Source organism: Shewanella basaltis (assembly GCF_023283885.1).
Lineage (GTDB): Bacteria > Pseudomonadota > Gammaproteobacteria > Enterobacterales > Shewanellaceae > Shewanella > Shewanella basaltis.
In genome coordinates, this window is sequence record NZ_JAKILA010000024.1 from 1 (window position 1) to 57671 (window position 57671).

Sequence of the window (57671 nt, forward strand, 5' to 3'; positions counted from 1 at the left end):
ATAAAAAGTCGATAACGCAGTAAAAATGACCGACAAACGCTGCCCACAGGGTTCGGCTAAAAACGTTTTACTCTTTGTTGAATAGATTTTGCTTAGGTGGCTAGGCTTCAAGCCATTCGCCTCGATTAAAACGTTTTTAACTCGAACAAAATTCAACCAGCAAAGATCAACAGACCCTAGAGAGTATTGATGTATTCAACGGCTGCGGGTAAAAAAATCTCGCTAACGATTAGCTGCGAGCCATGTAAGTTAAAATAACGTCTTCTTCCCCATAAACTGGTGTTTACTTGCTGTTGTAAACTGGTGGCTAGCGCGGCTAAGCGGCCGCAGGTTTCAAACTGTGCCACTTCAATATTGCCTGGTGTAATAGCTGGGCTGGTAAATAACAATTCACCTAATGGCCGAGTGCCAAGGTGGGTAAATTGATTGTGGCTTGCATCCAAAATATGTTGTGGGATCAAGGTTCGAGCAAACACCCAGGGCGTGCCGTCGAGACAGAGTAACACTTCGCGGATCCACACGGGGTCGTTGTGGCTTGGAAATTCATCCTCAAGTGGCGTGAGTAAATGCTCGCCTAAAACTTTAACTTCAAAGTGAGTACAATGAGTTTTGAGGCGTTGAGTTAAACTGCCAGTCGCTAATAACCAGTCTTTAAGTTGGTTTTCTGGTAATGATTTTATTTTTTCTGGCGAAAACCAATGAATTGATTCACCATATGGAAAGCTAACACTGGTCACGTTCATCGAAAACTCGTTACAATATACCTCAACAACAATAGTCTATCATGTCGTGTACGAGCAAACACACCTCAAGGTGTGAACAACATGGCCGATTTAATTAACGTTACATCTTTAGGAGTGTCTCTTATTATGAAAAAATGGCTTTTAACGTTAGTTATATTATGTTGCACGACAGTAAATGTATTTGCTGCTGAAGAGGGTGTAGAAGACTATGCCTATTATGGTTTTGAGCCAGATATCGTCACTAATTACATTTCTAATCGTAAAAAATTAGGCTTTGTTAAAATCAGCGTTGAGCTAATGGTAAAAGATCCTAACGACCTCGTGACTCTAGAGCACCATGATCCACTTTTACGATCCGCTATTGTCGAAATTTTAGGTAATCAGGCTGAGGATAAAGTGAAGTCGTTGTCTGGCCGTGAAGAAATTCGCCGCGAATGCTACGAGACAGTCAATCGTTTGATGGAGCAAGAAGTTGGCAAGGCGATTGTGGTTAACTTGCTATTTACTAAGTATCTTTACGATTAATGAGCCGTTCAAATTTTGCTGGGCGAGCCAAGGGACGCACTCAGCGCTCGCCAAACCCTTCAAAGACAATCTTAAATAAGGTTACGCCTAAAAAACTGCATCCCCGTAATGCCCATCAACAGGGTTACGATTTTGCTAAGTTAATGTTGGTGATGCCATCGTTAAGGGCTTTTGTGCGGGCAAATCCTTTTGGTAACCCATCAATTGATTTTGCTGATCCTCAAGCCGTCAAATGCCTTAATTCAGCCCTACTTCTCAGTGACTATCAAATCAATGCTTGGGATATCCCGAGTGGATATTTGTGTCCTCCGGTTCCTGGGCGGGTCGATTATCTGCACTATATTGCAGACTTATTAGCCGACAAAGGGCAGGTTATTCATGGCCCAAGTATTCGGGTATTAGATATTGGTACCGGGGCCAATGGCATTTACCCACTGTTGGGTATTCAGACTTATGGTTGGCAATTTGTTGCATCGGACATTGACCCCGTGTCGATTGACAACGTGGCCAATATTGCTCGGCATAACCCTAATGTTCAAATGAATTTACAACTCAGATTGCAATCGAACCCAGAGCATATCTTTCATGGCATTATTGAAAAACATGAACGTTTTGATGTCACTATGTGTAATCCACCATTTCATCGTTCTTTAGCGCAAGCTGCTGCTGGCTCGTTACGCAAAGTCACTAATTTGGCAAAAAATCAGCAGCAGAAGCACGGTAAAAAATCACAGAATTTGGTTGCTACCCAAACAGACCCCAAACTCAATTTTGGTGGTCAAAAAGCCGAATTATGGTGTGATGGTGGTGAAGTGCAATTTTTAACTTACATGCTCAATCAAAGTAAAGAATATGCCAGTCAGGTGTTGTGGTTTAGTTCGTTAGTGTCTAAATCTGAAAACCTTAAGCCGTGTTACCAATTGCTTAAACACCTAGCGGCAACTGAAGTAAAAACCATTGAAATGACCCAAGGCAATAAAGTGACCCGAATTTTAGCCTGGAGCTTTATCCCTGCAAACTTACGTCAGCAATGGGCAAGTATGCGGTAATAACCCTTATTGAGGCGTTTTAAGTGCATCAAAATCAATAGTTTCACTAGCATGATACACAAGAAAATGGCGGCCTTTGGCTCGCGCAATCAGTGTAATCCCTAATTGCATCGCTAAATCTAATCCCATTTGGGTAACCCCACTGCGAGACAATAATACCGGTATTCCCATTTTGGCAACTTTGATGACCATTTCTGATGTCAGTCGACCTGTGGTATAGAAGATTTTGTCACATCCAGATTGCTGATCTAACCACATGTCACCGGCTAAGGTGTCAACGGCATTATGACGACCTACGTCTTCAACAAATGATAAAATCTTGTCATCTTGGCATATCCCACAACCATGAACGGCTCCAGCATTTTTGTAGGTCTCGTTGTAAGCATTAATATTATTAAGTAATGCATAAATCGTGGATTGCTTTAACGCCGGTGTTGGCAACACAATATTGTCTAACCCTTGTAAGAACCCACCATAAACTGTGCCTTGCCCGCAACCCGACGTAACCGTTTTTTCTGACAGTTTTTGCTCGAGATCTTCTGCGACTTCTTGGGTGATCACCGCTGCAGAATTGACTTCCCAATCAACAATAACAGACTCTAATAAACTTAAATCACTAATAAAGCCTTGGTTTTTAAGATACCCAATCGTTAACGACTCGGGTTTGGCCCCAAGTGTCATTAATGTCACGATAGGGCGCCAGTTTAAATAAATGGTGAGAGGGCGTTCACAAGCAACAAACTTATCGACCTCTTTACCCTGATCATCAACGGCTTTTACTGCAATGGTTAATGGCACTTGAGTGGCTGTTTTGACAAATTTAACAGGTTTGTGAGTTGCAGGTTTTGCCGAAGCAGATTGGGTCATAGGTAAACCTCTCGAGGAGTCTTTATTGAAGATGTTGGCACAATTAAATGGCTTCATCGTGTGTTTAGCATAGCAATTATTATTCCCTTAACTGAAAAGATCTTACCTAAGCGTGATCTAGCGCAAATCTTTAACAAATCAATACTTTTAACGTGTATTAATGTCCCACTTTGAATTGCGCAGTGGACATATTGTCCTATTGTTAATGGGGAAATTGAGATCGAGTTCAAAGTTAATTTTGCTTTTTAATTGGCACCAATTTTGCTCCATCAAGCTATAGCAATTTAATAACACGTGGCTAATCAATGCTCGTATTTACGCCAGAGGTCAGCATCACTATGCAACATACCGACAAAATATGGCCAATGTATGTGTCACTCAAAAAAGTACAGGTGCAAACCGGGCGCTGGACATCGGTTCGTTGGGAATTAGAACACATGGTACCAGCAACCCAAGCTAAGCCCGACAATGCGATGCTGATTCCGCTTGAGCTGTATAAAGACCAACGTGGTAGCTACCGGATTAATCTCGATATGAATAACCCCACACTCTACATAGTGTGTGACGAACTGAGTGATGGGACTTGGGTGCCTGCGTTGATTTCTGCCGACCAACACGTCAGCGCTGGCTGCCTAGAGTCGGATACGCCAGTGTTAAATGTCCCCATGCCAAGCGCCATAGCCTGTTGGATTGAAGCCTTTATCACTCGTCATGGTGAGGTGGAAATTAGCGCTCATCGTCGTAAGCATGTCAATCGTCGTAAAAATGAAGGCCCAAGCGCTAATCGTTCAGGAAATATGCAATGAACAGCCAAGATGGACTATTAAGTCGCTGGGCGCAACGACGCCAACGAGTAGCGGAAGAAGCAGATCAAGACAATCAACTGCAGGCTAACGAGTCGCTTGAGCTTAGGCCGCAAACAGATGTGGCTGAGCAAACACAACTTGATATTGCCTCAACCGATGTTAGCCCTGAGGAAGAGCCATTACCAGATCCCACTACCATCGAGGTGGGCGGCAGTTTTGCTCGCTTTATGGCTAAAAATGTTGATCCCACCACGAAAGCCGCGGCATTACGTGCGCTATGGAAACAACCACAATATGGCCATATCGACGGTTTATTAGAATATGCATTGGACTACACCAATCAACCGGTTTTATCCGCTGATGTGTCTGCAGAATTAGCCAATAAAGTGTTTCGTTACGTGGTTGAAAAAACCAATAACGCAGAAGATGAATTGCTTGCAGATGCACAGACAGATGTTGATAAAAAAGATGACACAACCGGGGCTGACTCCCGAGTCGGTGAAACCTGTGTTGAAGAAACAGACTCAGTGTTAGCGGTTACTCAGCAATCTGAGTGCTTATCGACAATGGATCAAGTACAGGATGATGACCTACTTGAGCACGCTTTTGCCAGTGATGAGGCTAAAGGCTAACAGACCCCTGTGTAACGTCATGTTATTGATAGGGTATCGGTATGCAGTTAGTCGATTTGATGAGTTGATGTGAACAACAAAGTGCTAATTACAGCGTGAGCCACTGCCGTTAGCCACAGATAAAAACCGATATTAGGAACGCAATGAGCATAATTAAAAACCAGCCTATGCTGAAACAAGCTCGGCAACAGGTCATGGCGAATACCCAGATTTTACAAAATCTGATCCCGCCAACTGTCAGTTATACCACTCAAGGCCATGTATTAGTCATTGGCCCAGAAGATCTTGCCCGTTTGGCCGCGGACAAATTGTCCACCATGAGCAGTTGCGTCATTTTGGCTAACGAAGCCATTAGCAGTCAGGATGAAGCTCACCTTGAAATGGTAATCAATGCCGCCAGCCAAGTTGAAAGCTACTACAACAAATTAGTCAGCATTAAGGGTTTTTTGGGGCAGTTTCAGGTTAAGGTTGAAAGTGATAATGGCGTAAGCGATCTCAGTGTGGTGGCTATTCGCCAAGCCCACTTTGATATTGTACTCGACTTAAGCCACAGCCCCAGTATTAACTTAGAAATGCTACCTCCTGGCTATTTTTATGTTGGCCAAAATCAAGCGCTACTTGCTGATGCACTTGAGCAAATTCCAGATTTAGTGGGAGAATTCGATAAACCGCGATACGTCAAAGTCAATCCCGATATTTGTGCGCATAACAAACATGGCTTAAATGGTTGTAACCGCTGCTTAAACTTTTGTCCTGCTGATGCCATTAGCAGTGTGGCGCAAAAAATCGAAATCGACCCATACCTTTGTCATGGTGCTGGCAGTTGTGCTAATGCCTGCCCAACAGGGGCATTAAGTTATGATTTACCCACACCTAAATCACTGCATTCTTACCTTGAAAAACTTGTTAGCCGGTATCGCTTGCAAGCGCAAACCGCCCCAGTGGTGCTATTTCATGATAATGAAGCTGGTGCTCAGTTTATTACCGACGAGTTAAGCGGCGATGTGTTACCTGTTGCAATGGAAGAAATTACCGTCGCCAGCATTGACCATTGGATGGCCGCATTAGCTTATGGCGCCCGCGAAATTCTCATCTTAAATACAGAGCTTACAGCACCAACATTAACGCAAATGCTTAAGGGTGAGCTTGCCTTAGCTAATCGCATTTTAGATGAAATGGGCCAACCACAGCGTATTCGCTTAATTCGCCCAGAAGATCTCCTCGATTTATATCCATCGTTAGCCGTTAGCCTAACGTGGCCAGTGATTATGCCTATGGTTGCAAATCCAGCCGCTATCGCCCCTGCAAGTCTTGCTAAACGCAGCTTGCTGTTTCAAGCGATCGACCACCTTAACAGCCAGGCTGCAGGTGTCGACAGCGTGCTCACACTAGCCAATATTCCTTATGGTGTGGTGAGCATTAACAGCGATAAATGCACCCTGTGTATGTCGTGTGTGGCGACGTGTCCAACTCAAGCACTAAAAGATGGTGGTGATACGCCAGCCCTTAAGTTTACAGAGCAAGACTGTGTGCAATGTGGTTTATGTGAAGCCGCTTGCCCTGAAAAAGTCATCAGTTTAGTGGCACAAATTAACTTTAATCAACAACAGCGCCAGCAAGTGCAACTACTGAAACAAGAGCCACCGTTTGAATGTATACGCTGTGGTAGTGAGTTTGCTACCCAGTCAATGGTGCATAAAATGATAGAAATGGTCGGCGCGCACAGTGCGTTTAGCGCCAATATAGAGCGTTTGAAAATGTGTGGCGACTGCCGTGTAAAAGACATGTTTGAAGACATACTTGACGATCCAGAAAAGCAATTGCGATAAGAGATCTGCTATGACAGAAACACTGAGACAAATAACCGAAAACGACCAATTAAGAGCTGATATTTATCAGTTGTTGGCCGCGTTAATGCGCCGCCACCCAAGTGCCGAGCTATTGCAATTTTTAGCTAATTTAGACATAGACGTCGAAGAAGGTAACGCCATGAGCGATGCCTGGGTTGCACTGAAGCAAGCAGCACAAAAAAGTGATACCGACACCCTAGAAGATGAATATTTTGCCATTTTTTTAGGCGTCGGCAGCGGTGAAATTATGCCATATGGCAGTTGGTTTATGACAGGTTCATTAATGGACAAACCCCTAGCGGCATTACGCAGTGACTTAATGCAACTCGGTTTTGAACGTGAAGATAACGTGAAAGAGCCAGAGGATCATGTTGCCGCACTATGCGAAGTGATGGGTTGCCTGATTTTAGAGGCACCAGGTTATCGCCAATTAGCGTTTTACCAACGTCATATTGGTGGCTGGATTATGCGCTTTTGCGACCATTTAGCTAAAACGCCTAGTGCTAAGTTTTACGTTGCGGTTGCGCAACTGGCTAACGCCTTTTTTACGGCAGAAGCTAACGAATTTGAACAGCTAAGTTTAAATATTCCGGTGAATTGTCCAGGCAGTGCTGACCTTGACCCGATTGATGAACAGGCTGTGCAAATTAACTAAACCGGATGATGGCTTAAAGCGCCACATCTTTTTATCAACAAGGAGACATTATGAAAAAGCAAGCTACCGACATGGGTCGTCGCCAAATGCTAAAAGCATTAGCGCTCGGCAGTGCGGCAGGTGCTGTTGCTAGTGTAAGTGCACCCGCACTTGCCCAGGTGACTAAACCGTCTACACAAGAGCCTACGGGCAATAACTACCGCGAAACAGAGCATATTCGTAATTATTATGCTTCGTTAAGTAAATAACAAAGGAGAGTGTGTGATGCGATTAACCCGCAAATCAGACACAGTCGAGACTAAAACAACGTCCGGCTTAGGTCTTAACCGACGTCAGTTCCTCAAGTCTGCCAGCTTGGCGACTGGTGGTATTGCCGCAGCGTCGATGCTTGGTGCAGGCATGATGCGTAAAGCTGAGGCTAAAGATGTGCCTCACAACGCGCCAACAGAAGTGAAAAGAACCATTTGTTCTCACTGTTCAGTGGGGTGTGGTATTTACGCTGAAGTGCAAAATGGGGTGTGGACAGGGCAAGAGCCAGCGTTCGACCATCCATTTAACCAAGGTGGACACTGTGCCAAAGGTGCTGCTCTACGTGAGCATGGCCATGGTGAAAAACGCTTAAAATACCCAATGAAGTTAGAAGGGGGTAAATGGAAGCGTCTATCATGGGAGCAAGTCATCAATGAAGTCGGTGACAAAATGGAAACGATTCGTCAAGAGTCGGGCCCGGATTCTGTTTACTTCATGGGAAGTGCTAAGTTTTCAAACGAACAAGCTTATATGTATCGCAAATTAGCGGCAATGTGGGGCACGAATAATATCGACCACTCTGCACGTATTTGTCACTCTACCACGGTAGCTGGTGTTGCAAACACTTGGGGCTACGGTGCGCAAACTAACTCGTTTAATGACATGCGCAACTCAAAGTGCATGATGTTTATTGGTTCTAACCCATGTGAAGCTCATCCAGTGGCGATGCAGCACATTTTAATTGGTAAAGAACGCGGTGCTAAAATCATTGTGGTTGACCCACGTTTTACCCGTACCGCAGCCAAGTCTGATGAATATGTTCATATTCGTCCAGGCACTGACATCCCCTTTATCTATGGTCTGTTATGGCACATTTTCGAAAATGGCTGGCAAGATGATTCGTTTATTTCTCAGCGTGTATACGGTATGGAGCGTATCCGCGAAGAAGTGAAAAAATATACGCCAGAAGAAGTCGAGAATGTGGCTGGTGTACCCAAAGCGCAAATGTATCGCGTCGCCAAAATGATGGCCGAAACCAAGCCAGGCACTATTGTATGGTGTATGGGTGGTACTCAGCATCATATTGGTAATGCTAACACCCGCGCCTACTGTATTTTACAGTTAGCCCTTGGCAACATGGGTATTGAAGGCGGCGGAACAAACATTTTCCGTGGTCACGATAACGTACAAGGTGCCACAGACTTTGGTTTGTTATTTGATAACTTACCAGGCTATTACGGCTTAACCTCAGGTGCGTGGGACCATTGGGCCAATGTATGGGACTTAGAGCCAAGCTGGATTAAAAGTCGTTTCGACCAGGCTCAATATTTAGGACAAGACCCACAAACCTCGACAGGTATTCCTTGTTCGCGTTGGCACGATGGGGTGCTAGAAGACAAAACCAAGATTGCGCAAAAAGACAATATCCGTCTTGCATTCTTTTGGGGGCAGTCTGTCAACACTGAAACCCGTGGTCGTGAGGTACGTGAAGCACTCAACAAAATGGATACCGTTGTGGTTGTCGATCCATTCCCAACCATGGCAGGTGTGATGCACGAACGCCAAGACGGAGTGTATTTACTGCCTGCAGCCACCCAGTTTGAAACCTATGGTTCGGTGTCTGCCTCTAACCGCTCATTGCAGTGGCGATCGCAAGTGATTGAGCCGTTATTTGAATCGTTACCCGATCACATCATCATGTATAAATTGGCCAAAAAATGGGGCGTAGCAGAGCAATTCTGTAAGCACATAAAAGTCAATGGTGAAGAGCCCTTAGTTGAAGACATCACCCGTGAATTTAACAAAGGTATGTGGACTATTGGTTACACAGGCCAAAGCCCTGAGCGTTTAAAAATGCACCAAGAAAACTGGGGCACATTTGACGTTAACTCACTTGAAGCACCGGGCGGCCCAGCTAAAGGCGAAACCTATGGTTTACCTTGGCCATGTTGGGGCACACCAGAGCAGAAACATCCTGGTACCCAAATTTTGTACCGCACTGGCCGTGAAGTAAAAGACGGTGGTGGTAACTTCCGTGCACGTTATGGTGTTGAACATGAAGGTAATAATATTCTTGCAGAAGGATCTTTCTCGAAAGGATCTGAAATTCAAGACGGTTACCCAGAGTTCACTGCCGACATGCTTAAACAGCTTGGCTGGTGGGACGACCTAACGGCTGAAGAAAAAGTCAAAGCAGAAGGGCAAAACTGGAAGACAGATATTTCTGGTGGTATTCAACGTGTGGCAATTAAGCATGGTTGTATTCCTTATGGTAACGCTAAAGCGCGTTGTATTGTATGGAACTTCCCTGATGACATTCCTCTACACCGCGAACCGCTATACACCCCTCGTCGTGACTTAGTAGCCAAGTACCCCACTTACCAAGATCAAATGGTGGCGCGTTTACCCACGCTTTATAAGACTATTCAAGACAAAGATTTTGCTACCGACTTCCCACTTGCTGTAACAACCGGTCGTTTGGTTGAGTACGAGGGTGGTGGTGAAGAAACTCGTTGTAACCCATGGCTTGCGGAGCTTCAGCAAGAAATGTTTATCGAGATCAACCCAGCAGATGCTGCCGATCGCGGTGTACGTGATGGTGATGACGTATTTGTTCACAGTCCAGAAGGGGCAAAAATTACCGTTAAAGCAATGGTGACACCACGTGTTATTGCTGGCGAATGTTTTATGCCGTACCACTTTGCGGGTGTATTTGAAGGCAAGAGCCTAGAGAAAAACTACCCTGAAGGCACGGTTCCTTATGTGATTGGCGAATCTGCCAACACCGTAATGACCTATGGTTATGACATTGTGACTCAGATGCAAGAGACTAAGTCTAGCTTGTGTCAGATCAGCAAAGCCTAACAACACTTGATGAGGAGATAAGCCATTATGGCAGTCATGAAATTTCTGTGTGACACCAAACGCTGCATCGAGTGTAACGGTTGCGTCACAGCTTGTAAAAACGAGAACGACTCTGCTTTAGAGTGGGGTATTCAACGTCGCCGCGTGGTGACACTTCACGATGGTGAACCAGGAGAAGCATCAATATCAGTGGCGTGTATGCACTGTACCGACGCACCGTGTATGGCAGTATGCCCTGCAGACTGTTTTTACCGTACCGAAGACGGCATTGTGTTACACAACAAAGATACCTGTATCGGTTGTGGATACTGTTTTTATGCGTGTCCGTTTGGTGCACCGCAGTTCCCTAAAAAGACTGCATTTGGTAGTCGCGGCAAAATGGATAAATGTACCTTCTGTGCGGGCGGCCCTGAAGCAGATCATTCTGATGCAGAGCGCCAAAAATACGGTTCTAACCGTATCGCAGAAGGTAAATTACCAATGTGCGCCGAGTTGTGTTCAACCAAAGCGTTACTGGCTGGCGATGCGGGCATAGTGTCTGACATTTACCGTCAACGCATGGCAACCCGCGGTAATCCTAATGTGATTTGGGGCTACAACCCTAAAACAGGCGAAATGATCTAACCAGAGCATGTGCTGCGATTAATTTCGCAGCCATATAAGGAGTGACAATGTTAACTTTAACGTTAAACAAATCACTGCGCAGGATGTTTGCTCTGTTGGTTCTGTGTATGGGATTGGGGTTGGTCACATCATCGGTATATGCCGCTGATGAACAATCTAGCCAACAACAAGCAACGTCTAAAACCAGCGATGCAGATCTCTGGCGCGCAGTTAAAGCCGGTGAACCGGGATACAGTACAGACAAAGGCTTAGAAGCCGATGTGCTTATCAATGTCGCAGGTAATGACGGCAAGGCACTACGAAATACCTACCTAAAACCTGCCATCGGCTTAGCTGTTGTCGGTGTTTTTGCGGCCTTTTTAGTATTTTACTTAGTTAATGGTCCATCAAAACTGAGTAAGGGCTTTTCTGGCAAAATGGTGCTTCGCTGGAACAAAAGTGATCTGTGGTTACATTGGATAATGGCGATATCTTGCCTAATGCTAATGTTAACCGGTTTGGTCATTATGCTTGGCAGGCATCTACTTGCGCCTTATGTCGGCGACGGTATTTGGGCTGGATTGATTGCTTTTTGTAAGTTTACTCACGACTGGTCTGGCCCCATTTTTATGGTGTCTTGGTTGCTGTGTATTATTAAGTGGATGCCACTACAAACCTTTAAAATGTACGATTTAAAATGGTTTTTAGTGGTGGGTGGCTACATTAACTTTGGTCCGTTTAAAGGCAAGCACCCAGACAGTGGGTTTGCCAACGCGGGTGAAAAAATGTGGTTTTGGACCTTAGCTATTTTTGGTCTTAGCATCAGTGTTACCGGCGTTATGCTTGTGTTCCCTACACTTGAATTACCACGAGAGCTGTCGATGATTGCCTTACTTATTCACGGTGTTAGCGCGACAATTTTAATTGCGTTTACCATTGTGCATATTTGGATGGCGACCGTACTCAGCGAGGGCGGTATGGAGTGCATGGTATCGGGCTATTGTGACGAAAACTGGGCTTCGCAGCACCACAATGTGTGGTACGACGAAATCAAAGCTGATGGCACGTTAAAATACAAAGAGTAAGCCTATAAAGTAAGTGTGAATCCACTTGTTTATGGTAAAGACAAAACACCTTGTTAGGTTACTGGCAAGGTGTTTTTTATTGGCACTTTTGGTTGTGGCTAATTGTGGCATGGCGCGTGATAAATATGATCCGAATATTGTCATGACCAATGGCTATCCTCATGATCAGAGAAAGAAGGTATGCTATTAAATATCCTGAAAATGGTCTGATTAGCCACCTAAGCGACAGTTTTTTGCTAAAACATCTATGATTAAAAGAGGCATTAATGGCAACCCCACAAAATGATAAAATACCCGATGAAAATGCAGATGATAGTGCTGCTGATGAAAGGTCACCACGAGGTAGTCAGATTGAGGATCCTTTAGAGGCGATTAAGGCTATGCGTTTAGGCCAATTGTCTGTTTGCCGCCTCAAAACTGAGCAAGAAATGCAAGCAATGGTAAGTAACCTCAGCTCTGGATAACAAACGCCTTTCAAGCAGTCCTTTGCCTTCCTCACTGCGTTGAATTAACTTGCAATAGGCTAGCTATTGACGCGTTAATTCGCCTTGTTAGCAAAACAAATCACAAGCTTGACAGTGGATTTTAGTCAATCTATTGATTTATATCGTTATCAATACATCTCTTATCCAGAGTTGAGGTTAAGTAAAGCAACAAGTACCAAAGCCACCAGTCATAACGCGAAAACAGATGAGTAAGTTTCGGTCTTATTGTAAATCTAAAAAATTCACTCTTTTATTTCGTTGTCACCACACCAGTAGGGGGGAGAGTAGTTGAACATTTCTCAATTGCATCACCAAGAACTTGTGACGGCCAAATCGTTATTAGAAAACCCAGGTTTGGCAGTAAAAATAACTAATTTTATTGGTACACCAATTGAAAAAGGGCTGGCTTTGCTGCCCGCCAACTGGAATAACAATATCGCCAAAGTCACCGAGAAATCGTTATTAAAAGCCTCAGAAGCCGCTATTTTTACCATGAAAGACATCCCCGGCGAGGCGTCATCTAATCGGTGGCATAAATTAGGTGTTGCGGTGAGTGGGGGCGTGGGTGGTTTTTTTGGCTTAACAGCCATTGCCGTTGAGCTCCCAATATCAACAACGATTATGTTGCGTTCGATTGCAGATATTGCTCGTAGCGAAGGTGAGTTGATTACCTCCCTCGACACTAAAATGGCCTGTTTAGAAGTGTTTGCTTTAGGCGGTGCCAGTGATTTAGATGACAGCAGCGAGTCTGGTTATTTTACCGTGAGAGCAGCGTTAGCTAAATCAGTATCGGAGGCCGCTGAATTTATGGTTAAAAAAGGCCTAACCGATGAAGCCGCGCCGCTATTAGTTAAACTCATCAGTCATATTGCGGAGAAATTTGGCGTTCAGGTGACGCAAAAAGCAGCGGCGCAAGCTCTACCGGCTATTGGCGCCGCCGGTGGTGCCATCATTAATACTGTGTTTATTGACCACTTTCAAGACATGGCTCGGGGCCATTTTATTGTACGTAAATTGGAGTGATTGTATGGTGAGGATACTGTCAGAGACGCCTATAACTTATTGCCTAGGGCCTGTTGACCTTTCAAGGTTGTTTTTGCAGCGAATTGTTGGCCATTACTCATATACAAGTGCGCGGCAGAGACTTTGAGGTGTCGTTATTCTACATAAAAAGTCGATAACGCAGTAAAAATGACCAACAAACGCTGCCCACAGGGTTCGGCTAAAAACGTTTTACTCTTTGTTGAACGATGCTTTACAAATAAAGAGTTGCTTAGGTGACTAGGCTACAATCCATTCACCTCGATTAAAACGTTTTTAACTCGAACAAAATTTAACCAGCAAAGATCAACATGCCCTAGGAATGTGAATTGATCTATTTGCAATGTGGGCTGATAGCTCAGCGCGTGATGCAATGTAATGAATGAAGAAAATCGATGTTGTGTTAATGCGCAATGGCTGGCATGGTAGGTTTTTGCTTTTTTGTCATTTTTTGAGTGAGACAGGTATGAAGTATGTTTATCTAATAGTATTGAGCTTTTTTACAGCATTAGTCCCAGCATTGGCGGCAGAGCCCGTTAAATACAACAAAGAGTTAGATGGTTTTGAATACCCCTTTGACGTCCAGACGTTTAACTTTAATTCGCAAACAAAAGAGTTGGCGATGCGTTACATGGATGTGGGGGCTAAAGACGCCAAAAAAATCATTGTCTTGTTACACGGTAAAAACTTTTCCGGTTATTACTGGGAACAGGTTGCAAACGATTTATTAGCGAAAGGCTACCGAGTCATTATTCCTGATCAAATTGGGTTTGGAAAATCAACTAAGCCAGACTTTTACCAATACAGTTTTGGTCAATTAGCATTAAATACCAAGTTATTATTAGACAGCTTACACATTAACAAGTTTGATCTTGTTGGCCATTCTATGGGTGGCATGCTCGCGACCACTTTTGCGGTTAATTACCCCAGCGCCGTTAATAAACTTATTTTGATTAACCCGATAGGCTTAGAAGATTACAGCCGATATGTGCAATTTCAGGACATGAACTTTTTCTATAAAAATGAATTGGCTACCAGTGTCGAAAAAGCCAGAAATTACCAAAAAGCCAATTACTATGATGGTAAGTGGTCGAGTGAATACGAAAAGTTATTGCTGCCTTTACAGGGGATGCTTGCTGGCGATGATTGGCCTATTGTTGCTTGGAATAATGCCCTGACGTATGGACCGATTTTTTCAGAAAATATTGTCGATAGATTTTCACAGGTGACTAATGAAACGGTATTGATCATCGGTACCCGAGATCAAACTGGCCCTGGGCGTGGTTGGCTAAAAGAAGGGGTTAACAGAACCTTAGGCGACTATAAAAAGCTTGGCGTGAATGCTCACAAATTAATTAAAGGTTCTACCTTAATTGAGCTTGACGGTTTAGGCCATATGCCGCAAATAGAAAATTATGACGCTTTTATAAAGGCATTTAATCAAGCTTTGGGTTATTAGCATAACCGTGTGTTGGTCATAAAAAGCACCTTATACCATTACTGCATAGCGACGCCTTAATCAAAAGCCGCTGGACGCATTCACAGTGGTCACTTATTAATGCGCAATGGTATTATTGGGCAACTGATAAGGTGTTTTTTTGACATAGGTGTATGCGGGATGCTGTGCAGGACGCTTCTATGTGCTCAGCCTGCTCGCTTTGACTTAATGCCGGCTGGTGCGTTTTATCGTTAACACGTCATGCTAAAGACCATTAACGCTGTGTGATTATGCGCCAATATAGCCGTTGGCTATTGTGTAAGTGGCTTAAAAGGAGCTAATGGTGGCATACCAGTTTATAGAAGGTACGATAGAGGATATTGTTGCTGTGCAGGCATTCGTACCCGAGTTTAATCACAGTATTACACCAACTACTGTCGCTGAGCGCCTAGCAGGTAAAAGTGCATTAATTTTAGTGGCTAAATACAACACCACACCGATTGGTTTTAAAGTGGGTTACTCGCTCAATAACGAGGCATTTTACAGCTGGCTAGGTGGTGTGGTACCCGAGCACAGACAAATGAAGGTTGCCTCTCAATTACGCCAGCTGCAAGAGCGCTGGGCTATTGAACATGGGTTTAAGGCGATTAAGGTTAAATCCATGAATCAGTTTCCTAACATGCTACATATGCTTATCGCCAGTGGCTATGACATTTGTGGTTATGAAAATAATGGCAGCGTGACCAACAGTAAAATCGAGTTTATAAAAAACATCGCACAGACATAAAATTAATCGCTTAATGGTATGACTTCTGTACATGTTAATATTTAATGCTGCTCGGTTTTAACTGGCTCATGTAGAATGCCGTCATTCGTTTTTCACCTTTGGGTTTTTTCTATGCAAATCAACCGTATACTTTTGACCGCCATTGGTAGCGTTTTACTGGCAATGGTGACGATTCAGTCTGGTGCTTCTTTAGCAAAACAACTTTTTCCTATTGTTGGGCCAGAGGGCACCACAGCACTACGTTTAGGGTTTGCTGCTGCCATATTGTGGTTGGTGTTTCGTCCTTGGCGAGCGTTACCTCAGGGCCGAGATTGGCAAAGTATTATAATTTACGGTTTGTGTTTGGGCGGGATGAATATTTTATTTTATCTTGCCATTGAACGTATTCCCCTTGGCATTGCCGTTGCTCTGGAATTCACCGGGCCTTTAGCGGTGGCATTATTTGGCTCAAAGCGGAAAAGCGATTTGTTTTGGGTCGCTTGCGCCATTGCGGGTATTTTATTACTGATGCCAAGCCTATCTAGTGCTCAAGGTCTTGATGTTGTTGGTGCTCTGATGGCACTTGGCGCTGGGGCGTGTTGGGCCGGATATATTTTATTTGGCACTCGTACGGGCAAGCAGGCTTCTGGCGGTATCACTGTCGCACTTGGAATGACCGTAGCGGCAGTGGTACTTGTGCCTGTGGGTGCTATTAGTCAAGGGGTTGCCTTAATCAGTTGGGAAGTCCTGCCGCTTGGCTTATTGGTTGGGGTGTTATCAAGTGCATTGCCCTATTCATTAGAAATGGTGGCGCTGCGTAACATGCCTACTCAGGCCTTTAGCGTGCTCATGAGTTTAGAGCCAGCAATTGCTGCATTAGCGGGTTTTGTTATTTTAAGTGAGCAACTAACCGTACTTCAGTGGTCGGCTATTGGCTTGGTGATTATTGCGTCAATAGGCAGTAGTTTTACGCCTAAAAAAGCGGTTGAGATGGGCGTGTAATGTGGTTTGTTCACTCATTTTAGTTGCTAGCTCATTGAATTTAATGCCGATTATCACAAAAATATGATCATGCTTACGGGTTAACATTGCTTATAACGTCGTTAGAAATATTGAGGGTAAAACAATTCGCGCCTTGCTATTTCTGCCTGTGCTAAGCGAATTTTTCTACATCATCTGCGTCATTTATTTATCCTGACTGGTATGAGGATGCCTGTGCGATCTAAAACCAGCGCTAGGGCATGTGTGAGGCAAACGCTAAGCATCATGCTAAGTGGCAAATATCCCACTTAGCATGATTGAGATATTGTTTACCAGGCCATGTTTAAAATCTTACGGCTGGTGGCTAAATCAACTTTACCGCTTTCAGATAAGGCTGTCATGCCGTGAGCTTCTAGTGCGTCAACCACTTGAGCTAGTTGCTCTTGCGTGACACCATGGTCACGTAAACGCACTGGTAATCCCACTTGCTTAAAGAAAGCTTCTGTCTTGTCAATTGCTTGGTCAACACGGCTTGCTTCATCACCTTCAGTAATATCCCACACTCGCTCAGCATATTGTAATAATTTAGCGTGTTTTTGCTCTTTTAATACTCGCCATAACGAGGGTAATACAACTGCCAATGTTTGAGCATGGTCAATATCAAACAGCGCTGTTAGCTCGTGGCCAATCATGTGAGTTGACCAATCTAAGGGGACGCCTGTACCAATCATGCCGTTTAGGGCAGATGTGGCACTCCACATTAAGTTTGCACGGGCATCGTAGTTGGTTGGCTCTGCCACAGTAATGGGCCCCACCTCAATTAAGGTGCGTAAAATGCCTTCTGCCATACGGTCTTGTACGCGGGCATCAACGGGGTAAGTGGCGTATTGTTCAAGTACATGCACAAATGCATCAACCACACCGTTAGCAACCTGAATGGTTGGTAAGCTAAAGGTTAATTCTGGATCTAACATGGCAAATGTTGGGTAAGCACATGGGTGGTTTACTGGGAACTTACCGCCTTGATAGCTTACCACGGCAAAGGCGTTCATTTCAGAACCCGTAGCTGGCAGGGTAGCAATCACACCGAGTGGAATCACTTTGTCATCAGCCACTGGCACAGGGTTAAACCCGTGCTGTAATAAGCTTGTTGTGTCGCCTTCAAACTGAGTGGCGAGCGCGATAAATTTAGTGCCGTCCATCACAGATCCGCCGCCGACAGCGAGTAAAAAGTCGATATTTTCTTTACGAGCAACTTCAACTGCTTTCATCAGTGTGTCGTATTTAGGGTTGGCTTCAATGCCACCAAATTCAAATACAGTACGATCACCTAAAGCCGCTTTGACTTTATCGAGTGTGCCAAAACGTTTCACACTACCGCCACCGTAAGTGATTAACACCCTTGCGTTGGCTGGAACAAGTTGGTCTAGCTCTGCGATACGGTCTTTGCCGAAAACAACGTGAGTAGGGTTACGATAATTAAAATTAAGCATAATTGACGCCTTTTGGTTTAGCGATAAAACAATCAATACGTTGCTGTTAAGCCATTGCCTTTAACATCAGGGTTAAGCTTGGCGCAAACAACAACCAGAAATCATGGTGGTTATCATAGCCTTTTGGGCCAAAATAAACATACACAGAACTATTGTTGTCATGCTCATTCCTGCCTTTTTTGCTTAAAAATAAAGTTTATTTGATAAATATGATGCCTTTTACTGCTTTTTTGGTAGCATCTATTAATATTGTCGCGGTGTGGTTAATTTTATTAAGGCGGTAGCATGAGTGAGATAGCAAACTTAATGGCGCAATTGGCGCCAAAGGAAGGGATTAATCATACTCATTTGGCTGGGGTGCGAGTGTTTCGTGGCTCGCAATATGCTTCTCGAGGTCCATTGTGCTACTCGCAAGGTGTATTGATTGTTGGCCAGGGTAAAAAGCGTGTATATATTGAGGATCAAACCTTCGACTATGACCGCCAGCATTCTTTAGTGATGACAGTACCGCTACCGGTGGAATGCGAAACTTTTGCCAGTATTGAAGAGCCAGTATTAGTGTTGATGGTTGACATTAACTTGGTTCAACTCAATTACATCGTTAGGCTAATGGATGAACACCATCAGATCCCAAAAGATTTAAATGAGTCGCGTCAAAGTGGTTTTTTTATTGCCGACAGCACTGAAGACATGGATTGCAGTGTGATCCGTTTGTTGCAGGCTTTGCAGTCGCCGCTTGAGGCTCAGGTGATGGGCGAAGCGCTCGTGCTTGAATTACTTTATCGATTACTCGATTCACCTAATGCTGCCCCGTTATATGCTTTGTCGTTAAGCCATACTCGTTTATCTCGGGTAGAAAAAGCCCTTAGTTTTATTCATAAACACTATGGTGAGTCTGTTGAGGTGGACACATTAGCAGGCCTAGTGAATATGAGTCCCTCTGCGTTTCATCGTTGCTTTAAAGAGGTGACATCGTCGACGCCAATTCAATACGTGAAAAAAATTCGCTTAAATAAAGCCAGAGAGTTGCTTCAACTACAGCGGCTTAAAGTGAAAGAAGTGTCTACCTTGGTGGGCTATGAAAGCACGGCACAATTTAGTCGTGAATTTAAACGCTACTTTGATCAAAGCCCAGGTGAATACGCTCGGTTATAATAGGTATTTACATTGCGCGATATCATTGATTAAAGGGGTAATATGTCTGTAATCGCACCCACAAAGATAACTTTTTTTGAGTTTTTGACACCGTTAGTGGCCTCAGGTAAAAAGACGATTACCATCCGTGATACTAGTGAAAGCCATTACCAACCCGGTACTCAAGTTGAGGTTTACACCCTTGAGCGCGACATTAAGGTTTGCGACATTGTTATTTTGGCCGTTGAACCATTAGCTTTTGACGACATCAATGAATTTCATGCCACCCAAGAAAGCTTACCATTAGATGAATTAAAGCACCTTATCCGCCATGTTTACCCTGACCAGCAACGCTTATTTATGATTTCGTTTTCGTTAATTGAAAGCTGATACCTATCTCTTACCTTTATGCAAGGTATCTTACTGTTATTGTTGACCCTTAGCTCATTATCAAAAACGCTTATACCATTCCGCGTTAGCAAGTGATCTCTCAGCGAGAATTTAAAAGGGCTTAAACAAGGCGAATGACTGAATGAATAGTTATTCTCTTTCGAAGTCATGCAACGCAGTGTAAGCCCTTTTAAAACTCGCCTGAAAGGAATGCCCCAGCGGCTTTTGCTCTGCGTTCTCGCTATTTGAAAGGGAACAACCATTACTACATAGCGACGCCTTAATCAAAAACCGCTGGACGCATTCTGAGTGGTCACTCATTAATGCGGAATGGTATTAACAGTAACGTCTAAAATATGATCTGCTTAACAATCGGCTGTCGCTAAGCGTGTTAGTTTGCATATCTATTGGCTAACTCACGTTTTCACTGGCGCTATGATGGTACTTTGGCTACCAGCTCACAGTAGATGTGTTTAGTTTAGCGCTTTTGTTATCAATGGTTTTGCTCTCAGGGCTTCATTCTATTAGGATTTTCTATGTCTTCAATTATTCAATCAGCCAGCCAGGAGTTGATTAAACCTTATCAGGCCAACATTACTGTACCCAATTGGATGATCAGCTCAATGGAGCGAGTGATGCAGTATTATGTCGATAAAAACTTGCGACTTGATACTATTTCTAGCGATCGGATGCCTGAGCCTGTAGAAGGCAAAAAATACATGTTGTATGCCCACATTCCGTTTTGCCATACCTTGTGCTCGTTTTGTACATTTCACCGTTTTTTATTTCGTGAAGACAAGGCTCGTGAATATTTTATTACGTTACGCAAAGAAATGCAGATGGCAAAAAATCTCGGTTACCAATTTGAGTCTATGTACATTGGCGGTGGCACCACCACGGTATTAGAAGATGAACTCGCCCGTACCATTGAACACGCAAAAACATTATTCCCAGACATTAAAGAGGTGTCTTGCGAGTCTGATCCGCAACACCTAGCAAATCCAGAATTTAAACAACTTAAAGGCCTTGTCGACAGAATGTCGATAGGGGTACAAAGCTTTGATGACGGCATTTTAAAAATGACCGACCGTTTAGATAAGTTTGGGTCTGGCCAACAAACTTTTGATAGGATCATGGCGGCAAAAGAGTTATTTCCGATTATCAATGTGGATTTAATTTTTGGTTTTAAAGGCCAGACTGACGAGATTATTCAATCGGATCTTGATATCGCATCTAAGCTAGATCCTAGGCAAATTACAACTTACCCGTTAATGATCACTCACCAAACGCGTAAAAGTGTGAAAGGTAAAATTGCAGCTCCACATGGTGAAATGGTCAATCAATACCGCCAAATTTTAAACCGGTTAACCGGGCAGTATACTCAATTATCTGCCTGGGCATTTGGCAAAACCAACAATGAAGGTTTTGATGAGTATGTGATTGATTATGATGAATACCTAGGTGTGGGCTCTGGCTCGTTTAGTTTTTTAAATGACACCTTGTACGTTAATACCTTTTCACTTAAAAAGTATCAACAGCGTATTGCTCAAGGCCGCATGGCGGTTGAACAACAGAAAAAATATCAAGTAAAAGAAGTGATGCAATATCGTTTCTTATTAGGCATGTTTTCTGGGCGACTTTCTCGTCAGTATTTTCGTGATACGTTTAAGGTCAATTTAGACACGGCTTTATTTAAAGAGATGGCATCAATGAAGGCCATGGGCGCACTCAAAAATGACCCTGTTAATCCCGATGAGCTCATTGTCACTGACAACGGTAAAATGCTGGGCTTGTTAATGATGAAAGAGTTTTATTCTGGTATGGATAATGTGCGCGCGCAATTACGTCAACCACTGGCTGAAGCAGATATGTAAGGACAGTGATTGCCGTGTTATTTGAACCAGTTTTGTTATACTGACCACTCATTTTAGGGTTTTTTAGGTAGCGTTATGGCCAACATTTTACTGCTCGCTAATATCAATTGTGACCGTATTTTACAGCTTGATAAACCTTTGCAAACGGGCGGGCGGTTTCATTATCAAGATGGTGGTTTACGTTTAGGTGGCGGCGGTGCTAATACGGGTTTAGGTTTGGTGTGGGCGAAGCACAATGTGTCGCTCGTTAGCGAGGTGGGCAGTGACGATATTGGCGACTGGATTTTAGCTAAGGCGAGCACACTAGGGTTAGACTGCCGTTTAGTGCATCGTTTTAGTGGCAATACTTGTGAAATGTTACTGGTGATGACGCCGGATGGTGAGCGCACTATCATTAGGCCACAGCGGCCTATTTTTGACCTTCCAGCAGCTCCAAATTGGCGGCAATGGGATGCGTTTTATATTAATTCGTCAGCCAATGGTGCTGAGCGTTGGGCGCAAGATGCTTTGGCTACTAATCCTGACTGTATTGTTGTTGCTCAATTGGCGAAAGATCAACGCCAGCGTCCTTGTCAGGTATTAATTGCGTCTATTACGGATATGCAGGGGCGTTGCAATCAAGACCCATGGCAGTTTGCTCAAACCATTGCTGGAAATGCTCTGAAGCACTTTATTGTGACTGACGGTGATAATGGCGCCATCGTATACAGTGCAGACGGGCAGCAACATGTACCGGCGGTGCTTGCTGAGGTTGTTGATACTACAGGCGCAGGTGATGCATTTGCTGCGGGTGTTATTCATGGTTTGTGTCAAAACAGGCCCATTACTGCTGCCATGCAGGAAGGGGCGTTGTGGGCGTCATTTGCTGTGTCGACTCAAAGTTCTATTCCCGGAGATAAGTTGCAAAATTACCTTGCTTAGTGGTGTTATTTGTCATTTTTATGTCATTAAGCCTGTATATGATGCTCGCGTCTAATACAACTTTTACCGTAATGCGTTATGTTAAGCCACATGGCTTTTTTTACGGTATACCTCCCATGTTACTTATCGCCTTACTGCTTTCGAGTAAGGCTTTTTTTTGCCTAAAAATTGGGTATATTGGCTGTACGTTAAAGGTTGGCAGGGATAAGCGGTATGAAACAAAAGTGGGTTAATCGTATTTCGGGTTTATTTTTAGGCGACCATGTACAGATGCATAATGGTGTGGCCAGTTGTATTAACCAAAAGCATGCCGCGACGCAATTAACCGTGTTGTTTGATCGTGTTGTGGGTAACAGTGAGGCAGATCCTAAACACCATGGTGGTTTAGATCGTGTGTTGCATCACTTTCCTCGGGAGCATTACGGTCAGTACCGCCGCTGGGATTTAATGCCCAGCTTTAACGATGCGCCATCTATGGGGGAAAATATCAGTACGGTTGGCTTAAATGAAACCCAGGTTAATATTGGCGACATAGTACAAATTGGCGATGTTACTTTACAAGTGACCCAGCCTCGCTCACCTTGTTTCAAACTTAATTTGCAATTTGAACATCCTAAATTTGCACTAGCAATGCAAGAAAGCCGTATGTGCGGTTGGTTTTACCGCGTACTGTCTGAGGGGGTGATTAAGCCTAGAGACAGTATTTATTTAATCGAACGAAAAACCGATATTAGCGTGGCTCAAGCGATGAAAATTTACTTTTTACCAGAGTTTAATGCTGAGCAGTATCAAATATTACTTAGCTGCGAAGGTTTAGCGCAAAGTTGGGTTGAATCGCTGCAACGAAGGCTAGCACAACAACGTATTGAAGACTGGGCAATGCGTTTGTACGGTAAAGCCAGTTAATTTATGCCATGCGCAATGGTATAAACAATAATGCCACTTAATGAGTGGCATTATTAATTGACGGCTTAGGTGACTGATTTAAGATAAGCTTATACCTTAAAACGAGCCACCAATACGTCTAATCGGCTTGCAAGTTGGTTGAGAGCTTTACTTGCTTGCGCCGCTGCTTGGGCGGTGTCTGATGTACGTTGCGTAATATCATTAATTTCGGTGACGTTGCGGTTGATGTCTTCAACGACGGTTGATTGCTCTTCTGTTGCAGCTGCAACTTGAATGTTCATATCACTGATAAGCGCGATGCGCTCACTGATACCACTTAATGATTGACTTGCTTCATCTACCGCAGCAACCCCTTCTTTTGAACGGCTGCTCGACTGTGCCATGGCACTGACAGCGCGGCTAGCTTCTGATTGCAGTTTATCAATCATATTTTGTACTTCGTTGGTTGATGCAGCTGTACGTGACGCTAGGTTTCGCACCTCATCAGCAACCACCGCAAAGCCTCGGCCAGCTTCACCGGCGCGCGCAGCTTCAATGGCCGCGTTTAATGCCAGTAGGTTGGTTTGCTCTGAAATCGCACGGATAACATCTAAAATACTGCCAATCGATTTGGTGTGTGTTGCTAACGACTCAATCACTTCGCCTACCTGGGCAACATCTTTAGACAGCTGATTAATGGTTGTGCGCGCCCGCGTGACAACTTTTTGGCCATCAACCGATTCTGTATCAGCATCACGAGCGGTTACCGCTGCTTGGGCGGCATTGGCTGCAATTTCGTTTACCGTGGCGCCCATTTCGTTAATGGCCGCAACAACCATCATCGTCCTGTCTTTTTGCAGATGACTGTCGTCAAGTGTTTGGTTAGCTTGATTCGATACGTCAATGGCTGATAAGCCTAATTTTTCACTTGTTTGTGCAACTTCAATCACAGTCTCTTGGATTTTGCTGATAAAGCTATTAAATCCACGGGCGAGTTGAGCGATTTCGTCTTCACCATTTACTGGTAGTCGTTGGCGCAAGTCGCCTTCGCCTTCACCAATGTTGCGGAACATTTCTGCCACTTGTGCAATAGGACGGCTCACCGAGCCCGCCACCGAAATTGAGATAACAATAAAGACTACCGCAATAAGTAGTGTCCATATTAAGATTTGATAAGCTGACTCTTCGAGTAGGGCAAACACCTCGGCTTCAGGCACTTGTGCCACTAAATACCAGTCCATTGACTTAATATAGCTCGATGCAATTAACATGTCTTCGCCATTAATATTGGCTTTAACAAGGTTAAAGTTGCTTTTAGTTAATAATTCATTTGTATTGGCGTTAGGGTATAAGTTAGCTAACGTTGCTTTGCCAACTTTGTTCGTGTCAGGATGAAGCTTAACATTACCACTGGCATCGATAAGGTATACAAATCCAGTGTCTTCTATTTTAAATGAAGACAGTAAGGTCACCATGTCATCTAATGATTTGGCTAGGCTTACCATGCCTCGACCATTAGGCTGCTGGTAGCTGACAAACAGTTTTACCTCGCCTGTGGCTTCAGTATAAACGCTTAACATGCGTTCTTGATTGCTGGCTCGATAGTCAAAAAACCACGCATCTTGTTGTTGGTTTAATATGCGTAAAAACCCATCCTGGGTGTAGTAGGCACCCGTTTCGCGGTCTGCATAAGAGGCTTGTACTAAACCGAATTGATTTTGCATGTCTTTGAGTTGGGCTACCACCAGACTTTCCTGACTGGCTTGGCGCCCGTCTGCAAGCCAAGCGCCTAACATGCGGCTATTAGCAAGTTGCTCAGCAGCATTAATTAAACTACTAATTTGTAGATCTATTTCATTGCGTATTTGCATGACCAGACTTGGCATTTCTGAGCCAAGCATGCGTTGCTCAACCACTTGTTTTGCACTGCGCTGACTTAAAATACCCACTAAAATAGTCGATAAAAGCACAGCAAAAGCTACCGTGAGCAAGATTTTTTGCTTAATGGTAAGGGTGTTAAATGTATTCATCTACAACGGCCTCTAGAAGTTTCTCTTGGTTATATCGGTCATAATGGCAATAAATTGATAGTTATTTTGTCTTTTTGCAGCAAATACAAAATAATGAATGGTGTAGGTCTTTGTGATGTTATGGGGCTAATGATAGTCGAAAAAATAAAAAAAACGCACCTATTTTTAAGTGCGTTTTGTTGACGTTCGCCAATTAATTTACGATTGGCGAACAACGAGTTATTGGGGCCTGTTTATCTTTCAAGGTTGTGCTTGCAGCGAATTGTCGCCCTAACTAAATCGTTTACATGTTTGGATAGTTTGGTCCGCCGCCGCCTTCAGGGGTTACCCAGGTAATATTTTGGCTAGGATCTTTAATGTCACAGGTTTTACAGTGAATGCAGTTTTGTCCGTTAATGACAAACTTTTTCTCACCTGCATCTTCTACCACTTCATAAACGCCAGCTGGGCAATAACGCTGCGCCGGTTCATCAAACTTCACCAAATTAACCGAAATAGGAATGCTTTGATCTTTTAAGTGTAAATGGCATCGCTGATCTTCTTCGTGATAGGTATTGGATAAATACACTGACGATAATTTATCAAAGCTCAGTTTTCCATCTGGTTTTGGGTAATCAATTTTATTGTATTCGCTGGCTAAACCCATTGTGGCATAATCGGGAGTGGTGTCACGAAATGTCACTGGGAGCTTTCCGCCAAACCAGTTTTGGTCAATATAATTGAATGCGCCACCGACGAGAGTACCAAATTTATGCAAGGCAGGCCCAAAGTTACGTGACTGGTATAGCTCTTCGTATAGCCAGCTTTCTTCAAAGCGTTGTTGGAAACAGTCCAGATCTTTCCCGCCTTCTAAGCCTGCAATTAATCCCTCACCTAATGTTTTAGCTGCGATAATTCCGCTTTTCATGGCGGTATGCGTCCCTTTAATTTTGGCAAAGTTTAAGGTACCTGCATTACAACCAATAATAAGACCGCCTGGAAAACTCATTTTAGGCAGCGAGTTTAGTCCACCTTTGGCAATGGCTCTCGCTCCATAAGTTAGACGCTCACCACCGGTTAAGGTTTTGGCAATGATGGGGTGCGTTTTATAGCGCTGAAACTCGTCAAACGGGCTGAGGTGGGGGTTTTTATAATTTAAATCAATAATCAGTCCCACGGCGACCTGATTGTCTTCCATGTGATATAAAAAACCGCCGCCTGATGCGCCGTCAACTAATGGCCAACCGCCAGTATGTACCACTTTACCTTGCTGGTGTTGCTCGGCGGGAATTTTCCAGATTTCTTTAAAACCTAGGCCATAATGTTGAGGGGTTTTACCATTATCTAAATGGTACTTTTGAATAAGTTGCTTACCAAGGTGGCCGCGACAGCCTTCTGAAAATACGGTGTATTTAGCGTGTAACTCCATGCCTGGCATGTAGCTGTCTTTAGGTTGACCGTCTTCACCCACGCCCATATCGCCAATCAGAATGCCTTTGACGCTATCGTCTTCATTAAACAGCAATTCACTGGCGGCAAACCCCGGGAAAATCTCCACGCCCATGGCTTCAGCGCGGTTGGCTAACCAACGTGCTAGGTTGCCTACACTGATAATGTAGTTACCTTCGTTGTGCATGGTTTTAGGCACTAGGCTATTAGGCATTAAACGTGATGTTGACTCAGAGTTGAGTAAATAAATTTCGTCGTGGCTGACTTTGGTGTTAAGCGGTATGTCTGAGTCCCGCCAATCGTTGAATAATTCGTCCAGCACATCGGGTTGAAAAACGGCACCTGATAAAATATGGGCACCCACTTCAGACCCTTTTTCTACCACGCAGACAGTAATTTCTTTGTCGGCATCTTTTGATATTTGCATTAAACGACAAGCGGTAGCTAAACCTGCTGGGCCTGCACCGACAATAACGACGTCGAACTCCATTGACTCGCGTTCCATGTTCCCACCTTTCAAAGTATCCCGTTCATCGCGGGTTTTAGTTTTTTTAATAACGATAATTAAACGATCGTTTATCCTTTTACTCACCTTACCGCAAATTTTGCTTTTGTCACAGTAGCAAACACAATCTTATCTGCGTGAGTCGAGTCACAAATCGTAAACGACTTAGCAATTTTAGCTGTGATATTCGTCTAAAGGGGTATTTGTTAAGCAATAAATAAGCCTATAATCGTAGGTCTGACGGTTCTCCGAGCTTTTTGTCCTACGTCAATGATATGGACACTAAGCCGTGGTAATTTTGCCACCGGGGTGAGTAAAGAAATGCACTTACCTCCCACACTTGGAAAGGTTAACATGTCCCAGTTACAAGACAATTTTGGAAGGCGTTTTCATTATTTACGGATGTCGGTTACTGACGTTTGTAATTTTAAATGCAGCTATTGCTTGCCAGATGGCTATCGTCCTGATGGTAAACCGACCTTTTTAACCCTCAGCGAAATCGAAAATCTCGTTGCTGGTTTTGCCGCTGTGGGTACGCAAAAAATTCGTATCACAGGTGGTGAGCCCACCCTTCGTAAAGACTTTACCGATATTGTGCGTATTGTGGCTCAGACCACTAATGTAAACACTGTCGCGATGACAACCAATGGTTATCGTTTACAGCAACATGCCAAAGAATGGTATGACGCAGGTTTACGCCGTATTAATGTCTCTGTAGACAGTTTAGACCCGAAAATGTTTTACCAAATTACTGGCGAGAATAAATTTGACCAGGTGATGCGGGGCATTGACGCTGCACTTGAGGCGGGTTTTGAACGCGTTAAAATCAATGCGGTGTTATTGAAAGGCTTAAACGACAAAGATTTACCGCGTTTTTTACATTGGATTAAACACACTCCTATTGATTTGCGTTTTATTGAATTGATGGAAACAGGTCTTGGTCGTGACTATTTTAAAGCCCATCATTTGGCTGGTATCGACATTAAAAAACAGCTTGAGCAAGATGGTTGGTTATACGATTTACCCAGTGCTGATGATGGTCCTGCGCAAAATTTTAGCCACAGTGACTATCAAGGTCGTATTGGTTTAATTATGCCGTACGCCAAAAACTTTTGCGCTAGCTGTAATCGTTTAAGAGTCTCTGCCAAAGGTAAATTGCACTTATGCTTATTTACTGAAAATGGCGTTGATTTACGCGACTTACTGCAAGATAGCTCACAGCGTGATGAGTTAATTACACGTTTGCATGGGCAGTTAGCACAAAAGAAAGAAACTCATTTTCTGCACCAGGGCATTACCGGTGTAACTAAACACCTTGCTTCGATTGGCGGTTAGTCGCCATCTTTATTCGTTGAACAAACGACACTAACCTGCAGATTTAATTTGATAAGGTATTCATATCATGAGTAATCGTTTTACCCACATCAATGCCGATGGCCATGCCCACATGGTCGATGTGACTGAGAAAAGCGTCACAGAACGTGAGGCCAGAGCAGAAGCGTTTATTGAAATGGCAGCAGAGACATTGGCAATGATCATGAGCGGCAGTCACCACAAAGGTGATGTGTTTGCTACCGCTCGTATTGCCGGTATTCAAGCCGCTAAAAAGACATCAGATCTTATTCCGTTATGTCATCCTTTAATGTTAACCAAGGTAGAGGTTGAGCTTGAGGCACAGCCAGAGCATAACCGGGTACGTATTACTAGCTTGTGTAAATTGTCAGGTAAAACCGGTGTTGAAATGGAAGCATTAACAGCGGCATCTGTGGCGGCATTAACCATTTACGATATGTGTAAAGCCGTGCAAAAAGACATGATTATCTCGCAGGTGAGATTACTTGAAAAACGCGGCGGCAAGTCAGGGCACTTTACTGTGTAGTCGTGAGTTGAGTGAGATGCCTTATCTATATAAACCTCTTGAGGGACCACTATGATCCAAGTATTATTTTTTGCGCAAGTCCGCGAGTTGCTCGGTACCGCGAAAGTGGAGCACAGTAGCGCCAATATTCGTACCGCAGAAGAGTTACGTGCAGCATTGGCTGCAACCGATGATAAATGGGCTAAAGTGCTCACCTCGGATAAGCTACTTGTTGCAGTTAATCAAACGATAAGTCAATGGGATACTCAGATAAAGGCCGGTGACGAAGTGGCCTTTTTTCCTCCTGTAACGGGAGGCTAAATATGAATGGTGAAACAATCATACGTGTGCAAACTCACGATTTTAGCGTGAGCGACGAATACGCTTTATTGGCCAATGATAACCAAGACGGTGCGGTGGTTAATTTTATTGGTAAAGTGCGTGACTTTAATGATGGTAGCGCAGTGACCGATTTAACCCTAGAGCATTATCCGGGCATGACCGAGTCGGTGTTGTCGCAAATTTGTCAGCAAGCTAGAGCGCGTTGGCCATTAAATAATGTCACCATTATTCATCGAGTCGGCACTATGGCGCTGGGTGAGCAAATAGTGTTTATTGGTGTGACTAGTGCTCATCGTAAAGCTGCTTTTGCCGCCTGTGAGTTTTTAATCGATTTTTTAAAAACCAAAGCACCATTTTGGAAGCTCGAAGCCAACGAGACTGGCAGTAAATGGGTTGAAGCTCGTGACAGTGATGAGCAAGCGGCTAAAATGTGGCAAAAATAATCTAACCAATATTCGCCGTTGTTTGCTCAACCAATAAGGTCAGTGATTAATGTTTTTTTCTCGGTTATCTATTTTTACGCAATGCGAGCGTTTCAATAAACAATCTCGTGCGATTATCGCTACATTAATGCTTGTTTTTTTTGGGGTTACCTTGGCAATATCAACCGCCAATGCAACAGAGGCGCCAGCGATTGCAGCGGCAGCGAATATTAAGTTTGCCCTCGATAAGATTGTCAGCAAGTTTGAACAAGAGACAGGGTTAAGCGTTCGTATCAGTTATGGCTCGTCTGGTAACTTTGTCTCTCAGATACAGCATGGCGCGCCATTTGAAATGATGCTCAGTGCCGATGAGTTTTATATTGAGCAGTTACATCAGGCGGGTTACACCCAGGATGCTGGAGTTATTTATGCGATTGGCCGTTTAGCGCTTGCTGCGCCAAAACAATCACAGATGATGCTAGACGAAGAACTTATTGGTTTGGGACAATTTATTACTGACGGCAAGCTTAAGCGCTTTGCGATAGCCAATCCCGAGCATGCCCCATACGGTGAACGCGCCCAAGAAGTATTAAAAGCCAAAGGATTATGGGATGCCATACAGCCTAGGCTCATTTTAGGTGAAAACGCTTCGCAAGCTGCTCAATTTACCATTAGCGGCTCCACTCAAGGTGGTATTGTCCCTCTGTCATTGGTGCTGGCACCACAATTTATGACGTTAGCAAATTATGTGGTTATTCCTGATCATTTATACGAACCGCTTAATCAACGTATGGCATTAATGCCAAATGCCTCACAAACCACAACGCATTTTTATCAATATATACAAAGCCCGCAATCGCAGCAGATACTGCGTGAGTTTGGTTTTAACTTACCTAACACAGCTTCTGAGACAGTCAATTAATGGATTGGCAAGCATTATGGTTGTCGATTAAATTAAGCGCCTTTACGGTATTATTCTTGATCCCCTTAGCCATACTTGTTGGTCGGGGATTAGCTTATTACCAGTTTCGCGGTAAGTCCTGGCTAGAAGCCATAATTTTAGTGCCATTAGTGCTACCGCCAACCGTGATTGGTTATTACTTGCTGGTGGGGTTAGGTAATCAAAGTGTTATCGGCCAGTACGTTGAGCAGATTTTTGGGCAGCAACTGGTGTTTCATTTTTCTGGTTTAGTGATTGCGTCAGTTTTAGTTAATGTCCCGTTTGCGGTACAACCGATACAGCGGGCTTATGAAATGGTACCCATTGATATTCGAGATGCTGCAGCTTGCTGTGGTATGAGCCGTTTACGGATTTTTTTAAAGGTTGAATTACCCATGGTATGGCCTGGGGTATTAACTGCATTGGTATTGTGTTTTTCGCATGTGTTAGGCGAGTTTGGTGTGGTGCTTATGCTTGGGGGGAACATTGCGGGAGAAACCAAAACCATCTCTATTGCTATTTACGATAGTGTCCAAGCGTTTGACTTTGATTCTGCCAGCATGATGTCACTGGTGTTATTGTTGTTTGCTGTGAGTGCATTGGCATTAACAACCAGTATGTCTCGGCGCTTAGGAGGGCATAATGGTCACTCGCAGCGATGATCTTATCTGCCATATATCGCAACATGCCCCCATCCCGTTAGAAGCTCACTTTACCTGTCGTGCCGGTGAAGTGTTGGCGGTTGTTGGCCCGTCAGGCGGCGGTAAAACAACCTTACTTAGAATGATCGCGGGCTTAACGTTACCAAAGCAAGGGCAGATACAATGTGGTGATGTATTATGGTTTGACTCAAAGCACTCGGTGTCGTTAACACCGCAGCAGCGTCATATTGGTTACATGCCACAGCATTTTGGGTTATTTCCACACCTGTCAGCGTTAGAGAATGTCATTGCCGGTCTTGATCATGTCCCTAAAGCGCAGCGAAGGCAGCGTGCATTAGATTGGTTAGAGCGAGTTAACTTACAGGGATTACCCGATCGATTACCCGCTCAACTGTCTGGTGGTCAACGCCAGCGTGTTGCACTGGCCAGAGCGTTAGCGCGTGAGCCTGCTATTTTATTGCTTGATGAACCTTTTTCTGCCGTTGATCGCGAAACGCGTGAGCGTCTATACATAGAGCTTGCACGATTAAAGCAGCAGCTATCTATCCCTGTGATTATGGTGACTCATGATATTCATGAAGCCTTATTACTGGCAGACAAAATGATGTTGATAAGCCAAGGCCAAATGTTGCAGCACGGTCGGCCGTTTGAGGTGTTATCTCATCCGCATGATGAGGCAGTTGCAAGGCAAATGGGGCTGAGAAATATTTTTGACGGCAAAGTGGTAGACCAAGACATTGAACGTAACATGACATGGTTTACGTTGGGCGAAGAGTTAATTGTTAGTGACAGTGCGCCACCATTAGCGATAGGACAAGCTATACGCTGGGTTATACCAAATCAAGGTATCCGATTTAATGCCATTAGTAGTGGTCGTTTATGTAAAAGCTTAAATAAGCTAGACGTTCTGATTGAGTCTGTGTTGGTGATGGGGGAGTCGTCACGGGTGATTGCGTCTGTAATCGGCATTGGCTCTGTGATCAACGCCGACGTACCAACCCATTTAGTTGATAAACTTGGTCTACAAGCCAAAATGCAAACAACCATTGCATTAAAGTCTGAACAGATTCATATCTTAAATGTGCCATTGCCGAACTAATTATTGCCGATAACGCCCTGTTTTATGGTATTTATGATCAATTATTAATCTTAGATTTCTTGGGACTTTGGCCGCGGTTAGGTAGAGTAGTGCTGTAATAAAATTTTTAATCAAATAGAGGCTCGTGATGGTTCGGTTGCTACTAGCAATATGCTTTCTTCCTTGTGCCGTGATGGCAACGCCATCTATGCACACGTTATTGATCAATGGTGAGTTTTTAAAGCCTATTGTGGTCATGGAGCAGTTAGAACAGCAAGATAAGGGCACTATTTGCGATTTTGATGTTGATGTGGAAGAAGGACTGCTTATTTACAAAATTTCTATGGTGAACCTAGAAACACGTAAAATGAGCAAATATCAATACCGAGCTCTCGATGGCGTATTGCTTAAAGAAAAATCATCGGACTATAGTACAGATGATATTGGTTTGCTCAATGCTGCAAAAGTATTGCAAGCTAAGCACATGACATTTTCAGCATTAGTCGCATTAGCGATTGAAAATCAACAAGGATATTTAACGCAAGCGGAATTGGACCACGATTTATCAATTAGTTACCTCGAACTAAAACTCCTCAATCAAGACAGTAAAAATACCATTGCTTTCGACATTGAAACCTTACGTCCACTTCCACTGCTCAAATGGGATTAAACACTCTATGACTAAGCGTATTTTATTGGTTGAAGATGATGCCACCACGTTAAAGTATGTGGCCGACGGATTTACAGCGCAAAAATACCAAGTAGACAGCGCAACAGATGGCCAAGAAGGCTTAACGTTAGCTAAGCATAATCAGTACGACTTACTCATTTTAGATCGTATGTTGCCTAAGTTAGATGGCCTGACCTTATTGTCTGCTTTGCGCACCAGTGGTAATAAAACTCCCGTACTGATTCTCTCCGCACTGAGCCACGTTGACGAGCGTGTTAAAGGGTTGCGTGCTGGTGGCGATGATTACATGACCAAACCTTTTGCGTTTGCCGAATTATTAGTACGTGCTGAAAAATTAGTCCAACGCAATGTTGTTGAGCCAGCCGCCACAGATATTGAGGTGGGTGGTCTAAAAATGGAACTGCTAACACGTAAAGTGACATTGGACGACAACGAGTTAATGTTGCAGCCAAAAGAGTTTCAGTTGCTGAAATATCTGATGGAACATCCAAATCAAGTGATTAGCCGCACGCTGCTATTTGAGGCTGTGTGGGATTACCATTTCGACCCTCGGACCAATGTGATTGATGTGCATATTGCAAAGCTGCGTCGTAAATTTGAAGAGCTTGGACACGGTGAATTAATCGAAACAGTAAGGGGTTCGGGTTATCGCCTCTGCAAAGGCCATTAAGCCATACCAAAGTAGTGCGTGGCGCATTACGCTTATCTTCTCGACGTTAGTGACCATCTTAATTGTGATGTTGGTATTAAGCCTTTATCGCCAATTAGTGATAGAACAGCAAAATCAGGTTGATAAGCATCTTGCAGCAGAAATGCAACGATATCAGCAGCTAGCACTTACCGTAAATCGAAGAAGTTTTGCGGCGCAGATCCGTGCCGCCGATCCTAAAACGGCATTAATTGCCTGGCGTAACAGTGTCGACATGGTTGGGGCATTGACCTTTTTGCCTGAAAACATGCCACAGTTACCAGAAACCAAAGACTTTCCAATCTTTACTGGTGGCCCAGATAAGCTGCATATTTTGACGGGCGGACTCGTTATGACTCGCTACGGCCCAGTATTGATTGCCACCCGTACCGATCATTTAGCGACCCTTATTGAAAAGTTTATCAATGCGGCTTTTTGGGCGGTGGCCTTTACTCTAGGGTTAACATTGGCGTTAGGGTATATTTTCTCTAAAGCCATTCTTAGACGACTGGTCGAATACAACCGTTTGAGTGAGCAAATTGAGGCCGGGCATTACGAAACTCGCCTACCTGTCAGTGACAGCCAGGATGAGTTCGATATGTTAGCGCGGCAGTTTAATCTGGTGCTTGATACCCTTGAACAAAACTTACGTGCAGTGCGTGGGGTCACTGATAACATTGCCCATGACTTGCGTACACCGCTGTCACACTTGCGCATTGGTATAGAGCAACTGCCAGACAAACCGACTCATCAGCTAGCCGATGCAAGTGCCGAGTTGCTTGAAGAGTTAGACCATTGCCTTGGCACCTTTGATGCGATGTTGTCATTAACTCGAATCGAAGAGGGCCAACAAACCTTAGATTTACAACCCGTCAGCTTACAGCAAATTTGCCAAGATTTATTTGAAATGGCAGAAGTTATCGCCGAGTCTCGAGATCAAGTCTTGAAGATTTCGCTTGAACATGACGTCCAGATAAACGGCGACAAATACTTGTTATTCCAGGCGCTGTTTAATTTAGTCGATAACGCAATCAAGTATTCGCCAATAGGCGCAGCCATTTGCATTAAACAACGTGGAAAACATATTCAAATTAGCGATAATGGACCTGGCATTTTGGACGACGATAAAGAGCGGGTGTTTGACCGTCTGGTGCGCCTTGATCCAAGCCGGCATTACAAAGGCACTGGTTTGGGGTTATCGATGGTAAAAGCCATTTTGTCACGTCACAAAGCCACGATTTCATTACACGACAATAACCCTGGGTTGTTAGTTAATATTCATTTTAAATAGTCAGCGCTTCAGTCGCTGCCCTTCATTATGTTGGATCCTGCCATGTATCAACTGCTGAGCGAGCAACATGACTTTATTGTGATCAATAAAGACTGCAATGTGCATTTTCATAGCCAAGATGGCACCGCAGGGGTTATTGCTCAAGCCGAAGCGGATTTGGGGTATAAGTTGTATCCGGTGCATCGTCTTGATAGCCCCACCTCAGGTTTGCTCATTGTGGCTCGCTCGCCACAAGCTGCCAATGTATTTACACAAATGTTTACCGCGCATCAGGTTCAGAAATATTACTTAGCCATTGCATTAGGCAAGCCTAAAAAAAAGCAAGGCTGGATTGTGGGTGATATGGCAAAGTCCCGTCGCAGTATGTACAAATTGCTACGCACAACTGAAAACCCAGCAGTGACACAGTTTTTTTGCTTAAGTCTCTGTGAAGGTAAACGCGCCTATTTATTAAAACCATTGAGCGGAAAAACCCACCAATTAAGGGTGGCGATGGCAAGTATTGGCGTGCCTATTTTAGGTGACACGCTTTACGGCCAGCATGAAAGTGATCGCTGTTATTTGCATGCTTACAGTTTGCATTTTAACTATTTAGGCCAGCAGTATGTTTTTCAGCAGCGACCAACGCAAGGGGCAGAGTTTAATGATGAGGTATTTACTTCATTGGTTAGCCAGCAATGGCTCCAACCCGATAACCTTGCTTGGCCGACTAAAAAATAGTCTGTTTGTGTTTAGGTCGCCTGCGTATAACGACCAATTTGGCATTATTCAATGCTCGCCTGGTGTCACTCGCTAGGTTCAAGCGCTTTAGTACGAATAGCGTTGCGGCCAGTATTTTTAGCAAGGTACATTGCCTCATCGGCTAGCTGCAATAGTTGCTCAATGTTGGTGTGAGTATTACAAGTTGCACAGCCGATACTCAAGGTGACGGCAATCTCTTTTTGTTTCCATTTAACTGATGTGCTATTGATTTGTGATTGTATTTTTTGGGCGACAACAAAGGCCTCTGTGCTATTTGTTGAGGGGAGAATAATTAAAAACTCCTCGCCGCCATAACGACAAATAAAATCAACCTTCCTAAGTGACTGCTGCATTAATTTAGCGGTATGTTTCAGTATCGCGTCGCCAGCCATGTGCCCATACGTATCGTTAACCTGTTTAAAGTGATCGACATCTAGCACCAGTAAACTGTATGCCGAGCCATTACGCTGCCACAAGGCATGAACTTCGTCTAATTTATCGAGTAATGCGTGACGATTCCATAATCCTGTAAGGTGATCCTTATTGACCAGCCGCGCTACTTTATACACTAAACGAGTTAACGCATTGCCGTATAACACCAAATTAGTCAGTAGTAATAAAATAATGTAGCTCCACATCACTAAAGGGGCGTTAAGCGTATTGGCGGCAGATAAATTGCTAAGTTGGTCAGGAGAATAGAATAAAGCCATAGCTCGGACGATAAATAGCATGCCCATGACAAAAAAAGGCACATTGATTAATACCGCATAAAATATTGGCATGTGTTGTATCGATGATTTGACGTTATCGACACCGGTAAGTGACACAAGTATGGCCGCTGTGATGCTCATAATAATGACCAGATAAACGGCATAGGCTAGAGAAGGAGGTACTAACAACATGAGTAACGCGCAACTGCTGAGTAACACTAGGTCAAACACATAAGAGATAGATTGTTTAAATAAATGTTGGCAGCCCCAGCGCACAAGTGCAAACCCCATTAATACAGCCATGTCTGCAGCAAACCAGTACAGGTAATTAACTGACTCACTGCGCTGGGTGTAGAGCAAAATGCCACATACGGTGCATATATTGGCTAGCGTAAAGCGCCAACTTGCCTTTGGCGCAATTCTGAAAACGCCAGCATATATTGCCCAGGCAATGGCACAGCTTGTACCAATTAAGCAAAAAAACTGAACAAATATAATACTTTGGCTATGTTCCATATGACCTATTCAGTATTGTTACGTGGCTAGTTATTGTGTGCTAACGTTTAACAATAGCACACAAGTAACGATATAGAGTCAGGGTAGATTGCTCAAATCGTTAGCGAATATTTATGATAGTCGATTCGCTGTTTGATCACCTATTTCGTGACTGTTTACTGCGGTTAGTGTGAGCAGAACAAGCGCAGCAATCGTGCTAAGTGTGTGAGCTGCTCATCTAAATGTTACAAAGTTTCTCATTAATGAGTTGTATATTATGCTATTTTTATAATTGTATTCTCTAAATTAAGCAACAAAATAAGGATGAAAAAAATGGACACAAACAAATTGTTGTTGGTCATTATTGCGATATTACTGCCTCCTTTAGCGGTATTTTTGAAAAAAGGGATGGGTAAAGATTTACTGATTAACGTGTTGTTATGTTTTTTCTTTTTTATCCCAGGGCTGATTCATGCGATATGGGTTGTTTTACAAGAGGATTTATAACATCAAAGGTTAACGTGTGTGGTGTATTAGGGCCTGTTCTAGAATGTATAGGCGTGTACAGTGGTTGACGCTATAATGATGCTTTTAAGTGTGAGCCGATAATGAATCGTAAAAAGAAAATTAACCAAACGCTAAAGGCTAAGGCCAAAAAAGCGAATGCTAAGTTGCATGGCACTAACAAACAGCCTTATGTTGCAAAAGCGGAGCGTGAGCGCCTAGCACAACAAGCATTATTGGCCACAGAGACAAACGACAACCACATGCCAGCGGCACAATAAAAGCACTAGAGGGGTTACCCTGCTGTGCTTTTTGGTTTTTTTACATAGCAGCGCATACTTTGCATTGCGGTTGTTTAGGCAGTGTCATTTGCCTAAATTCCATGGTCATCGCATCGACCATGAGTAACTTTCCTGATAAAGCCTGCCCCATCGCGCAGATCACTTTGATGGCCTCTGTTGCCTGGATGCAACCAATCATTCCAACCACGGGAGCTAAAATACCTGATTCAACGCAGGTTAACTGTTGCTCACCAAATAATGCGCTAAAACACTGATAACAAGGCGTATCTGCATGATAGTCAAATACTGTGACTGTACCTTCCATGCGTATAGCCGCGGCAGACACCAAGGCTATTTTGTGCTTAAAGCAGCTTTTATTGAGTTGCTCGCGTACCGTGACATTATCGGTGCAGTCGAGCACTAGAGTATGCTGACTCACCAATGTGTCAATTTCGGTATCGTCTAATAGTGCATTTATTGCGTTAATGTTGATGAGCGGATTGAGCTTTGCCAGTGTTTGTTTTGCAGAGAGCACTTTTGCTTGGCCAATATTTTCGTCAAAATGCAACACTTGGCGTTGTAAATTTGATAACTCAACCGTGTCAAAGTCGACGATTGTTATTTCGCCCACCCCCGCAACAGCAAGATATTGACTCGCTACACAGCCTAAACCGCCGGCGCCAATAATCAATACTTTGGCTTGTTTGAGTTTTTCTTGGCCGTCGATGTCCATTGCTTTGATGGATATTTGACGGCTGTAGCGCAACATCTCATTGTCGCTCAATATCTCTTGATCTACAGGCTGCATAATGCTCCTAGCAAAGTACGCTATTAAAAGGCTCAACGGTGACGGTATTGCCCTTAGCCAAATCACCTTGATATTGCTCTAAAATGACAAAACAGTTGGCTAAACTCATTGACGTCAACATGCCAGAACCTTGACTGCCGGTAATTGACACTTGCAATTCGCCCGACTCATTTCGGCTTAATACGCCACGTTGGTATTCGACTCGGCCTGGGTGTTTACGGATATCAGTTTGTAATGTCGCTTGGCAAAATAACGGTGTGGCAGGTTTGAGCCCCTGCATTTTATGTAAAATGGGCAGAACAAGTTTATAAAACGTGACCATTGACGACACAGGGTTGCCAGGTAGTCCGCAAAATACTGCTTTGCCTATTTTGCCAAAGGCGAATGGTTTGCCGGGTTTTATGGCCAGCTTCCAAAATGTTATTTGGCCTTCTTCTGATAAAATTTGCTTGGTGAAATCTGCTTCACCTACCGATACCCCACCAGATGTCAGCACCATATCCGCCAAACTTGCCGCCTCTTTAAATGCACCTCGAATGGCTTCTTTGTTATCGCTAATTACACCAAGATCTATCCACTCGACATGGCTTTTGCTCAATAAGCCTTGAATAGAGTAGCGGTTTGAATCATAAATTTGCCCAGGCGACAATTCACTGCCAACTGGGCGTAATTCGTCACCTGTTGAGAAAAAGGCCACTTTTAGTTTACGGGTTACGCGTACCTGGCTAATACCAATGGTGGCCAACACCCCCATTTCGGCAGCGCGAATGGTGATCCCTCGGTGCAATACTTTTGTGCCGGCCAGTAATTCTTCTCCGCGTTTACGAACGTTTGCACCGAGCTTATGTGGGTGTTCTATAGTAATGAGATCGCCCTGTGCTTGTGTGCTTTCTTGCATTTGTACTGTGTCGTAACCAGCCGGGACTGGAGCCCCGGTCATAATGCGTATACATGAATTGGGCTGCGCTTTACCATGAAATGGATGACCAGCAAATGAACTGCCCACTAACGTGAGTGTGGTGCTTGTTTGTGTGCTCTCTAAATCGGCATAGCGAAAGGCATAACCATCCATTGCTGAATTATCAAATGGTGGTAAATCTATGCTCGAAGATAAGTCTTCTGCGAGTACTCTATTGATTGCATGATTGAGCGTGACCAGTTCAGAGTCTTGCGTTGCCTCTACTTGCGCTAATAACTGTTCAAGCGCTTGGTCTGGATGCAATAATGTGGGTTGTGCGCAAGGGTCTTGGTTGTGTGGCATCTGAACTTCCTTAATGAATACCTAAGGCACTTTTTTAGCGCCTGAGTTAACATAACGTTCGCTATTAATAACGCTTAGTATGCCATGATAGTAAAAGAGTTTTATGATCATACTTAAGGTTTTTATCATTTATGTCTCAAATTAAACCTGTTTCTACCTGGTATTTATATATTATTCGCTGTGCCAATTCGCATTTGTACACCGGTGTGACGACAGATGTTGAGCGACGTTTTACTGAGCATCAAAGCAGCGGGCCAAAAGCGGCAAAATTTTTAAAAGGTAAGGGGCCATTGACGCTCGTTTATCAAGAGTCTCAAATTGATCGAAGTGGGGCATTAAAACGCGAAATTGCAGTAAAAAAAATGTCTCGTCAGCAAAAATTACAACTCATTACACAATATTGTGCATTAAATGCTCACACTGAAAACGCCAGGTAGTTCATTTACTTGTATTTATAGCTACACTGGATAAATCAGAACACGATGGACTCACGTAATTGGTGGCTAAATCACGCTGTTTGTTGATGCTATTATGGTTGTGGTCAGCGCAAGCAAGCGCTGAGGATGTTGTTCGTATTCAGCCTTCTCAATCGGTAGATAATACCTCCTACCAATATTATGTTGATTTATTGCAATTAGTGTTAAATAGCACGGCTGCCGATTATGGGCCTAGCCGTATTGTTGTTTTGGAATCGACCTTATCGCAAGCTCGTGGCTTTAATCTGTTAAAAAAGGGTCAGCTAGATGTGTATTGGGCCGGAACAAGCTTTGCGCGTGAACGTGATTATCTTGCGATAACCATACCGCTAGAGGGTGGGCTATTGGGGTACCGAGTACCAGTGATTGCGCGTAATCGTGTCAGTGAGTTTGCTAAGATCACTACCGTAGCCCAATTGCAAAAAATGGTGGCCTGCCAAGGTAGCCAGTGGCCTGATTCTGATATTTTGGAGCATAACGGTTTTCTGGTTGAGCGAGTGATCTCTTTCTCTTTGATGTACAGCATGTTAGCACAACAGCGCTGTGATTATTTTCCGCGGGGCATTAATGAGGCTTATGCCGAAGTCAACACTCAAGGGCATGAGGAATTAATGGTATACGACAAATTAATCTTACGTTACCCATTACCAATGTACTTTTTTGTGGATAAGCAAAATAAGCCGTTGGCCAAACGTCTTACCCAAGGTTTGTCGCAATTACTCGCCAATGGCAAATTAGCTGATTTTTTGATGCACCACCCTACCACGTCAGCGATATTTCCGTTAAGTCGTTATCAAGCTAGCCAGATTTTTATATTGGATAACCCTACGTTACCTAAGGATTTCAATAACAGAGAGCATCATGATTGGATTGAATTTTCACATCAGTAATGCATTAGCTATGCGCGTTGAGCGAACGTGCCTTGCAAAGCTGGCGTCACAACCTTCTTAATGGCTTGAAATGACCTTGATGTAGATGGCTACACCTAAGCAACAACCACTACTATATAGCGACATCTTAAACTAAAACTGCAGGACACTGAGTCTTAATTTATACATGCGGATTAGCATAAAAGCGCCGAAGCGCTTTTAGTGTTATGCACATTGTTATTTCATTGCCCGAAGTACCGGGTAAACTAAATATTGCTTGTCATAATATGGACTACGTTGATAAAACCAACGTAGTCTGGCTTTACTGTCTTTTGCAAACGCAGGGTCTTTGAGCGCTTGAGCAAACTCTGCTTGTAAATCTGGATTTTCAGCCAACATTTTTGTAGCCAGCGGCTCAACGGCGTAGTCTTCAATGTATTCTGTTTGAGTGAAGATGGTGTTGAAAAACCCCCAATAAAACAATGAGTCTTCAGCTTGTGGCTCTAATAACAACATAGCTAAATCGCCCAAGGGTTGCTCGGTCGCAATGCGTACTGTTCCTGCAGGAAGTGACAAACTGACCTCATTGCTGACGGTCGTGGCGGTGACAGTTTGACGGCCTTCGTAATCAGCGGAAGAAAACACAGGGTCGTTAAATTGATATTGTTGCGCCTTAATGCGTGTTGGTTTTTCAAGACGCGTGAAACGTATACCGTGCAATGATAAACGTTCAATCACTGTGGTCCATTGTGGCGGAATATAATAAGCAACAGGTCGTGAGACTACTATGCCAGGCTTAGTGTTTGCAACAACAGGAATATTGGGGTAAAGCTTCGGCTCACCTGTCCAGCGCACAACATCAGCACCGCTAATTGGGCTGGTTTCTATTCGGTAATCTATACCTTTAAAGTCGATACCTTTTGGTAACTGTTCGTTTTGCCAAGTGAGTGTTAATTGATTTGGGTGACGGTATTTATCAGCATAAATGGCTGACTTGAGTTTGGTGCTGTGTTTAGCGACGGTGTTAAGCGTCTCTTCGAGCATGATGTAGGTTCCTAGCACCCGTTGTTTATAGGGTTTTAGGCTGTGATTTTCGATTAAAATGGTAGGTAGGTGACGGGCATCACCATAGCCATTTGAAAACCTTGGGCTTGGATTCCAAAGTGAAATGCCTTTTGCCATATCTGCATTATCTAATGCAAATACCAGTGGCCCAGGAATGTGCCCCTGTTCAGTCAGTGCTTTTTCAATTGCGGGCCGATAAATCGTCTCTAACCAGTTAAAACTGCTAGGGCTGTAGCCCTGTTTTACGTTGTAGCCAAAAGTCACATCGTACTGATAGTCAATACCGTCGGTTACATGCACATCTATATACAAATCGGGTTGCCAAATATTGATTGTGCGAATGAGGTGCTGCATTTCAAGTGCATCCGCTTTGGCATAATCGCGGTTTAAGTTGAGATTATTTGCGGTAGTACGCCAGCCCATATTGATTGGACCTCGTTGATTAACGCGATTGTATTCACTGCTACGCTCGTGAGCATCAACACTTAATATAGGCACAAATAATAAATTAACCTTGTCGAGTAATGCGCGTTTATTGCCGTGGCTAATATCACGTAATAGCATCATGCCAGCATCTTTCCCGTCGATTTCTCCAGAGTGAATACCGGCTTGCACAAACACCGTTGCTTTACCATTATCGGTTAACGCGGTTGCACCTTGAACGCCTTCACTTGAGGCAACTATCATCCATATATCACGGTCTTGTGGGCTTTTCCCTAGGCTAACTTTGTGTAATACGTCGCTACTGTCAACGAGTTTATCTAACCATGCCATGGTGTCGCTGTAGTTTGGGGTGCTAAGGTAACCGTGTTGTTCAAAAGGGGTTGCCCAGGGGTGTTCTGCACTTAACAGTAACGTTTCGCTCGCTCCCGACCATGGCTGGATTGGCGGTAATATGTTGTCGTTGATAAAGGTATTTGCTTGCTCAATCGTGGTGTGTGTAGACCGTTGGGTGTGATCATCGGCCGCAACACATAAGGCTGCGCAAAATAACAAAGGGCTAATCCATAAACTAGCAAGCAAAGTACGGTGCATGAAGACCTCTAGGAAATGATGTCAATGGCATAAACAGAAACGGCATCATAACATTACCCTTTAATGAATATGAGGCTACACCATAAAAAATCCCAACCTAAGTTGGGATTTTTATGGTCTATCTATGGATTATCTCAGCTTTATTATACTTTAGGACCAGCCTGTTTTATGGCATCTGAGACTTGATATTTGGCAAAGTTGTCGCTGAACTCTTGTGCTAGTTGCTGTGCATACTTGTTGTATTGAGCTGCATCACTCCAAGTGTTAACCGGGTTGAGTAACTGGCTGTCTACACCTGTTACCGCAACAGGAACATTGAGATTCAGTTTATCAATATGCACGGTTTCAACATCTTTTAGCTCGCCACTGACAATAGCATCGACAATGGCGCGGGTAGTTGGAATGTCAAAACGCTTACCAACACCGTGAGGGCCGCCTGTCCAGCCAGTGTTAACTAAATACACTTGGCTGCCAAAAGATTCAATACGCTCCATCAGTAACTCGGCGTATACCCCTGCAGGACGCGGAAAAAATGGTGCGCCAAAACACGTCGAAAACGTTGATTGAATAGCTGAGGTTGAACCCATTTCCGTTGACCCAACTTTGGCCGTGTACCCCGACAGAAAGTGATAAGCTGCTTGTTCTTTACTTAATACCGATACTGGTGGTAACACTCCTGATACATCACAGGTTAAAAAGACAACAGCATGAGGTTCAGCACCACGATTTTCTACTTTACGTTGAGCAATATGTTCAAGTGGGTAAGCTGCTCGGCTGTTTTCTGTAAGGCTAGTGTCGTTGTAGTTAGGTACGCGTTGTTCATCAAGTACCACGTTTTCTAATACGGTGCCAAAACGAATCGCATCCCAAATTACGGGCTCATTTTTTTGGCTTAGGTCGATACATTTGGCGTAACAACCGCCTTCGATATTAAACACGCCACCGGGTGCCCAGCCGTGTTCATCATCACCAATTAACAAACGTTTAGGATCGGCCGACAATGTGGTTTTACCCGTACCAGATAACCCAAAGAATAACGTTGTGTCGCCATCGTGTCCGACGTTTGCTGAGCAATGCATTGGTAGTACGCCCTTGGCAGGGAGTAAAAAGTTTTGCACCGAGAACATCGACTTTTTCATTTCACCTGCGTACTTAAGTCCTGCCAGTAGCACTTTACGCTCTGCAAAGTTAAGGATAACTGCCGCTTCAGAATTTGTGCCGTCACGTTCAGGTTCACACACAAAACCAGGGGCGTTGATAATTTGCCAAGTGTCTTTGTTGTTGCGATTAAAACGCTTAGGGATGATAAATAAATTACGCGCAAAAATTTGATGCCATGCGTATTCGGTCGTCACTCTGATTGGGATGTAGTGATCATCATCTGCACCGACTTCAAGTTCAGACATAAAAATTTCTTTATCGGCAAGGTAGGCTTCTACACGTCCCCATAACGCGTCAAATTTACCCGCATCAAATGGGCGGTTAACTTTGCCCCATTCAATATCGGCTTCGGTACTTGGATCTTTTACAATGAAACGGTCGTTAGGTGAACGTCCTGTTCTTTCTCCGGTTTTGGCCACTAATGCACCATTGGCGGTGAGCTGACCTTCTCCACGAAGAAGCGCGATTTCAACAAGCTGTGCTGTCGTAGGGTTAAGGTGAACGCGGTGTGATAAATCCGCCATAGTGTTTGTCTCCATGTCTTTTAGGTCGGGTTTCGTTGTAAATCGATGTTGATTTTTGATGTAGAGGTTAAGTTAGCTTGGTTTTAATGTTGCACGCTGGCTGTATATGCTAACAAGGCGATTGTAACTGATGTTGAGGCTTTGGTAACGAACAGTTTGGTAATTTTTTTGAAAGTTTTTAGTTTTTTTAATAGAAAAGTAAATTTTAAAGCATAAAAAAGGCGCCTTAGGCGCCTTTTTTGGTAATTTATTGCGTTGTGGTTACAGCTATTGCTGCGAGTCACTTCCGTGGCTGCCAGCGTATAATGCTGCAATGTCGATAGCATCGAATGAGTAAGTTTGCTTACAGTATTCACAGCCCATATCGATTTTTCCGTCTTCGGCTAATATCGCTTCTATTTCTGCTTGAGACAGGGTTTTAATTGCAGAACCGCTTCGCTCTCTTGAGCAGGTACACTTAAACGTTACATCGACAGGATCAAATAAACGCACTTCTTCCTGGTGATATAGGCGGTGCAGCACATCTTGTGCCTCGAGGCTAAATAACTCTTCAGCTTTAATGGTGGCTGTGAGGGTTGATAAATGTTCAAAGTCTTCATTTTGTTCAGACTTTGTGGGTAATACTTGCAATAACATCCCCGCGGCCTGTTTACCGTTAGCAAATAATTTGATTTGCGTGGGTAATTGCTCAGACTGATTAAAATATTCTTCTAGGCAGGCGGCTAAATCGACATGATCTAACGACACAATACCTTGATAGCGCTCACCTTCGTCTGGCGTGAGGGTAATGACCATGTAGCCTTTGCCAAACATTTGTTGCAAGCTTGCATCGTCGGCAATGGTGCCGTTCCAACGTGATACACCACGTAACACTTGCTCGTTATTACCGTTAATCACCGCTAAAGTGACTGGGCCGTCTCCTTGGAGCTGCACGCTAATGTCACCGGTAAATTTGATTGTGGCGGTTAATAGTGACGTTGCAGCCATCAATTCGCCTAATAAATGTTGCACAGCAACAGGGTATTGGTGAGCGGAAAGCACTTCTTGATAGCTTTTTTCAAGTTGGACTATTTCACCGCGAACATCTGCATTATCAAATAGATAGCGATGTAATATATCGTTGTTCATCTTTACTCTCTTCACTTTTTGTCGCTTAATAATCTTTAAAGCGCATAAGCTGGCGTCGTTGTTTTTTATCCGGTTTGTGTTCTGGAGCCGGGTTATTCAAAATATTTAATCGTCGTGCTTCAGCATTGATCATGCGTTTGTTAATGCTTTCGCTGGTTTCTTCGTACAAAGTTTGTGCGATGCTTGCACCTTGTCGGTGGCCCGATAACACCTTAATGATCACTTCTCTGTCATCATGGCCTTGGCGTAGACGAATTTTTGCACCGACTTCAGCATTCTTGCTGGATTTAGTCCGTTGGCCGTTGTAATGTACTTTACCGCCGTTAATCATGTCTTTTGCAATGGCGCGGGTTTTATAAAATCGTGCCGCCCATAACCATTTATCTAACCGAATGATGTGCTTTTCGGACTGAATTTGATTCAAATGGCCTCCAAAACAGGGATGATTTCACAGACTGAGTAACCTAACTGCCATACAATGTAAGTATTATTGCTATATGGGGTTAAATTGAGCCTCAATTGTGCGCGCAAACTTAGCATATTTGGTGCAGTTTCGCCAATCGATATGCTCTAGGGTTGTTGCTTTATCTTCTGTAGGTTAGCATGATGGCACAGTATTACTTTTCAACAATTAGAACAGAGACCTGTACCAAGACGTATAGAGGGTCCAATTATATATGGATTTATTAGATAAACTGATCACCAAAGCCGCCACTGTGCCGCATAAGCCGTTAAGTGTTGCAGTGTTTTGGTTGGGATTAGTCATTGTGCTTTTACTTGCTGCTCAAATTACATGGAAGTTGATGCCGGTGTCATCGCAATCTGCGACTTGGCAACCATCCCCCATTTCTGCAAACGCCAGCAAGCGTATTGAGCTTTCTGGTGTGCGTAACCTATCACTGTTTGGTCGTGTTGATGACAACGCACAAAAGCCAAAGCCAGAAGTGGTTGAACAAATAACAGATGCGCCTAAAACCAATTTGTCTATTCAGTTAACCGGCGTGGTGGCGTCAACCGCAGAAGAGCAAGGTTTGGCGGTGATTGAGTCTAGCGGTCAGCAAGAAACGTATAGCTTAGGTGATAAAATCAAAGGTACGTCAGCTTCGTTAAAAGAAGTGTATGCCGACAGAATTATTATTACCAATGGCGGTCGTTATGAAACGTTAATGCTTGATGGCCTTAAATACACAACCCAAAGCCAGGCTAATGAACAGTTACAACAGGCTAAGGTTGATAGACAAGTCACCCGTGTTGATCGTCGCAGTAACCAAGATTTCTCTGAAGAACTGTCTAATTCGCGAGATGAATTATTGGCAGACCCGAGTAAAATTACCGACTTTTTATCAATTTCACCCGTGCGCAAGGGTGAAACACTTGCTGGTTATCGTTTAAACCCAGGTAAAGATGTTGATTTATTTAAGCAAGCTGGCTTTCAAGCGAATGACTTAGCTAAATCAATAAATGGATATGATCTGACCGAGATGGGTCAGGCTTTAGAAGTGATGGCGCAGCTGCCAGAGCTCACCGAAATGGCTGTCATGGTAGAGCGTGAAGGGCAGTTGGTCGAAATCATGTTTAGTTTGCCAGAGTAATTTGGCGTGAGAGGATTGAGTAAAATGAATAACAAAGGGATCCGACAAAAAATTATTGCTGGAATGTTAGCCAGTGCAGCCATGATGGCCGCGCCGATGGCGTTGTCGGAACAGTATGCAGCCAACTTTAAAGGCACAGACATTCAAGAGTTTATTAATATTGTCGGTAAAAACCTCAATAAAACCATTATTGTCGACCCCACTGTGCGCGGTAAAATTAATGTTCGTAGCTATGATTTATTAAATGACGAGCAATACTACCAGTTCTTTCTAAACGTGCTGCAGGTATACGGTTATGCCGTTGTAGAGATGGAAAACCAGGTTATCAAGGTCATTAAAGATAAAGATGCCAAAACATCGGCTATTCGTGTGGCAGACGACAATACTCCAGGTTTAGGTGATGAAATGGTCACCCGCGTGGTGCCATTATACAACTCTGAAGCAAAGCAGTTAGCGCCTTTATTACGCCAGTTAAATGATAATGCCGGCGGCGGTAACGTTGTTAACTATGACCAAGCAAACGTATTGATGATTTCTGGTCGCGCAGCCGTCGTAAACAAGCTAGTTGATATTGTTCGCCGCGTAGACAAGCAAGGTGATACCGCTGTTGAGGTCGTAACCTTAAATTATGCTTCGGCAGGTGAAATTGTTCGCATTGTCGATACCCTATATCGCTCAAGTGCTAACCAAGCTCAGCTGCCTGGCCAGGCACCGAAGGTGGTTGCCGATGAGCGTATGAATGCCGTAGTGGTCAGTGGCGATGAAAAAAGCCGTCAGCGTGTTGTTGAGCTTATTCAGCGTTTAGATGCGGAGCAAGCCAGCACAGGCAATACCAAGGTCCGTTACTTGCGTTATGCAAAAGCTGAAGATTTAGTTGAAGTATTAACAGGCTTTGCACAAAACCTGCAAGACAACAAGGACAGCGGCGCAGCACAAGCCGGTGCCAGCACCAGTAAACGCCGTAATGACATTAATATTATGGCACATCCAGATACTAACTCATTGGTCATCAGTGCTGAGCCGGATCAATTACGTACGATTGAAAGTGTCATTAATCAGTTAGATATTCGTCGTGCTCAAGTATTGGTTGAAGCCATTATTGTTGAAATTGCCGAAGGCGATAACGTTGGCTTTGGTGTGCAATGGGGTAGCGAAGCTGGTGGCTTAACCCAATTTAATAACATCGGCCCTACTATTAGTGAAGTGGGTGCGGGTGTATGGGCCGCACGTGAAGAGGAAGGCACAACAGTGACTGTGACCAACTCTGACGGTGGCTCAACCACGACCACAAATCCAACATCAGATGGTGACTATACCCTTATTGCTCAGGCACTGGGTAAAGTGAATGGCATGGCATGGGGTGTGACTACAGGCAACTTTGCAGCGCTAATTCAGGCTGTTTCAAGTGATACGAACTCAAACGTGTTGGCGACACCGTCGATCACCACTTTGGATAATCAAGAAGCATCATTTATCGTTGGTGATGAGGTTCCTATCATTACTGGTTCAACGTCTAGTTCAAACAATGACAATCCATTTCAAACGGTAGAGCGTAAAGAGGTGGGGGTTAAATTAAAAGTTGTACCGCAAATTAACGAAGGCTCTTCGGTCAAGTTAACCATTGAGCAAGAAGTGTCGGGTGTGAATGGTAATACCGGTGTTGATATCAGTTTTTCTACTCGTCGTTTAACCACAACCGTGATGGCCGATTCCGGTCAAATTGTGGTACTAGGTGGTTTGATTAACGAAGAAGTGCAAGAAAGTGTCCAAAAAATACCTATTCTGGGTGATATTCCAGTATTGGGGCACCTATTTAAGTCTTCATCAAGCAAGAAAACCAAGAAAAATCTGATGATTTTTATTAAACCAACCATTATTCGCGATGGCATGACAATGGAAGGGATTGCGGGTCGTAAATACAATTACTTCCGTGCTTTACAGCTTGAGCAACAAGACAGAGGTATTAATTTAATGCCCAATACTCAAGTACCTGTATTAGAAGAGTGGAACCAAGAAGCGTATTTACCTGATGAAGTGAATGACATGCTTGAACGTTACAAAAGCGGTCAAGGTTTGAGTACCGATATGCGTGATTCAGATCCTGCTTTACGTATCATTGATGAAAGCATGCAAAAGGACAAGGCTCAAAATAATGATTGATAGTGCAATGACAGAGCCGTTAGCCCAAGTATCAAGTGACGTTGCTATGGAAGTGGTCGAAGGCGATGAAGTTTTTCACTCGAGCAGTAAAGAGCGCCTGCCGTTTGCATTTTCACATCGTTTTCAATTAGTTTTGGCTAAAGAAAACGAACAGCTTTGTTTGTTTTACACCGACAACACGCCGCTTAATGCCATGCTAGAAGTGCGGCGTTATGCGGGGGTTGAACTTGCTATCATCAAGTTAGATGGAACAAAATTTGAAGCTAAGTTAACCCAAGCTTATCAGGCTAACTCTTCAGAGGCGCAACAGCTGATGGAAGATATTGGCAATGAGATGGATTTGTTTACCTTAGCTGAAGAGTTACCACAGACTGAAGATTTACTTGAGGGTGATGACGATGCGCCAATTATTAAGTTAATTAATGCATTGTTGTCTGAGGCGATTAAAGAAGAAGCATCAGATATCCACGTCGAAACCTATGAAAAACAATTGGTAGTGCGTTTTCGTATCGACGGTGTACTAAAAGAAGTCTTAAAGCCAAACCGTAAGTTATCATCGTTGCTGGTGTCACGGATTAAGGTGATGGCGCGTTTAGATATCGCTGAAAAACGCTTACCGCAAGATGGCCGTATTTCATTGCGTATTGCTGGCCGTGCGGTTGATGTGCGTGTGTCGACCATGCCATCAAGCCATGGCGAACGTGTGGTAATGCGGTTATTAGACAAAAATACCGGTAATTTAGACCTGCAACAGTTAGGGATGACACCGAGTATTCGTGAACAATTTGATGAGTTGATTCGCAAACCTCATGGTATTATTTTGGTAACCGGGCCGACGGGGTCGGGTAAAAGTACGACCTTATATGCGGGCTTAACAGAGATTAACTCTAAAGATACCAACATCCTAACCGTTGAAGATCCAATCGAGTATGAGCTTGAGGGTATTGGTCAAACTCAGGTTAATACTAAAGTAGACATGACCTTTGCCCGCGGATTACGTGCTATTTTGCGACAAGATCCTGATGTGGTAATGATAGGTGAAATTCGCGACCTTGAAACCGCCCAAATAGCAGTGCAAGCCTCGTTAACAGGTCACTTGGTCATATCAACCTTACACACCAATACCGCCTCTGGTGCGATTACCCGTTTACAAGACATGGGGGTCGAACCTTTCTTAGTTTCTTCTAGTTTACTTGGTGTACTTGCCCAGCGCCTTATCCGTACCTTGTGTCCAAGCTGTAAAGTGGCACATGAACCAGACGAGCGTGAGCGTGAATTATTGGGAATAACAGCTAATGATACTCGCCATATTTACCGTGCTACAGGCTGTAAAGCGTGTGGTAACAATGGGTATCGTGGCCGAACGGGTATTCATGAGTTATTGGTTGTCGACGACAATGTGCGTGAATTAATTCATGGCGGTCGTGGCGAGTTAGCCATTGAAAAATACGTACGTAAATCAGTGCCGAGTATTCGTCATGACGGCATGAGTAAAGTGTTAGCGGGCGTGACTACCTTAGAAGAAGTGTTACGCGTCACCCGCGAGGAATAATCAATGGCAGCGTTTGAATACAAAGCCCTTGATAGCAAAGGCAAACAGCAAAAAGGTGTTATCGAAGCCGACACGGCGCGCCATGCTCGCAGTCAGTTACGTGAACAACGGCTGATGCCGCTTGAGCTCCAAGCGGTTAGTGAAACAGAGGCACGTGCTCAACGCCGTGGTTTTAGTCTTGCTAACGTGTTTAAAAAACGTATTTCGGTGGCAGAACTGGCATTAATCACTCGACAAATTGCCACATTAGTGGCTGCAGGTTTGCCGATTGAAGAAGCATTAAAAGCCGTTGGACAGCAATCGGAAAAAGCCCGATTAGGCAATATGATCATGGCGGTCCGTTCTCGAGTCGTAGAGGGCTATAGCCTTGCCGATTCAATGGCCGAATTTCCGCACGTGTTTGATGATTTATATCGCGCCATGGTGGCCTCTGGTGAGAAGTCGGGCCATTTAGAAGTGGTGCTCAATCGTCTTGCGGACTATACCGAGCGTCGTCAACAGCTTAAATCCAAACTCACTCAAGCGATGATTTACCCTATCGTGCTTACTGTTGTGGCCATTGGTGTGATTGCAGTATTGCTTGCCGCGGTTGTCCCTAAAGTGGTTGGGCAATTTGAACACATGGGGCAAGAGCTTCCTGGCACGACTCAATTCTTAATCCTAGCATCTGACTTTGTACAACATTGGGGATTACTCGTTGTGTTGATTTTGGTGGGTGGTTTTATTGTGTTCCAAAGACTGTTAACCAATCCCAGCATGCGAATGAAATACGATAGCGCGTTACTTAACACACCGGTTATTGGTAAAGTTAGTAAAGGCTTAAATACAGCACGTTTTGCTCGTACCTTAAGTATTTTGTCAGCCAGTTCAGTGCCATTGCTTGATGGGATGCGTATTGCGAGCGAAGTATTACAAAACGTTAAAGTGCGTGCCGCGGTAGATGATGCAACCGCACGGGTGCGTGAGGGAACCAGTTTAGGTGCCGCGTTGACTAATACTAAGCTGTTCCCTGCAATGATGCTGTATATGATTGCCTCGGGCGAAAAAAGTGGTCAATTAGAAAATATGCTCGAACGAGCAGCAGACAACCAAGACCGAGAGTTTGAGTCTAACGTCAACATTGCCTTAGGGGTATTTGAGCCAATGCTGGTGGTTAGTATGGCGTCGGTTGTCTTATTTATCGTGATGGCTATTTTGCAGCCAATATTAGAATTAAATAACTTAATCAGTGGCTAAGCACAAGATGCAAAGCCGGTTAGCTCAAGATTTTGAGTCATTTTTAGAAGGAAGTCTTTAATGCAACAACACAATAAACAACGCGGTTTCACCTTGCTAGAAGTCATGGTGGTGATTGTTATTTTAGGTATTCTAGCGTCAATGGTTGTCCCTAACTTGATGGGCAACAAAGACAAAGCCGACCAGCAAAAAGCCGTTTCAGACATTGTTGCGCTCGAAAACGCCTTAGACATGTATAAATTAGACAACAGTATTTACCCAACGACAGAACAAGGCCTAGATGCATTAGTGCAAAAGTCTACTTCATCGCCTGAGCCGCGTAACTTTCGTGATGGTGGCTACGTTAAGCGTTTACCACAAGACCCTTGGCGCAATGATTATTTTTTATTAAGTCCAGGTGAAAATGGCAAAATTGATATCTTCAGTGCTGGCCCTGACGGACAACCTGGCACAGAGGATGATATAGGCAGCTGGAACTTACAAGACTTCCAATAATATGTCTTTTCATCGCCATGCTGGTTTTACCTTACTTGAGGTATTGCTAGTTGCACTATTAATGGGTTTGGTGGCTGCCGCAGTCACCATTTCTATGAGCGTTGCAGGGCCAGAGCAAGCGCTTAAAAAACAAGCGCAGCGCTTTATGTCGGCGACAGAAATGGTGCTGGATGAAAGCGTACTTAGCGGCCAATTCATCGGCATTGTGATTGATGAGCACGAATATCAATTTGTGTTTTACAAAGAAGGTGAATGGACGCCTGTTGAGCAAGACCGTTTATTGGCCACGCAACAGATGGAACCCGGTGTGATGCTCGATGTAGTGATTGATGGTATGCCACTCACACAAGAAGATGAGCAAGACGAGTCGTGGTTTGACGAGCCATTTATTGATGAAGAAAGCGAAGAAGAAAAGAAAAAACATCCTGAGCCACAAATATTGTTATTTCCAAGTGGTGAGATGACTCCGTTTGAGCTGAATTTTGCCACAGTAGATGATGAGCTTAAACCGGTTAATGTGTTAGTAGTAGGTGATGCCTTAGGGCGATTAACCTTAGGACGAGTAGATGAATAATACACATCGTTCAAACCGGTTACTGAACTCACAATTAGGTATGACCTTGCTTGAAGTCATCGTTGCGCTAGCTGTTTTTTCAATCGCAGCGGTGTCTGTGACCAAAAGTCTCAGTGAGCAAATGGCCAATATGCCTATTTTAGAAGAACGTACACTTGCGCAATGGGTTGCCAGTAACCAAATGGTTGATATTCGATTAACCAGCGACTTTCCTGATATTGGAAAAAAAGAAGGTCAAGTTGAGCTGGCTGGACGCGAGTGGTACTGGCGACAAGAAGTGGTGAAAACCACAGATGATAACTTTAGAATGATTAAAGTGAGTGTCAGTGACGATAACCGCTATGAACGTATTGTTGCCCAGGTAAGTAGTTATGTACATAACAAAGCCTAAGTTTGCTGGGTTTACCTTACTGGAAATGCTGATCGCAATTGCGATTTTTGCCATGCTGGGGATTGCGGCTAACTCGGTATTGTCTGCAGTAATGAAAAATGATGAGGTCACTCAAGATTTTGCCATTCGCCTTAAGGCTCTGCAACAAGGGTTTGGTGCTCTAGAGCGTGACTTAGGCCAAATGGTGGCGCGAACACCTCGATCATTTGAAGGCGATCGTGGCAAGCAGTTTTTTCAAGCGGGCGATAATATTCTCGACTCGGATACCCAGGCATTAGTGTTTTTCCGATTAGGCTGGTTAAACCCAGACGGTATGCTACCCAGAGGGAGCCTGCAATCGGTCGCATATGTGGTTCAGGCGGGGCGTTTAGAGCGGTGGTATTACCCATATCCTGAGCCTGTTGTTGGTGCAGAACCCCTAAAAAGCTTAGTGATTGATCATGTGATATCGATTGAGTATTCGTTTTTTATTGACGGAAAATGGCAAACCAAAGCAGATGGAACCTTAATGCCTAGGGGGATTGCCATGGAGATTGACATTGAAGGCTTAGGCAAAATTCAGCGGCGTTTTTTATTGCCTAAAGGCGGGGCTGCTAGCGACGAAAAAGATGATTCAAAAGATGATTCAAAAGATGACTCGAAAGATGATTCAAAAGATGAGGATGCAAGTTAATGGGCGGCCAAAAGCAGCGAGGTGTCGCGCTTATTGTCGTAATGCTGATTGTGGCGTTAGTGGTGATTATTGCCACCAATATTACCAGTCGTAACCAGTTGTCTATGCGCCGGACATTAAACATGGCGCAATATGACCAAGCTTATTGGTATGCCATGTCTGCTGAAGAGCTGGCAATGAAAGTGCTTAAACAAGATTTTGAAGACGCCGAAGGAACAGTGCACTTACAACAGTATTGGGCTTTAGCAAATGTGGTTTTTCCGGCAGAGTATGGTGAAATTGTTGGTGAAATTGAAGATATGCGAGCCTGTTTTAATGTTAATGCTGTTGGCGAGCCGTCAAGTAATACCGAAGACAATCAACCCAAATTGTCGTTGGCAGCAAGACAATTTCAATCTTTGTTAATTGGCTTAGGCCTTGATGAGTTTGGTGCAGAGCAGCTCACGCATACGTTAAAAGATTATATAGATGCAGATACCGTATCGAGTGCTTATGGGGCAGAAGATGCAGAATATGAGTCGCGTAATGTGCCGTATCGCGCAGCTAACACTTTAATGCAACATCGCAGTGAATTGCGCGCAGTACTAGGGTTTAATCAAAATGTCTATTCGAATATTGTAGATTATGTTTGTGCAATACCCGGCGACAGTCGACAGTTATTAAATGTGAATACCGTTAAAGTCGAGCAAGCTGCTTTACTGGCAGCAATGTTAGAGAATGAAGTCTCGGTAAGTGAAGCGGAAAACATTATAAACGAGCGTCCCGCAGACGGTTACGGAACCATTGAAGAATTTTGGGAAAGCTCATCACTTAGCAGTATTAAAGCGGAAGCAGATCTTAAGTCGAGTTTTGTGGTCGACAGCGAGTATTTTTTATTACACGCGGGCGCTAAAGTCGACAATGCAATATTTAGAATGGACAGTGTGCTTAAGCGCAATGGCAATAATTTAGAAGTGCTCACCCGTCAGTATGGTGGCCAACAATAATAACAAGCTCATAGCGTATAAAACGTCTTGAGAGCGGTGGAGAATAACAGTGTCTGAACGGCTATTTATCCGGTTAGGAAAAACATCAGAACACCCATGTTCATGGCTTGTCTGGTCAGAGCAAGAGCAAGAGATTATTGCCTCAGGTGAGTTGGCTGATGCCGCGAGCTTGAACAGTTTAGCAGAGCGTGCAGGCAATCGCCCCGTTGATGTGCTGGTACCTGCGGCCAGTATGACACTGACCCAAATCGCGTTACCTGAAAAAGGTCAGCGTCAAGCGTTAAAAGCGCTGCCTTACATGTTAGAAGAATCGTTAGCCACAGATGTTGACCGTATGCACTTTGTGGTGGGTCCTCGTGAAGGTGAACACCTTAATGTGGCCGCCGTGGCTCATGAGCAAATGCAAACCTGGTTAACATGGCTACAAGAAGCAGGCTTAAAAGTTAAACGCATTGTACCAGACTGTTTGGCCCTTCCTTTGGCGCAATGCCGCTGGGCGGTAATGAGTCTAGGGAATGAGTACCTCATTCGTACATCAGAGGGCGGCGGGTTAAGCTTACCCAAAGCGTGGTCAGACTTTGCCTTACCACAACTGGTGAAACAGGCGACAGAGCACAACGCTGATACTGAAATTGATGTGGCCAGTTATAGCGACGATATTGCCATAGAGGGTGTTCAGCTAGAACATAAGCCACTTGATTTGCCCATGATGGTGTTAGCTAAAGGGGTGTTGAATGCACCAATAGATTTACTGAGTGGTATTTACAAACCCAAGCGCGAGTACAGTAAACACTTATTGATATGGAAAAATGCCGCGATTGTGCTTGTCATTGCCGTTATATTAGCATTAGTCAATAAAGGCTTAATGATCCATCAACTTAATAATGCGACTGCGGAGTTACGCGCCCAAAGTGAAGCCATTTTTAAGCAAGCAGTACCTGGTGTAAACCGTATTGTAAATATGCGCTCACAAATGGATAGCGCTCTGCGCAGTATGCAAGGCCAGGGCGGTGGCGCGGCATTTTTTGAAATGCTTGATGGACTTAAACCGGCATTTGCTAAAGTACCAGATTTAAAGCCAAACAGTTTACGCTTTGAGGGTAATCGTAACGAATTACGCATGCAAGTGACGGCACAAAGTTACGCTCAAATTGATCAGTTTAAAGAAATTGTCGCCAAAGATTATCAATTAGACGGTGGCGCAATGAACAGCACGGACGAAAGCGTCACGAGCACATTAACCTTAAGGGGCAAATAAGATGAATAATTTGCGAACTTGGTGGCAAGGTTTAGCACCCAGAGAGCAGCAACTTGTTGGTTTTTGTGGTGCAATACTTTTTATTGGCATTATGTATTGGGGCGTATGGACACCGATTTCAAATGCTCAAATAGAGGCTGAACGTAATCATAATGCAGCACAACAAACCTTAAATTATGTAAAACAAACCGCGAATAAAATTGCGGGGTTACAACAAGCCGGCGCTCAAACAAAGGTGCGCGGTAGTTTAAGTTCAATTGTTAATCAAACGGCAGGGCAATACCAATTAGAGATTACTCGTATGCAGCCGCAAGGCGACAAAATACAGTTGTGGATGGAAGATGTCCCGTTTGATGCATTACTGGGTTATTTACACGATTTAGTTGAACAAAAAGGCTTAACGCTAGATAGCGTCGATTTAGCC

General features: G+C 43.9%; 57 protein-coding genes, 1 pseudogene and 1 riboswitch (1 of these 59 running past the window's edge). Of the genes and pseudogenes, 46 read left to right on the plus strand and 12 right to left on the minus strand.

Annotated elements, in window-relative coordinates; translation table 11 throughout:
* Nucleotides 1–176 precede the first annotated feature (176 nt).
* A complete protein-coding gene (locus L2703_RS15610) occupies nt 177–743 on the minus strand; it encodes a chorismate--pyruvate lyase family protein (protein ID WP_248972002.1) in 567 nt (188 codons plus the stop codon).
* 126 nt (nt 744–869) lie between these two features.
* Between L2703_RS15610 and L2703_RS15615 the strand changes: the two genes are divergently transcribed.
* Both L2703_RS15615 and rlmF read left to right on the plus strand, forming a co-directional pair.
* On the plus strand, nt 870–1268 hold the full coding sequence (locus L2703_RS15615) for a flagellar basal body-associated protein FliL (protein ID WP_248972003.1): 399 nt from the start codon (nt 870–872) through the stop codon (nt 1266–1268).
* Nucleotides 1268–2317, plus strand: a complete 1050-nt coding sequence (gene rlmF, locus L2703_RS15620; RefSeq protein ID WP_248972004.1) for a 23S rRNA (adenine(1618)-N(6))-methyltransferase RlmF — start codon at nt 1268–1270, stop codon at nt 2315–2317. The genes L2703_RS15615 and rlmF overlap by 1 nt, the downstream gene beginning before the upstream one ends.
* 6 nt (nt 2318–2323) lie before the next feature.
* Here the strand turns inward: rlmF and L2703_RS15625 are convergent, their stop codons facing one another.
* Nucleotides 2324–3184: a formate dehydrogenase accessory sulfurtransferase FdhD gene (locus L2703_RS15625; RefSeq protein WP_248972005.1), complete on the minus strand. Its 861-nt coding sequence runs from the start codon at nt 3182–3184 to the stop codon at nt 2324–2326.
* A 338-nt stretch (nt 3185–3522) separates the two neighbouring features.
* On the opposite strand from L2703_RS15625, the gene L2703_RS15630 reads away from it, so the two are divergent.
* The 13 genes from L2703_RS15630 (at nt 3523) to L2703_RS15690 (ending at nt 16661) form a co-directional block, all read left to right on the plus strand.
* On the plus strand, nt 3523–3990 hold the full coding sequence (locus L2703_RS15630) for a DUF3305 domain-containing protein (RefSeq protein ID WP_248972067.1): 468 nt from the start codon (nt 3523–3525) through the stop codon (nt 3988–3990).
* Nucleotides 3987–4622, plus strand: a complete 636-nt coding sequence (locus tag L2703_RS15635; RefSeq protein WP_248972006.1) for a DUF3306 domain-containing protein — start codon at nt 3987–3989, stop codon at nt 4620–4622. The genes L2703_RS15630 and L2703_RS15635 overlap by 4 nt, the downstream gene beginning before the upstream one ends.
* Nucleotides 4623–4765: 143 nt before the next feature.
* The gene (locus L2703_RS15640) at nt 4766–6451 is read left to right on the plus strand and encodes a 4Fe-4S binding protein (RefSeq protein ID WP_248972007.1); all 1686 of its coding nucleotides are present in this window, start codon (nt 4766–4768) and stop codon (nt 6449–6451) included.
* Nucleotides 6452–6461: 10 nt separating this feature from the next.
* Nucleotides 6462–7127: a TorD/DmsD family molecular chaperone gene (locus L2703_RS15645; protein WP_248972008.1), complete on the plus strand. Its 666-nt coding sequence runs from the start codon at nt 6462–6464 to the stop codon at nt 7125–7127.
* Between the two features lie 50 nt (nt 7128–7177).
* Nucleotides 7178–7375 (plus strand): formate dehydrogenase, encoded by a 198-nt coding sequence (locus tag L2703_RS15650; protein ID WP_248972009.1) that lies wholly within the window; start codon nt 7178–7180, stop codon nt 7373–7375.
* Between the two features lie 16 nt (nt 7376–7391).
* On the plus strand, nt 7392–10241 hold the full coding sequence (locus tag L2703_RS15655; RefSeq protein WP_248972068.1) for a formate dehydrogenase subunit alpha: 2850 nt from the start codon (nt 7392–7394) through the stop codon (nt 10239–10241).
* A 27-nt stretch (nt 10242–10268) separates the two neighbouring features.
* Nucleotides 10269–10865 carry a formate dehydrogenase FDH3 subunit beta gene (gene fdh3B, locus L2703_RS15660; protein ID WP_248972010.1) on the plus strand — a complete coding sequence of 199 codons (597 nt, stop codon included), beginning with the start codon at nt 10269–10271 and terminating at the stop codon, nt 10863–10865.
* A 47-nt stretch (nt 10866–10912) separates the two neighbouring features.
* Nucleotides 10913–11929, plus strand: coding sequence for a formate dehydrogenase subunit gamma (locus tag L2703_RS15665; RefSeq protein WP_248972011.1), 1017 nt, complete (start codon nt 10913–10915; stop codon nt 11927–11929).
* 266 nt (nt 11930–12195) lie between these two features.
* Entirely contained in the window at nt 12196–12393 is a 198-nt protein-coding gene (locus L2703_RS15670) for a hypothetical protein (protein WP_248972012.1), read from the plus strand.
* Between the two features lie 309 nt (nt 12394–12702).
* Nucleotides 12703–13437, plus strand: a complete 735-nt coding sequence (locus L2703_RS15675; protein ID WP_248972013.1) for an EcsC family protein — start codon at nt 12703–12705, stop codon at nt 13435–13437.
* Nucleotides 13438–13921: 484 nt separating this feature from the next.
* A complete protein-coding gene (locus L2703_RS15680) occupies nt 13922–14914 on the plus strand; it encodes an alpha/beta fold hydrolase (RefSeq protein WP_248972014.1) in 993 nt (330 codons plus the stop codon).
* Between the two features lie 322 nt (nt 14915–15236).
* Nucleotides 15237–15680 carry a GNAT family N-acetyltransferase gene (locus L2703_RS15685; RefSeq protein WP_248972015.1) on the plus strand — a complete coding sequence of 148 codons (444 nt, stop codon included), beginning with the start codon at nt 15237–15239 and terminating at the stop codon, nt 15678–15680.
* Between the two features lie 111 nt (nt 15681–15791).
* Nucleotides 15792–16661 carry an EamA family transporter gene (locus tag L2703_RS15690; protein ID WP_248972016.1) on the plus strand — a complete coding sequence of 290 codons (870 nt, stop codon included), beginning with the start codon at nt 15792–15794 and terminating at the stop codon, nt 16659–16661.
* A gap of 308 nt (nt 16662–16969) precedes the next feature.
* On the opposite strand, the gene L2703_RS15695 is transcribed toward L2703_RS15690, so the two are convergent.
* Entirely contained in the window at nt 16970–18133 is a 1164-nt protein-coding gene (locus L2703_RS15695; RefSeq protein WP_248972017.1) for an iron-containing alcohol dehydrogenase, read from the minus strand.
* Nucleotides 18134–18418: 285 nt separating this feature from the next.
* On the opposite strand from L2703_RS15695, the gene L2703_RS15700 reads away from it, so the two are divergent.
* The 5 genes from L2703_RS15700 (at nt 18419) to L2703_RS15720 (ending at nt 23358) form a co-directional block, all read left to right on the plus strand.
* Nucleotides 18419–19288 (plus strand): AraC family transcriptional regulator, encoded by an 870-nt coding sequence (locus tag L2703_RS15700; protein WP_248972018.1) that lies wholly within the window; start codon nt 18419–18421, stop codon nt 19286–19288.
* A gap of 42 nt (nt 19289–19330) precedes the next feature.
* On the plus strand, nt 19331–19657 hold the full coding sequence (gene yqfB / locus L2703_RS15705) for a N(4)-acetylcytidine aminohydrolase (RefSeq protein ID WP_248972019.1): 327 nt from the start codon (nt 19331–19333) through the stop codon (nt 19655–19657).
* A gap of 536 nt (nt 19658–20193) precedes the next feature.
* On the plus strand, nt 20194–21531 hold the full coding sequence (locus tag L2703_RS15710) for a coproporphyrinogen III oxidase family protein (RefSeq protein WP_248972020.1): 1338 nt from the start codon (nt 20194–20196) through the stop codon (nt 21529–21531).
* A 75-nt stretch (nt 21532–21606) separates the two neighbouring features.
* On the plus strand, nt 21607–22452 hold the full coding sequence (locus tag L2703_RS15715; protein ID WP_248972021.1) for a PfkB family carbohydrate kinase: 846 nt from the start codon (nt 21607–21609) through the stop codon (nt 22450–22452).
* A gap of 213 nt (nt 22453–22665) precedes the next feature.
* Entirely contained in the window at nt 22666–23358 is a 693-nt protein-coding gene (locus tag L2703_RS15720; protein WP_248972022.1) for an MOSC domain-containing protein, read from the plus strand.
* A gap of 89 nt (nt 23359–23447) precedes the next feature.
* Here the strand turns inward: L2703_RS15720 and L2703_RS15725 are convergent, their stop codons facing one another.
* Both L2703_RS15725 and L2703_RS15730 read right to left on the minus strand, forming a co-directional pair.
* Nucleotides 23448–25367, minus strand: a complete 1920-nt coding sequence (locus L2703_RS15725; protein ID WP_248972023.1) for a methyl-accepting chemotaxis protein — start codon at nt 25365–25367, stop codon at nt 23448–23450.
* A 283-nt stretch (nt 25368–25650) separates the two neighbouring features.
* Entirely contained in the window at nt 25651–27300 is a 1650-nt protein-coding gene (locus L2703_RS15730) for an electron transfer flavoprotein-ubiquinone oxidoreductase (protein ID WP_248972024.1), read from the minus strand.
* A 234-nt stretch (nt 27301–27534) separates the two neighbouring features.
* Nucleotides 27535–27667: riboswitch (molybdenum cofactor riboswitch) on the plus strand.
* Here L2703_RS15730 and moaA point away from each other — a divergent pair.
* The 11 genes from moaA to L2703_RS15785 all read left to right on the plus strand — a co-directional run bounded on the left by moaA (nt 27655) and on the right by L2703_RS15785 (nt 35992).
* Complete coding sequence (moaA, locus tag L2703_RS15735; protein WP_248972025.1) at nt 27655–28635, plus strand: GTP 3',8-cyclase MoaA; 981 nt, start codon at nt 27655–27657, stop codon at nt 28633–28635. Its footprint overlaps the riboswitch before it by 13 nt.
* A gap of 67 nt (nt 28636–28702) precedes the next feature.
* The gene (gene moaC, locus L2703_RS15740) at nt 28703–29179 is read left to right on the plus strand and encodes a cyclic pyranopterin monophosphate synthase MoaC (protein WP_248972026.1); all 477 of its coding nucleotides are present in this window, start codon (nt 28703–28705) and stop codon (nt 29177–29179) included.
* A gap of 51 nt (nt 29180–29230) precedes the next feature.
* Nucleotides 29231–29479: a molybdopterin synthase sulfur carrier subunit gene (gene moaD, locus L2703_RS15745; RefSeq protein WP_238107317.1), complete on the plus strand. Its 249-nt coding sequence runs from the start codon at nt 29231–29233 to the stop codon at nt 29477–29479.
* 2 nt (nt 29480–29481) lie between these two features.
* Entirely contained in the window at nt 29482–29943 is a 462-nt protein-coding gene (gene moaE, locus L2703_RS15750; RefSeq protein ID WP_248972027.1) for a molybdopterin synthase catalytic subunit MoaE, read from the plus strand.
* Nucleotides 29944–30070: 127 nt separating this feature from the next.
* A complete protein-coding gene (gene modA, locus L2703_RS15755) occupies nt 30071–30844 on the plus strand; it encodes a molybdate ABC transporter substrate-binding protein (RefSeq protein ID WP_248972069.1) in 774 nt (257 codons plus the stop codon).
* The gene (gene modB / locus L2703_RS15760; RefSeq protein WP_248972028.1) at nt 30844–31524 is read left to right on the plus strand and encodes a molybdate ABC transporter permease subunit; all 681 of its coding nucleotides are present in this window, start codon (nt 30844–30846) and stop codon (nt 31522–31524) included. Before modA ends, modB begins: the two co-directional genes overlap by 1 nt.
* Nucleotides 31505–32623 (plus strand): ABC transporter ATP-binding protein, encoded by a 1119-nt coding sequence (locus L2703_RS15765; protein ID WP_248972029.1) that lies wholly within the window; start codon nt 31505–31507, stop codon nt 32621–32623. The genes modB and L2703_RS15765 overlap by 20 nt, the downstream gene beginning before the upstream one ends.
* A 187-nt stretch (nt 32624–32810) precedes the next feature.
* Nucleotides 32811–33272 (plus strand): hypothetical protein, encoded by a 462-nt coding sequence (locus L2703_RS15770; RefSeq protein ID WP_248972030.1) that lies wholly within the window; start codon nt 32811–32813, stop codon nt 33270–33272.
* 7 nt (nt 33273–33279) lie between these two features.
* A complete protein-coding gene (locus tag L2703_RS15775) occupies nt 33280–33963 on the plus strand; it encodes a response regulator transcription factor (protein ID WP_248972031.1) in 684 nt (227 codons plus the stop codon).
* 67 nt (nt 33964–34030) lie between these two features.
* Nucleotides 34031–35272, plus strand: a complete 1242-nt coding sequence (locus L2703_RS15780) for a sensor histidine kinase (protein WP_283107928.1) — start codon at nt 34031–34033, stop codon at nt 35270–35272.
* A gap of 42 nt (nt 35273–35314) precedes the next feature.
* Nucleotides 35315–35992 carry a TIGR01621 family pseudouridine synthase gene (locus L2703_RS15785; RefSeq protein ID WP_248972033.1) on the plus strand — a complete coding sequence of 226 codons (678 nt, stop codon included), beginning with the start codon at nt 35315–35317 and terminating at the stop codon, nt 35990–35992.
* A 65-nt stretch (nt 35993–36057) separates the two neighbouring features.
* Here the strand turns inward: L2703_RS15785 and L2703_RS15790 are convergent, their stop codons facing one another.
* Nucleotides 36058–37239, minus strand: a complete 1182-nt coding sequence (locus tag L2703_RS15790) for a GGDEF domain-containing protein (protein WP_248972034.1) — start codon at nt 37237–37239, stop codon at nt 36058–36060.
* Nucleotides 37240–37551: 312 nt separating this feature from the next.
* Here L2703_RS15790 and L2703_RS15795 point away from each other — a divergent pair, with 312 nt between their 5' ends.
* Together L2703_RS15795 and L2703_RS15800 are read left to right on the plus strand one after the other, a co-directional pair.
* The gene (locus L2703_RS15795; RefSeq protein WP_248972035.1) at nt 37552–37725 is read left to right on the plus strand and encodes a YqaE/Pmp3 family membrane protein; all 174 of its coding nucleotides are present in this window, start codon (nt 37552–37554) and stop codon (nt 37723–37725) included.
* Between the two features lie 101 nt (nt 37726–37826).
* On the plus strand, nt 37827–38003 hold the full coding sequence (locus L2703_RS15800) for a DUF2986 domain-containing protein (RefSeq protein WP_248972036.1): 177 nt from the start codon (nt 37827–37829) through the stop codon (nt 38001–38003).
* Nucleotides 38004–38043: 40 nt separating this feature from the next.
* On the opposite strand, the gene moeB is transcribed toward L2703_RS15800, so the two are convergent.
* Both moeB and moeA read right to left on the minus strand, forming a co-directional pair.
* Entirely contained in the window at nt 38044–38811 is a 768-nt protein-coding gene (gene moeB / locus L2703_RS15805; RefSeq protein ID WP_248972037.1) for a molybdopterin-synthase adenylyltransferase MoeB, read from the minus strand.
* Between the two features lie 7 nt (nt 38812–38818).
* Nucleotides 38819–40072, minus strand: coding sequence for a molybdopterin molybdotransferase MoeA (gene moeA / locus L2703_RS15810; protein WP_248972038.1), 1254 nt, complete (start codon nt 40070–40072; stop codon nt 38819–38821).
* A gap of 134 nt (nt 40073–40206) precedes the next feature.
* Between moeA and L2703_RS15815 the strand changes: the two are divergent.
* Both L2703_RS15815 and L2703_RS15820 read left to right on the plus strand, forming a co-directional pair.
* A pseudogene (locus L2703_RS15815) lies at nt 40207–40509 on the plus strand (GIY-YIG nuclease family protein); the annotation flags it as partial.
* A 62-nt stretch (nt 40510–40571) separates the two neighbouring features.
* On the plus strand, nt 40572–41438 hold the full coding sequence (locus L2703_RS15820) for a substrate-binding periplasmic protein (RefSeq protein WP_248972040.1): 867 nt from the start codon (nt 40572–40574) through the stop codon (nt 41436–41438).
* A 216-nt stretch (nt 41439–41654) separates the two neighbouring features.
* On the opposite strand, the gene L2703_RS15825 is transcribed toward L2703_RS15820, so the two are convergent.
* From L2703_RS15825 to hslR, 4 genes are all read right to left on the minus strand, one after another.
* On the minus strand, nt 41655–43517 hold the full coding sequence (locus L2703_RS15825; RefSeq protein ID WP_248972041.1) for a M14 family metallopeptidase: 1863 nt from the start codon (nt 43515–43517) through the stop codon (nt 41655–41657).
* Nucleotides 43518–43660: 143 nt separating this feature from the next.
* On the minus strand, nt 43661–45217 hold the full coding sequence (locus L2703_RS15830; RefSeq protein WP_283107927.1) for a phosphoenolpyruvate carboxykinase: 1557 nt from the start codon (nt 45215–45217) through the stop codon (nt 43661–43663).
* A gap of 252 nt (nt 45218–45469) precedes the next feature.
* A complete protein-coding gene (gene hslO, locus L2703_RS15835) occupies nt 45470–46330 on the minus strand; it encodes an Hsp33 family molecular chaperone HslO (protein WP_248972043.1) in 861 nt (286 codons plus the stop codon).
* Nucleotides 46331–46355: 25 nt separating this feature from the next.
* Nucleotides 46356–46754 (minus strand): ribosome-associated heat shock protein Hsp15, encoded by a 399-nt coding sequence (gene hslR, locus L2703_RS15840; RefSeq protein ID WP_248972044.1) that lies wholly within the window; start codon nt 46752–46754, stop codon nt 46356–46358.
* 253 nt (nt 46755–47007) lie between these two features.
* Here hslR and gspC point away from each other — a divergent pair, with 253 nt between their 5' ends.
* The 11 genes in view from gspC to L2703_RS15895 are tightly spaced (at most 60 nt apart) and all read left to right on the plus strand, a layout consistent with a single transcriptional unit that may run on beyond the window.
* Complete coding sequence (gene gspC / locus L2703_RS15845) at nt 47008–47922, plus strand: type II secretion system protein GspC (RefSeq protein ID WP_248972045.1); 915 nt, start codon at nt 47008–47010, stop codon at nt 47920–47922.
* A gap of 24 nt (nt 47923–47946) precedes the next feature.
* Nucleotides 47947–50082: a type II secretion system secretin GspD gene (gspD, locus tag L2703_RS15850; RefSeq protein WP_248972046.1), complete on the plus strand. Its 2136-nt coding sequence runs from the start codon at nt 47947–47949 to the stop codon at nt 50080–50082.
* Between the two features lie 7 nt (nt 50083–50089).
* Nucleotides 50090–51634, plus strand: a complete 1545-nt coding sequence (gene gspE, locus L2703_RS15855; protein ID WP_283107930.1) for a type II secretion system ATPase GspE — start codon at nt 50090–50092, stop codon at nt 51632–51634.
* Nucleotides 51635–51637: 3 nt separating this feature from the next.
* The gene (gene gspF / locus L2703_RS15860) at nt 51638–52870 is read left to right on the plus strand and encodes a type II secretion system inner membrane protein GspF (RefSeq protein WP_248972047.1); all 1233 of its coding nucleotides are present in this window, start codon (nt 51638–51640) and stop codon (nt 52868–52870) included.
* Nucleotides 52871–52930: 60 nt separating this feature from the next.
* Nucleotides 52931–53365, plus strand: coding sequence for a type II secretion system major pseudopilin GspG (gene gspG, locus L2703_RS15865; RefSeq protein ID WP_248972048.1), 435 nt, complete (start codon nt 52931–52933; stop codon nt 53363–53365).
* A gap of 1 nt (nt 53366) precedes the next feature.
* Nucleotides 53367–53939 carry a type II secretion system minor pseudopilin GspH gene (gene gspH / locus L2703_RS15870; RefSeq protein ID WP_248972049.1) on the plus strand — a complete coding sequence of 191 codons (573 nt, stop codon included), beginning with the start codon at nt 53367–53369 and terminating at the stop codon, nt 53937–53939.
* A complete protein-coding gene (gspI, locus tag L2703_RS15875; protein ID WP_248972050.1) occupies nt 53932–54330 on the plus strand; it encodes a type II secretion system minor pseudopilin GspI in 399 nt (132 codons plus the stop codon). The genes gspH and gspI overlap by 8 nt, the downstream gene beginning before the upstream one ends.
* Entirely contained in the window at nt 54311–55003 is a 693-nt protein-coding gene (gene gspJ, locus L2703_RS15880; RefSeq protein ID WP_248972051.1) for a type II secretion system minor pseudopilin GspJ, read from the plus strand. Before gspI ends, gspJ begins: the two co-directional genes overlap by 20 nt.
* Nucleotides 55003–55989, plus strand: a complete 987-nt coding sequence (gene gspK / locus L2703_RS15885) for a type II secretion system minor pseudopilin GspK (protein ID WP_248972052.1) — start codon at nt 55003–55005, stop codon at nt 55987–55989. The genes gspJ and gspK overlap by 1 nt, the downstream gene beginning before the upstream one ends.
* Before the next feature lie 49 nt (nt 55990–56038).
* Nucleotides 56039–57247, plus strand: a complete 1209-nt coding sequence (gspL, locus tag L2703_RS15890; protein ID WP_248972053.1) for a type II secretion system protein GspL — start codon at nt 56039–56041, stop codon at nt 57245–57247.
* Nucleotide 57248: 1 nt separating this feature from the next.
* A protein-coding gene (locus L2703_RS15895) for a type II secretion system protein M (protein WP_248972054.1) crosses the window boundary here: on the plus strand, nt 57249–57671 show its 5' portion. It continues 54 nt past the right edge of the window; only the first 423 of its 477 coding nucleotides appear in the window; it begins with the start codon at nt 57249–57251; the stop codon falls past the right edge of the window.

What these genes read in the sequence shown, in the direction of transcription:
- gspC (WP_248972045.1), top strand. Translation starts at nt 47,008, where the DNA reads ATGGATTTATTAGATAAACTGATCACCAAAGCCGCCACTGTGCCGCAT.
- L2703_RS15775 (WP_248972031.1), top strand. Translation starts at nt 33,280, where the DNA reads ATGACTAAGCGTATTTTATTGGTTGAAGATGATGCCACCACGTTAAAG.
- hslO (WP_248972043.1), bottom strand. Translation starts at nt 46,330, where the DNA reads ATGAACAACGATATATTACATCGCTATCTATTTGATAATGCAGATGTT.
- L2703_RS15635 (WP_248972006.1), top strand. Translation starts at nt 3,987, where the DNA reads ATGAACAGCCAAGATGGACTATTAAGTCGCTGGGCGCAACGACGCCAA.
- L2703_RS15800 (WP_248972036.1), top strand. Translation starts at nt 37,827, where the DNA reads ATGAATCGTAAAAAGAAAATTAACCAAACGCTAAAGGCTAAGGCCAAA.
- L2703_RS15725 (WP_248972023.1), bottom strand. Translation starts at nt 25,367, where the DNA reads ATGAATACATTTAACACCCTTACCATTAAGCAAAAAATCTTGCTCACG.
- L2703_RS15830 (WP_283107927.1), bottom strand. Translation starts at nt 45,217, where the DNA reads ATGGAGACAAACACTATGGCGGATTTATCACACCGCGTTCACCTTAAC.
- L2703_RS15765 (WP_248972029.1), top strand. Translation starts at nt 31,505, where the DNA reads ATGGTCACTCGCAGCGATGATCTTATCTGCCATATATCGCAACATGCC.
- gspH (WP_248972049.1), top strand. Translation starts at nt 53,367, where the DNA reads ATGTCTTTTCATCGCCATGCTGGTTTTACCTTACTTGAGGTATTGCTA.
- L2703_RS15695 (WP_248972017.1), bottom strand. Translation starts at nt 18,133, where the DNA reads ATGCTTAATTTTAATTATCGTAACCCTACTCACGTTGTTTTCGGCAAA.
- moeA (WP_248972038.1), bottom strand. Translation starts at nt 40,072, where the DNA reads ATGCCACACAACCAAGACCCTTGCGCACAACCCACATTATTGCATCCA.
- moaA (WP_248972025.1), top strand. Translation starts at nt 27,655, where the DNA reads ATGTCCCAGTTACAAGACAATTTTGGAAGGCGTTTTCATTATTTACGG.
- L2703_RS15795 (WP_248972035.1), top strand. Translation starts at nt 37,552, where the DNA reads ATGGACACAAACAAATTGTTGTTGGTCATTATTGCGATATTACTGCCT.
- L2703_RS15710 (WP_248972020.1), top strand. Translation starts at nt 20,194, where the DNA reads ATGTCTTCAATTATTCAATCAGCCAGCCAGGAGTTGATTAAACCTTAT.
- moeB (WP_248972037.1), bottom strand. Translation starts at nt 38,811, where the DNA reads ATGCAGCCTGTAGATCAAGAGATATTGAGCGACAATGAGATGTTGCGC.
- gspI (WP_248972050.1), top strand. Translation starts at nt 53,932, where the DNA reads ATGAATAATACACATCGTTCAAACCGGTTACTGAACTCACAATTAGGT.
- modB (WP_248972028.1), top strand. Translation starts at nt 30,844, where the DNA reads ATGGATTGGCAAGCATTATGGTTGTCGATTAAATTAAGCGCCTTTACG.
- L2703_RS15780 (WP_283107928.1), top strand. Translation starts at nt 34,031, where the DNA reads ATGTTGGTATTAAGCCTTTATCGCCAATTAGTGATAGAACAGCAAAAT.
- L2703_RS15720 (WP_248972022.1), top strand. Translation starts at nt 22,666, where the DNA reads ATGAAACAAAAGTGGGTTAATCGTATTTCGGGTTTATTTTTAGGCGAC.
- L2703_RS15790 (WP_248972034.1), bottom strand. Translation starts at nt 37,239, where the DNA reads ATGGAACATAGCCAAAGTATTATATTTGTTCAGTTTTTTTGCTTAATT.
- gspK (WP_248972052.1), top strand. Translation starts at nt 55,003, where the DNA reads ATGGGCGGCCAAAAGCAGCGAGGTGTCGCGCTTATTGTCGTAATGCTG.
- L2703_RS15665 (WP_248972011.1), top strand. Translation starts at nt 10,913, where the DNA reads ATGTTAACTTTAACGTTAAACAAATCACTGCGCAGGATGTTTGCTCTG.
- L2703_RS15715 (WP_248972021.1), top strand. Translation starts at nt 21,607, where the DNA reads ATGGCCAACATTTTACTGCTCGCTAATATCAATTGTGACCGTATTTTA.
- modA (WP_248972069.1), top strand. Translation starts at nt 30,071, where the DNA reads ATGCTTGTTTTTTTTGGGGTTACCTTGGCAATATCAACCGCCAATGCA.
- gspF (WP_248972047.1), top strand. Translation starts at nt 51,638, where the DNA reads ATGGCAGCGTTTGAATACAAAGCCCTTGATAGCAAAGGCAAACAGCAA.
- L2703_RS15615 (WP_248972003.1), top strand. Translation starts at nt 870, where the DNA reads ATGAAAAAATGGCTTTTAACGTTAGTTATATTATGTTGCACGACAGTA.
- moaD (WP_238107317.1), top strand. Translation starts at nt 29,231, where the DNA reads ATGATCCAAGTATTATTTTTTGCGCAAGTCCGCGAGTTGCTCGGTACC.
- gspG (WP_248972048.1), top strand. Translation starts at nt 52,931, where the DNA reads ATGCAACAACACAATAAACAACGCGGTTTCACCTTGCTAGAAGTCATG.
- L2703_RS15700 (WP_248972018.1), top strand. Translation starts at nt 18,419, where the DNA reads ATGAGTGAGATAGCAAACTTAATGGCGCAATTGGCGCCAAAGGAAGGG.
- L2703_RS15680 (WP_248972014.1), top strand. Translation starts at nt 13,922, where the DNA reads ATGAAGTATGTTTATCTAATAGTATTGAGCTTTTTTACAGCATTAGTC.
- L2703_RS15630 (WP_248972067.1), top strand. Translation starts at nt 3,523, where the DNA reads ATGCAACATACCGACAAAATATGGCCAATGTATGTGTCACTCAAAAAA.
- L2703_RS15730 (WP_248972024.1), bottom strand. Translation starts at nt 27,300, where the DNA reads ATGGAACGCGAGTCAATGGAGTTCGACGTCGTTATTGTCGGTGCAGGC.
- gspE (WP_283107930.1), top strand. Translation starts at nt 50,090, where the DNA reads ATGACAGAGCCGTTAGCCCAAGTATCAAGTGACGTTGCTATGGAAGTG.
- L2703_RS15650 (WP_248972009.1), top strand. Translation starts at nt 7,178, where the DNA reads ATGAAAAAGCAAGCTACCGACATGGGTCGTCGCCAAATGCTAAAAGCA.
- L2703_RS15625 (WP_248972005.1), bottom strand. Translation starts at nt 3,184, where the DNA reads ATGACCCAATCTGCTTCGGCAAAACCTGCAACTCACAAACCTGTTAAA.
- rlmF (WP_248972004.1), top strand. Translation starts at nt 1,268, where the DNA reads ATGAGCCGTTCAAATTTTGCTGGGCGAGCCAAGGGACGCACTCAGCGC.
- L2703_RS15640 (WP_248972007.1), top strand. Translation starts at nt 4,766, where the DNA reads ATGAGCATAATTAAAAACCAGCCTATGCTGAAACAAGCTCGGCAACAG.
- L2703_RS15825 (WP_248972041.1), bottom strand. Translation starts at nt 43,517, where the DNA reads ATGCACCGTACTTTGCTTGCTAGTTTATGGATTAGCCCTTTGTTATTT.
- yqfB (WP_248972019.1), top strand. Translation starts at nt 19,331, where the DNA reads ATGTCTGTAATCGCACCCACAAAGATAACTTTTTTTGAGTTTTTGACA.
- L2703_RS15655 (WP_248972068.1), top strand. Translation starts at nt 7,392, where the DNA reads ATGCGATTAACCCGCAAATCAGACACAGTCGAGACTAAAACAACGTCC.
- moaC (WP_248972026.1), top strand. Translation starts at nt 28,703, where the DNA reads ATGAGTAATCGTTTTACCCACATCAATGCCGATGGCCATGCCCACATG.
- L2703_RS15690 (WP_248972016.1), top strand. Translation starts at nt 15,792, where the DNA reads ATGCAAATCAACCGTATACTTTTGACCGCCATTGGTAGCGTTTTACTG.
- L2703_RS15770 (WP_248972030.1), top strand. Translation starts at nt 32,811, where the DNA reads ATGCACACGTTATTGATCAATGGTGAGTTTTTAAAGCCTATTGTGGTC.
- gspJ (WP_248972051.1), top strand. Translation starts at nt 54,311, where the DNA reads ATGTACATAACAAAGCCTAAGTTTGCTGGGTTTACCTTACTGGAAATG.
- L2703_RS15670 (WP_248972012.1), top strand. Translation starts at nt 12,196, where the DNA reads ATGGCAACCCCACAAAATGATAAAATACCCGATGAAAATGCAGATGAT.
- L2703_RS15785 (WP_248972033.1), top strand. Translation starts at nt 35,315, where the DNA reads ATGTATCAACTGCTGAGCGAGCAACATGACTTTATTGTGATCAATAAA.
- L2703_RS15610 (WP_248972002.1), bottom strand. Translation starts at nt 743, where the DNA reads ATGAACGTGACCAGTGTTAGCTTTCCATATGGTGAATCAATTCATTGG.
- gspD (WP_248972046.1), top strand. Translation starts at nt 47,947, where the DNA reads ATGAATAACAAAGGGATCCGACAAAAAATTATTGCTGGAATGTTAGCC.
- fdh3B (WP_248972010.1), top strand. Translation starts at nt 10,269, where the DNA reads ATGGCAGTCATGAAATTTCTGTGTGACACCAAACGCTGCATCGAGTGT.
- moaE (WP_248972027.1), top strand. Translation starts at nt 29,482, where the DNA reads ATGAATGGTGAAACAATCATACGTGTGCAAACTCACGATTTTAGCGTG.
- L2703_RS15645 (WP_248972008.1), top strand. Translation starts at nt 6,462, where the DNA reads ATGACAGAAACACTGAGACAAATAACCGAAAACGACCAATTAAGAGCT.